The 57,671-nt window shown below is 49.0% G+C and carries 47 protein-coding genes, 2 tRNA genes and 1 riboswitch (1 of these 50 running past the window's edge); of the genes, 37 read left to right on the top strand and 12 right to left on the bottom strand.

From position 1 onward, the window contains the following. Positions 1-289: 289 nt before the first annotated feature. From WMO41_RS11535 to dnaA, 9 genes are all read right to left on the bottom strand, one after another. Positions 290-377: transfer RNA gene (locus tag WMO41_RS11535), tRNA-Ser, on the bottom strand. A gap of 96 nt (positions 378-473) precedes the next feature. Further along, positions 474-1,028 carry a Fe-S-containing hydro-lyase gene (locus WMO41_RS11540; protein ID WP_349229874.1) on the bottom strand — a complete coding sequence of 185 codons (555 nt, stop codon included), beginning with the start codon at positions 1,026-1,028 and terminating at the stop codon, positions 474-476. A gap of 12 nt (positions 1,029-1,040) precedes the next feature. Beyond that, positions 1,041-1,886: a fumarate hydratase gene (locus WMO41_RS11545; protein ID WP_435436259.1), complete on the bottom strand. Its 846-nt coding sequence runs from the start codon at positions 1,884-1,886 to the stop codon at positions 1,041-1,043. Between the two features lie 152 nt (positions 1,887-2,038). Further along, on the bottom strand, positions 2,039-4,570 hold the full coding sequence (gene gyrA, locus WMO41_RS11550) for a DNA gyrase subunit A (RefSeq protein WP_349229875.1): 2,532 nt from the start codon (positions 4,568-4,570) through the stop codon (positions 2,039-2,041). Between the two features lie 76 nt (positions 4,571-4,646). Then, entirely contained in the window at positions 4,647-6,560 is a 1,914-nt protein-coding gene (gene gyrB / locus WMO41_RS11555) for a DNA topoisomerase (ATP-hydrolyzing) subunit B (protein WP_349229876.1), read from the bottom strand. A gap of 37 nt (positions 6,561-6,597) precedes the next feature. Then, the gene (gene recF / locus WMO41_RS11560; RefSeq protein WP_177292219.1) at positions 6,598-7,683 is read right to left on the bottom strand and encodes a DNA replication/repair protein RecF; all 1,086 of its coding nucleotides are present in this window, start codon (positions 7,681-7,683) and stop codon (positions 6,598-6,600) included. Continuing rightward, positions 7,680-7,889 carry an RNA-binding S4 domain-containing protein gene (locus tag WMO41_RS11565; protein WP_118532081.1) on the bottom strand — a complete coding sequence of 70 codons (210 nt, stop codon included), beginning with the start codon at positions 7,887-7,889 and terminating at the stop codon, positions 7,680-7,682. Before WMO41_RS11565 ends, recF begins: the two co-directional genes overlap by 4 nt. A gap of 23 nt (positions 7,890-7,912) precedes the next feature. Continuing rightward, the gene (gene dnaN, locus WMO41_RS11570) at positions 7,913-9,028 is read right to left on the bottom strand and encodes a DNA polymerase III subunit beta (protein ID WP_349229877.1); all 1,116 of its coding nucleotides are present in this window, start codon (positions 9,026-9,028) and stop codon (positions 7,913-7,915) included. 321 nt (positions 9,029-9,349) lie between these two features. After that, positions 9,350-10,729, bottom strand: a complete 1,380-nt coding sequence (gene dnaA / locus WMO41_RS11575; RefSeq protein ID WP_349229878.1) for a chromosomal replication initiator protein DnaA — start codon at positions 10,727-10,729, stop codon at positions 9,350-9,352. A 387-nt stretch (positions 10,730-11,116) separates the two neighbouring features. On the opposite strand from dnaA, the gene rpmH reads away from it, so the two are divergent. The 8 genes from rpmH (at position 11,117) to rsmG (ending at position 18,531) form a co-directional block, all read left to right on the top strand. After that, on the top strand, positions 11,117-11,251 hold the full coding sequence (gene rpmH, locus WMO41_RS11580) for a 50S ribosomal protein L34 (RefSeq protein WP_118532075.1): 135 nt from the start codon (positions 11,117-11,119) through the stop codon (positions 11,249-11,251). Positions 11,252-11,307: 56 nt separating this feature from the next. Beyond that, positions 11,308-11,652 (top strand): ribonuclease P protein component, encoded by a 345-nt coding sequence (gene rnpA, locus WMO41_RS11585; protein ID WP_177292222.1) that lies wholly within the window; start codon positions 11,308-11,310, stop codon positions 11,650-11,652. Between the two features lie 4 nt (positions 11,653-11,656). Beyond that, positions 11,657-11,893, top strand: a complete 237-nt coding sequence (gene yidD, locus WMO41_RS11590; protein WP_118733949.1) for a membrane protein insertion efficiency factor YidD — start codon at positions 11,657-11,659, stop codon at positions 11,891-11,893. A gap of 19 nt (positions 11,894-11,912) precedes the next feature. Next, entirely contained in the window at positions 11,913-13,220 is a 1,308-nt protein-coding gene (locus WMO41_RS11595; RefSeq protein ID WP_349229879.1) for a YidC/Oxa1 family membrane protein insertase, read from the top strand. Between the two features lie 12 nt (positions 13,221-13,232). Then, on the top strand, positions 13,233-14,303 hold the full coding sequence (jag, locus tag WMO41_RS11600) for an RNA-binding cell elongation regulator Jag/EloR (protein ID WP_349229880.1): 1,071 nt from the start codon (positions 13,233-13,235) through the stop codon (positions 14,301-14,303). A gap of 98 nt (positions 14,304-14,401) precedes the next feature. Next, the gene (gene mnmE / locus WMO41_RS11605; protein ID WP_349229881.1) at positions 14,402-15,790 is read left to right on the top strand and encodes a tRNA uridine-5-carboxymethylaminomethyl(34) synthesis GTPase MnmE; all 1,389 of its coding nucleotides are present in this window, start codon (positions 14,402-14,404) and stop codon (positions 15,788-15,790) included. A gap of 99 nt (positions 15,791-15,889) precedes the next feature. Next, the gene (gene mnmG, locus WMO41_RS11610) at positions 15,890-17,773 is read left to right on the top strand and encodes a tRNA uridine-5-carboxymethylaminomethyl(34) synthesis enzyme MnmG (protein ID WP_349229882.1); all 1,884 of its coding nucleotides are present in this window, start codon (positions 15,890-15,892) and stop codon (positions 17,771-17,773) included. Between the two features lie 23 nt (positions 17,774-17,796). Further along, positions 17,797-18,531: a 16S rRNA (guanine(527)-N(7))-methyltransferase RsmG gene (rsmG, locus tag WMO41_RS11615; protein WP_349229883.1), complete on the top strand. Its 735-nt coding sequence runs from the start codon at positions 17,797-17,799 to the stop codon at positions 18,529-18,531. 599 nt (positions 18,532-19,130) lie between these two features. Here rsmG and WMO41_RS11620 read toward each other — a convergent pair. Together WMO41_RS11620 and WMO41_RS11625 are read right to left on the bottom strand one after the other, a co-directional pair. Then, the gene (locus tag WMO41_RS11620) at positions 19,131-19,496 is read right to left on the bottom strand and encodes a VOC family protein (protein ID WP_177292536.1); all 366 of its coding nucleotides are present in this window, start codon (positions 19,494-19,496) and stop codon (positions 19,131-19,133) included. Positions 19,497-19,619: 123 nt separating this feature from the next. Beyond that, the gene (locus WMO41_RS11625; protein WP_349229884.1) at positions 19,620-20,570 is read right to left on the bottom strand and encodes an alpha/beta hydrolase; all 951 of its coding nucleotides are present in this window, start codon (positions 20,568-20,570) and stop codon (positions 19,620-19,622) included. Between the two features lie 490 nt (positions 20,571-21,060). Here WMO41_RS11625 and WMO41_RS11630 point away from each other — a divergent pair, with 490 nt between their 5' ends. The 27 genes from WMO41_RS11630 to gdhA all read left to right on the top strand — a co-directional run bounded on the left by WMO41_RS11630 (position 21,061) and on the right by gdhA (position 54,637). Then, complete coding sequence (locus WMO41_RS11630; protein ID WP_349229910.1) at positions 21,061-21,828, top strand: ParA family protein; 768 nt, start codon at positions 21,061-21,063, stop codon at positions 21,826-21,828. Positions 21,829-21,830: 2 nt separating this feature from the next. Then, positions 21,831-22,988 carry a ParB/RepB/Spo0J family partition protein gene (locus WMO41_RS11635; RefSeq protein WP_349229885.1) on the top strand — a complete coding sequence of 386 codons (1,158 nt, stop codon included), beginning with the start codon at positions 21,831-21,833 and terminating at the stop codon, positions 22,986-22,988. A gap of 30 nt (positions 22,989-23,018) precedes the next feature. Continuing rightward, positions 23,019-23,540, top strand: a complete 522-nt coding sequence (locus WMO41_RS11640) for a DUF4446 family protein (RefSeq protein WP_177292540.1) — start codon at positions 23,019-23,021, stop codon at positions 23,538-23,540. Between the two features lie 227 nt (positions 23,541-23,767). Then, entirely contained in the window at positions 23,768-26,380 is a 2,613-nt protein-coding gene (gene adhE, locus WMO41_RS11645; protein ID WP_349229886.1) for a bifunctional acetaldehyde-CoA/alcohol dehydrogenase, read from the top strand. 197 nt (positions 26,381-26,577) lie between these two features. Beyond that, a complete protein-coding gene (locus tag WMO41_RS11650; protein WP_177292542.1) occupies positions 26,578-27,156 on the top strand; it encodes a WHG domain-containing protein in 579 nt (192 codons plus the stop codon). A 1-nt stretch (position 27,157) separates the two neighbouring features. Continuing rightward, positions 27,158-28,567, top strand: a complete 1,410-nt coding sequence (locus WMO41_RS11655) for an MATE family efflux transporter (protein ID WP_349229887.1) — start codon at positions 27,158-27,160, stop codon at positions 28,565-28,567. Positions 28,568-28,998: 431 nt separating this feature from the next. Then, positions 28,999-30,225, top strand: coding sequence for an ABC transporter substrate-binding protein (locus tag WMO41_RS11660; RefSeq protein WP_349229888.1), 1,227 nt, complete (start codon positions 28,999-29,001; stop codon positions 30,223-30,225). Between the two features lie 84 nt (positions 30,226-30,309). Next, positions 30,310-31,188, top strand: coding sequence for a branched-chain amino acid ABC transporter permease (locus WMO41_RS11665; protein WP_177292544.1), 879 nt, complete (start codon positions 30,310-30,312; stop codon positions 31,186-31,188). A gap of 29 nt (positions 31,189-31,217) precedes the next feature. Continuing rightward, positions 31,218-32,243, top strand: a complete 1,026-nt coding sequence (locus WMO41_RS11670) for a branched-chain amino acid ABC transporter permease (RefSeq protein ID WP_349229889.1) — start codon at positions 31,218-31,220, stop codon at positions 32,241-32,243. Positions 32,244-32,274: 31 nt separating this feature from the next. Beyond that, the gene (locus WMO41_RS11675) at positions 32,275-33,063 is read left to right on the top strand and encodes an ATP-binding cassette domain-containing protein (protein WP_177292546.1); all 789 of its coding nucleotides are present in this window, start codon (positions 32,275-32,277) and stop codon (positions 33,061-33,063) included. Continuing rightward, a complete protein-coding gene (locus tag WMO41_RS11680; protein WP_494338458.1) occupies positions 33,050-33,757 on the top strand; it encodes an ABC transporter ATP-binding protein in 708 nt (235 codons plus the stop codon). Before WMO41_RS11675 ends, WMO41_RS11680 begins: the two co-directional genes overlap by 14 nt. A gap of 27 nt (positions 33,758-33,784) precedes the next feature. Then, positions 33,785-34,774, top strand: coding sequence for a dihydroxyacetone kinase subunit DhaK (gene dhaK / locus WMO41_RS11685; protein WP_349229891.1), 990 nt, complete (start codon positions 33,785-33,787; stop codon positions 34,772-34,774). Between the two features lie 15 nt (positions 34,775-34,789). Beyond that, positions 34,790-35,440 (top strand): dihydroxyacetone kinase subunit DhaL, encoded by a 651-nt coding sequence (gene dhaL / locus WMO41_RS11690; RefSeq protein ID WP_349229892.1) that lies wholly within the window; start codon positions 34,790-34,792, stop codon positions 35,438-35,440. A gap of 24 nt (positions 35,441-35,464) precedes the next feature. Continuing rightward, a complete protein-coding gene (locus WMO41_RS11695; RefSeq protein ID WP_349229893.1) occupies positions 35,465-37,483 on the top strand; it encodes a uroporphyrinogen decarboxylase family protein in 2,019 nt (672 codons plus the stop codon). Between the two features lie 79 nt (positions 37,484-37,562). Further along, positions 37,563-39,188, top strand: coding sequence for a sigma 54-interacting transcriptional regulator (locus tag WMO41_RS11700; protein ID WP_349229894.1), 1,626 nt, complete (start codon positions 37,563-37,565; stop codon positions 39,186-39,188). A gap of 86 nt (positions 39,189-39,274) precedes the next feature. Then, positions 39,275-39,495, top strand: a riboswitch (cobalamin riboswitch). Between the two features lie 158 nt (positions 39,496-39,653). Next, entirely contained in the window at positions 39,654-40,682 is a 1,029-nt protein-coding gene (locus WMO41_RS11705; protein WP_349229895.1) for a sirohydrochlorin cobaltochelatase, read from the top strand. 77 nt (positions 40,683-40,759) lie between these two features. Continuing rightward, positions 40,760-41,758: a hypothetical protein gene (locus WMO41_RS11710; RefSeq protein WP_349229896.1), complete on the top strand. Its 999-nt coding sequence runs from the start codon at positions 40,760-40,762 to the stop codon at positions 41,756-41,758. 49 nt (positions 41,759-41,807) lie between these two features. Further along, positions 41,808-43,121, top strand: a complete 1,314-nt coding sequence (locus WMO41_RS11715; RefSeq protein ID WP_349229897.1) for an ABC transporter substrate-binding protein — start codon at positions 41,808-41,810, stop codon at positions 43,119-43,121. Between the two features lie 113 nt (positions 43,122-43,234). Continuing rightward, positions 43,235-44,251: a FecCD family ABC transporter permease gene (locus WMO41_RS11720; protein ID WP_349229898.1), complete on the top strand. Its 1,017-nt coding sequence runs from the start codon at positions 43,235-43,237 to the stop codon at positions 44,249-44,251. Beyond that, complete coding sequence (locus WMO41_RS11725; RefSeq protein ID WP_349229899.1) at positions 44,248-45,360, top strand: ABC transporter ATP-binding protein; 1,113 nt, start codon at positions 44,248-44,250, stop codon at positions 45,358-45,360. The genes WMO41_RS11720 and WMO41_RS11725 overlap by 4 nt, the downstream gene beginning before the upstream one ends. Positions 45,361-45,550: 190 nt before the next feature. Continuing rightward, complete coding sequence (locus tag WMO41_RS11730; RefSeq protein ID WP_349229900.1) at positions 45,551-46,426, top strand: amino acid ABC transporter substrate-binding protein; 876 nt, start codon at positions 45,551-45,553, stop codon at positions 46,424-46,426. A 37-nt stretch (positions 46,427-46,463) separates the two neighbouring features. Next, positions 46,464-47,117 (top strand): amino acid ABC transporter permease, encoded by a 654-nt coding sequence (locus tag WMO41_RS11735; protein WP_349229901.1) that lies wholly within the window; start codon positions 46,464-46,466, stop codon positions 47,115-47,117. A gap of 15 nt (positions 47,118-47,132) precedes the next feature. Further along, the gene (locus WMO41_RS11740; RefSeq protein WP_349229902.1) at positions 47,133-47,900 is read left to right on the top strand and encodes an amino acid ABC transporter ATP-binding protein; all 768 of its coding nucleotides are present in this window, start codon (positions 47,133-47,135) and stop codon (positions 47,898-47,900) included. A 128-nt stretch (positions 47,901-48,028) separates the two neighbouring features. Further along, positions 48,029-49,264 carry a flagellin lysine-N-methylase gene (fliB, locus tag WMO41_RS11745; RefSeq protein WP_349229903.1) on the top strand — a complete coding sequence of 412 codons (1,236 nt, stop codon included), beginning with the start codon at positions 48,029-48,031 and terminating at the stop codon, positions 49,262-49,264. Between the two features lie 222 nt (positions 49,265-49,486). Next, positions 49,487-51,118, top strand: a complete 1,632-nt coding sequence (locus tag WMO41_RS11750) for an ABC-F family ATP-binding cassette domain-containing protein (protein WP_118532020.1) — start codon at positions 49,487-49,489, stop codon at positions 51,116-51,118. A gap of 79 nt (positions 51,119-51,197) precedes the next feature. Then, positions 51,198-53,093, top strand: a complete 1,896-nt coding sequence (locus WMO41_RS11755; protein ID WP_349229904.1) for an ABC-F family ATP-binding cassette domain-containing protein — start codon at positions 51,198-51,200, stop codon at positions 53,091-53,093. A 209-nt stretch (positions 53,094-53,302) separates the two neighbouring features. Further along, positions 53,303-54,637, top strand: coding sequence for an NADP-specific glutamate dehydrogenase (gene gdhA, locus WMO41_RS11760; protein ID WP_349229905.1), 1,335 nt, complete (start codon positions 53,303-53,305; stop codon positions 54,635-54,637). 171 nt (positions 54,638-54,808) lie between these two features. On the opposite strand, the gene WMO41_RS11765 is transcribed toward gdhA, so the two are convergent. Beyond that, a complete protein-coding gene (locus tag WMO41_RS11765; protein WP_349229906.1) occupies positions 54,809-55,738 on the bottom strand; it encodes a ketopantoate reductase family protein in 930 nt (309 codons plus the stop codon). A gap of 275 nt (positions 55,739-56,013) precedes the next feature. On the opposite strand from WMO41_RS11765, the gene WMO41_RS11770 reads away from it, so the two are divergent. Together WMO41_RS11770 and WMO41_RS11775 are read left to right on the top strand one after the other, a co-directional pair. Next, complete coding sequence (locus WMO41_RS11770; protein ID WP_349229907.1) at positions 56,014-56,892, top strand: DUF3881 family protein; 879 nt, start codon at positions 56,014-56,016, stop codon at positions 56,890-56,892. A gap of 716 nt (positions 56,893-57,608) precedes the next feature. Next, a tRNA-Arg gene (locus WMO41_RS11775) sits at positions 57,609-57,671 on the top strand (it continues 14 nt past the right edge of the window).

Consider the following 57,671-nt stretch of genomic DNA (forward strand, 5'->3'; position numbering starts at 1 on the left):
CCAGGACTCTTTTTTATTAGAATTTTCAGGGTTTTAAACACTGTTCAATCTTTCATTTTCAAGGTTCATGTTGTTGCTGTTCTCAGCGGCAACGTTCAATATTCTATCACATCGTTTTCGCTTTGTCAACAACTTTTTTATTTTCTTTTTGAATCTTTTCAGATTCGCTTTGCTGTTTTCAGCAGCGTGTTATATCTTACCAGATGTTCACGCGTTTGTCAACAACTTTTTTATTTTTCTTTTTAGACGCTTTGTCCTTCTGAGAAAAAAAGAATCATCTGGAATTGAGCGGAGAAAGAGGGATTTGAACCCTCGCGCCGGTTGCCCGACCTACACCCTTAGCAGGGGCGCCTCTTCGGCCTCTTGAGTATTTCTCCGAATTTCATAATTCCATATGATTTTGCGCTGTCCACTTGCGTTTTCAGACGCATAGCCTATTATATAGTACGAGTATTACTTTGTCAACCACATTTTTAATTTTTTTTCGCGTACTGCTGAATTGCGGTTTCATACAGGTTATTGCCCTCAGAATCAATCACAACAATAACCGGGAAATCTTCTACTTCCAGTCTGCGGATTGCTTCTGTTCCAAGATCGTCATAGGCAACAACCTCAGAAGAAAGAATGCGTTTGGAAAGCAGCGCGCCGGCCCCGCCTACCGCAGCAAAGTACACACAGCCATTTCTCACTACGGCATCAATGACTGCCTGGCTGCGTTTTCCTTTTCCAACCATAGCTCCCAGTCCCAGATCAATCAGTTTCGGCGCATACTTATCCATACGGCTTGCAGTAGTCGGGCCGGCGGAACCGATGGGTCTTCCCTCTCTTGCCGGGGATGGTCCCATATAATAGATAACATTGCGGTCCATTTCAATGGGAAGTGGCTGCCCTGCATCCAGTGCCTCCTGCATCCGTTTATGAGCAGCATCTCTTGCGGTATAGATGGTTCCAGTCAGGTATACATAGTCTCCCGCTCTCAGACTCTTTGCATCTTCTTTGCTGATCGGTACCTGAATTTTTCTGTCCATAGGAATCTCCTTCTATAATACACGGTGTGCGTGGCGGTTTACGTGACAGCAGATATTAATGGCTACCGGGAGTCCGGCAATATGGGTCGGGTAAGTCTCTACATTAACAGAGAGCGCTGTTACCGTGCCGCCCAGTCCGCCTGGTCCGATTCCAAGGCCATTGATCCGCTCCAGCATCTCTTTTTCCAGATCTGCTACATACGGAATATCCGAATGCTCGTTTAAGTTTCTGGTAAGGGCATGCTTTGCCATGATGGCACACTTTTCAAATGTGCCGCCGATGCCGACACCCACGACCATAGGCGGGCAGGCATTCGGACCTGCATCCTTAACCGCGGTCAGAATGGCGTTCTTAACACCCTCAATGCCATCTACAGGTTTCAGCATGAATACACGGCTCATATTCTCACTGCCAAAGCCCTTCGGCGCCAGGGTAATGTCGATCTGGTCTCCCTCCACGATTTCATAGTGAATGATAGCCGGAGTATTGTCCTTTGTGTTTTCCCTGAGAATCGGATCTTTCACAACAGACTTTCTTAAAAAGCCATCTACATAACCGTCATGGACGCCCTGGTTGATGGCATCTGTCAGGCTGCCTCCCTCGAAATGGACTTCCTGCCCAACTTTGATAAAGACCACTGCCATACCGGTATCCTGACAGATTGGGATCATATCATCTCCCGCGATCTGCAGATTTTCCTGCAGCTGGGTTAAAATCTGTTTTCCAAGAGGAGACTGTTCTTCCTCAACCGCTTTCTTCATGCGTGCTGCCATATCCTCTGACAGGAAATGGTTTGCCTCGATACACATTTCCTTAATCGCAGCCGTAACTTCTTTTACATTTACTGTTCTCAACATGTTTCCTGACCGCTCCTTTTCACAAGCATTTCTATTTCAGAAATAAAATCAGCGGACGCGCTGCTGGCGCCTCCCTCAATGTGCACAAAAAAGGGACATGGCGCCAGCTGCCAAAACAGCCGGCAGCATGTCCCCTTCGTTGCCTTTATAAATTACTGCTCATTTTGTTCCTTTGTTTCTTCCGGATGTTCCTCAGAAAGCTCCAGCTCCTCAATGCCATCTCCCTCAGACTTTTCTCCATCATCGCGTACCTTCGCAATGCTTGCCACGCGGATATCGGAATTCTGGTCGATGTTCATCAGCTTCACACCGGAGGTATTTCTTCCGATCACAGAAATATCTTCCACAGAAATACGGATCACAACGCCTTCATTGGTAATCATCATAATGTCGTGATCATCGTGTACCAGTTTTGCTCCTACGATATCTCCGGTCTTCTCAGTGATCTTATAGCAGAGCACGCCCTTACCACCGCGGTTCTGGGCTGTAAACTCCTCAATCGGTGTGCGCTTGCCCATGCCGTTCTCCGATACGATCAGAAGCTTTTCGCCCTGGGTATCCATCTGCATGCCGACAACTTCATCACCCTCATTTAACTTCATGCCAATGACACCCATGGAAACACGTCCGGTCACACGTACATCGGTTTCATGGAACCGGATGCACTGGCCCTTCTTCGTTACCAGGAAGATATCTTTGGTGTTATCCGTTGCCTTTACCTCGATCAGCTCATCATTGTCCTTCAGGACAATGGCCTGCAGGCCATTCTTACGGACATTCTCATATTCCTTCACCGGAGTCTTCTTGACCATGCCGCCACGGGTAGCCATAAACAGATAATCCGTCTCATGGTATTCCTTCACCGGAATGATCGCCGTAATCTTCTCCTCCGGCTGAAGCTGCAGGAGATTGATGATGGCGGTTCCGCGGGCTGTACGGCTGCCCTCCGGGATTGCGTATGCCTTCAGGCGGTATACACGGCCCTTGTTGGTAAAGAACATGATGTAGTTATGGGTCTTGGTTAACAGCAGATCCTCAATGTAATCCTCATCGATGGTCTGCATGCCCTTGATGCCCTTGCCGCCGCGGTTCTGGTTCTTAAAGTTGTCCACGCTCATGCGCTTGATGTAGCCGAGCTTTGTCATAGCCACAATGGTGTTCTCATTCGGGATCAGATCCTCCATGGACATATCGAACTCATCGAAACCAATGGCGGTTCTGCGGTCATCACCATATTTATCGGAGATGACAAGGATTTCTTCGCGGATGACGCCAAGCAGCTTTTTCTCATCAGCAAGGATAGCCTTTAACTCCTCGATCTTTGCCATTAACTCTTTATATTCATTTTCCAGCTTCTCGCGTTCCAGACCGGTCAGCGCACGCAGACGCATGTCTACGATAGCCTGGGACTGGGCATCGCTTAAGCCGAAGCGCTCCATCAACTGCTGCTTCGCGATCTGAACATTTTCAGAACCACGGATGATGCGGATGACCTCATCAATGTGGTCTAACGCGATCAGCAAGCCCTGTAAAATGTGAGCGCGCTCCTCTGCCTTGTTTAAGTCATATTTGGTCCGGCGGGTCACGACGTCTTCCTGATGCTGCAGGTAATATTTCAGCATCTCCAGAAGATTTAAGACCTTCGGCTCGTTGTTGACCAGGGCCAGCATGATGACACCAAAGGTATCCTGCAGCTGGGTGTGCTTTAACAACTGGTTTAAGATGACATTGGCGTTCACGTCACGGCGCAGCTCAATGACAATGCGCATGCCCTGACGGTCGGACTCATCACGCAGGTCGGTGATGCCGTCCACGCGTTTTTCCTTCACCAGCTCTGCAATCTTTTCGATCAGTCTTGCCTTATTTACCAGATATGGAAGCTCAGTTACCACAATGCGGCTCTTGCCATTTGGCAGAGTCTCGATATCGGATACCGCACGCACACGGATTTTGCCGCGGCCGGTACGGTAAGCTTCCTCAATGCCGGCCTTGCCAAGAATGGTAGCGCCAGTCGGGAAATCTGGTCCTTTTACGATTTCCAGAATTTCTTCCAGAGTGGTGTCACGGTCCTCCTCAATGCGGTTGTCGATCAGCTTTACCACAGCACCAATGACCTCACGCAGATTGTGCGGCGGGATATTGGTAGCCATGCCGACTGCGATACCGGTGGTGCCGTTTACCAGAAGGTTCGGGTATCTGGACGGAAGAACAACCGGCTCTTTCTCAGTCTCATCGAAGTTCGGGATAAAGTCTACGGTATCTTTTCCGATGTCTGCCAGCATCTCCATGGAGATCTTGCTTAAGCGGGCCTCGGTGTATCGCATGGCTGCAGCGCCATCGCCGTCCACGGAACCAAAGTTTCCATGACCGTCTACCAGCGGATAACGGGTAGACCATTCCTGCGCCATATTTACAAGAGCTCCATAAATGGAGCTGTCACCGTGCGGGTGATATTTACCCATGGTATCGCCGACGATACGCGCGCATTTTCTGTGAGGCTTATCCGGTCCGTTGTTCAGCTCGATCATCGAGTAAAGCACACGGCGCTGAACCGGCTTTAAACCATCCCGCACATCCGGCAGGGCGCGGGCCGCGATAACGCTCATGGCATAATCGATATAGGACTTTTCCATGGTGGATTTCAAGTCTATATCATGAACTTTATCAAAAATATTTGGTTCCATATTGTTCTCCTTGTTGTCTCATTCCATCAGAAAGCGCATGCTGCCACGCTTTCCTGCCGCATGTTCCCATGCTGCATCAGATATCCAGGTTCTGTACGTATTTCGCGTTGGCCTCAATGAACTCACGGCGCGGCTCAACCTGATCGCCCATTAAGGTGGTGAAGGTCAGATCCAGTTCGGATGCCACATCATCGTCCATGTTGACGCGCAGGAGGATACGGCGCTCCGGATCCATAGTAGTCTCCCAGAGCTGCTCTGCGTCCATCTCACCCAGACCTTTGTATCGCTGGATCTTATTGTTATTATCACGGCCGACTTCCTTGATGATCTGGGCCAGCTCTTCATCACTGTAGGCATACCAGATCTTCTTGTTCTTCTCCAGCTTGTATAACGGCGGCTGTGCCAGGTATACATGTCCCTGCCTGATCAGCTCCGGCATGAAGCGGTATAAGAAGGTCAGCATCAGGGTGCTGATATGCGCGCCGTCCACATCCGCATCGGTCATGATGATGATCTTGTGGTAACGCAGCTTGGAAATATCGAAATCATCGTGAATTCCGGTACCAAAGGCGGTGATCATGGCTTTGATCTCGGCGTTGGCATAGATCTTATCCAGTCTCGCCTTCTCTACGTTTAAGATTTTGCCTCGCAGCGGAAGGATGGCCTGGGTATCTCTGGAGCGGGCAGTCTTTGCAGAACCGCCTGCGGAATCTCCCTCTACGATAAAGATCTCGCATTTTTCCGGATCTTTATTAGAGCAGTCTGCCAGCTTGCCAGGAAGTGCCATGCCTTCTAAGGCAGTTTTTCTTCTGGTTAAATCGCGGGCCTTTCTTGCTGCCGCACGGGCACGCTGTGCCAGAACCGATTTCTCACAGATGGTTTTGGCTGCTGCCGGATTCTGCTCCAGGAAATAGGTAAGCTGCTCACTGACGATGCTGTTTACCGCTCCCATAGCCTCGCTGTTTCCTAACTTCTGCTTAGTCTGGCCCTCAAACTGCGGCTCTTCGATCTTGATGCTGACAATAGCGGTTAAGCCCTCACGGATATCCTCACCGCTTAAGTTCGGCTCGCTGTCCTTTAAAAGCTTATTCTTGCGGGCGTAATCGTTGATGGTCTTGGTCAGGGCATTTTTCAGACCTGCCAGATGCGTACCACCCTCCGGTGTATTGACGTTGTTAACGAAGGTATAAATATTCTCGGTATAGGAATCGTTGTGCTGCATGGCAACCTCAACAAACACACCGTCGCGGGTTCCCTCACAGTAAATGACATTGTTGTAAAGCGCTGCCTTACCCTTGTTTAAATAGGTGACAAACTCCTGGATGCCGCCCTCATAATGGAATACCTTTTCTTTTTTCTCCTCGCGCTCATCCTTTAAGGTGATCTTTAAGGCCTTGGTTAAGAACGCAGTCTCCTGAAGACGGATGCGCAGAACCTCAAAGTCATACACGGTCTCCTCAAAGATTTCCGGATCCGGAAGGAAATGAACCTCGGTTCCATGTTTGTCTGCCGGGCACTCACCGACTACTTTTAACGGGTACATGACCTTGCCCCGCTCATAGCGCTGCTGGTAAATCTTGCCGTCCTGGTAAACGCGAACCTCCAGCCAGGTGGAAAGGGCATTTACAACAGACGCGCCTACGCCATGCAGGCCGCCGGATACCTTGTATCCTCCACCGCCGAATTTGCCGCCGGCATGCAGGATGGTAAAGACAACCTCCACCGCCGGGATTCCGGCTTTTTTCTGAATGCCGACCGGAATGCCGCGTCCATCATCCAGTACTGTGATGGAATTGTCCTCATGGATGGTGACGTCAATCCGGTCACAGTAGCCAGCCAGGGCTTCATCTACTGCATTATCTACAATCTCATAAACCAGGTGATGCAGGCCCCTGGACGAAGTGCTGCCAATGTACATACCAGGTCTCTTCCGGACCGCTTCCAGCCCTTCCAGAATCTGAATCTGGTCTGCTCCGTATTCTGCACTCATGTTGTTTCCTCCTAGTCAAAAAATAAAAAATATATCATCAGTTTTCGCTGGTCACCGTTCCGTTTACAACGCAAAACAGCTTATCCATCTGAAAACGGTTGTTTACAAAATCTTCCAGTCCCGTACAGGTGATCATGGTCTGGATGTGGTCAATAGCAGACAGAAGATGATTCTGCCGCTCCCCGTCCAGCTCTGAGAGCACATCATCGAGAAGCAGGATGGGATAATCGCGCACTAGTTTCTTTACCAGCTCAATCTCCGCAAGCTTTAAGGAAAGCGCCGCGGTACGCTGCTGGCCCTGGGAACCAAACTTCCGGATGTCAATGTCACCGATATAAAATCCGATGTCATCCCGGTGCGGGCCCACAAGGGTTGTCTTCTGCTTCACATCCTGACTGCGGCTTCTCGCAAGGCCAGCCTCCAGATCTTCTGCCGCAGAGTTGGGATCGTACACGATCTTTAAGGTTTCTTTGCCGCCAGACAGTTTCCGGTGGATCTCACAGATGATCTCATTGAGCTGTCCGATAAATTCCTCCCGGAACCGGATCACTTCTTTTCCATACTGTACCAGCTGCATATCCCACACATCCAGTGTTTCCTCATACTCCGGATGGAAGAACAGCTCCTTGAGCAGTTTGTTGCGCTGCAGCAGGACCCGGTTGTAGGACACCAGGGAATGGACGTACAGCTTGTTTAACTGGCATAACTCCAGATCAATGAATTTACGCCGCTCCGCCGGACCGTTTTTGATCAGGTTTAAATCCTCCGGCGAAAAGAATACCACATTCACAATGCCAAACAATTCACTGGCCCTGCGGATGGGAATCCCGTTAATGGCCACGCCCTTGGCTTTGTTTTTCTTTAAGTGCATGTCGATGCGATAGGGCACATCGCGCTTTCGCACCGTCAGCTTGATGTGGGATTCATCGTTCTGGAAGCGGATCATCTCCCGGTCCTTGCTGCCGCGGTGGGACTTAGTGGTGCAGCAGACATAGACAGCCTCCAGAATGTTCGTCTTTCCCTGGGCATTGTTTCCGTAAAGGATATTGGTACCCGGTGAAAATTCCATATGTAGTTGGTCGTAATTCCGGTAATTCTGAAGCTCAATGGACTCTATGATCATAATGTAATCCGAATGGTCTCTCCCTGAAAGGTTACTTCATCTCCGTCGCGGAGTTTTTTGCCGCGCTGATACTCTACGTTTCCGTTTACCTTTACCAGGCCGTCCTCAATGGCGTACTTGGCATCTACGCCGGATTCGCATAAGCCGGCTGCCTTTAAAGCCTGGCCCAGCTTGATATATTCGTCTCTTAATTTAATGGTTTCCATAATTTTCCTTTCTAAACGCCGTGTTATGCCTCGTTGATAAAGTTTACAGGCAGGATCAGATAGATGTAGGTTCCCTCTTCGTCCTTGATGAAGCATGGGGACTTCGGATTCATCATATAAAGCTCCACATCCTCATCGTCGATGACGCGAAGCGCATCTAACAGGAATTTCGGGTTGAACGCGATCATGATGTCCTTGCCGGATTTGTGCGCCGGTACATTGGCATTCATGGAACCGAAGGCAGATTTCACCTTCATATTCACGTTGTTGTCTTCCACATTCATGATGATCGGCTTTCTGTCGCTGTCGCGGATCAGGATCATGGCGCGGTCAATGTTGTCCATGAAATCACGCTTGTTTAACTTCACGCGGGTCTCATAGTCACTGGAAAGCATGTGGTCAATCTTGAAATACTCTCCGTCGATCAGGCGGGAAACCACAACCGTATCGTCAAATTCGAACAAAATGTGATTTTTGCTGAAATAAATAAGAACTTCCTTCTCGTTGTCACCGGTCAGAATCTTGCTGATCTCGGAGAGGGTTTTGCCCGGTACTATAACCTTATGGTTATCATAATGTTCCTTTAACTGAATGTTGCGGATGGAGATCCGGTGTCCGTCCAGGGAAACCACCTTGAGAAAATCATCTTTTACTTCCAGAAGTTCGCCTGCCATCATCTTGTTGCTGTCATTCGGAGAGATGGAAAAAATGGTCTGACGGATCGCCTCTTTTAAGGTAAACTGGGTCAGACTGATGTGCTGGTTGCGCTCAATGTAAGGAAGATAGGAAAATTCTTCGCCGTCGCGGCCCTGAATATTGAATACTGCATTCTCACATTCGATGACGGTATTGAAACGATTGTCAGACGTAATGACTACCGGGGTGTCTCCGTCCGGTAATTTTCTGATAATTTCATAAAAAAGCTTTGCTTCCAGTGCAATTTTGCCTCGCTCCAGGACGGAACCTTCTACTTTGGTCTCAATTCCCAGCTCCATATCGTTTCCGGTGAGCTTGATTTCGCTGGCATCGGCGTCGATGAGAATGCATTCGAGGATCGACATGGTCGTTCTGGAAGGAATCGCCTTGGATACAATGTTGATTCCATTTAAGAGAGCATCTTTCTTGAATTCGAGCTTCATGTTGATAACTTCCTTTCTGTCGGTTCAGAGTCTTTTTAAAGATATATAAAATAAAATTCCGTCGTAATCGTAGTAGGGGATGTGGATTTGTGTAAAAGCCTGTTCAGCCCAGAAAATAAAAGGATTTTGGGGAGTGAATAAGGCTGTTGAAAACTCTCCTGAATCTTCTGGATGATCGGGAGGTTATCCACATGTGAAAAAATGAAGAAAATTGTCCTGAAAATCATCCACAGGCTGCCCACAGAGAATCCACCGCTTTTCCACAGAAAAATGTGAATAAGTGGGAAAGCAGGCGGCTCCATGTTTTATGTCAACCAAATGCTACTGCGGACTGATCTTTTTCTTCAGGATATCAATGGTGTTCTGGAGGGACGGATTCTTCTCCAGGTCTGCACTGATGGTCTTGATGCCGTGCAAAATGGTAGTATGGTCACGGCCGCCCAGCGCCTTGCCGATATTCTGAAGGCCGGTTTCTGTCATAGTGCGGCACAGATACATGACGATCTGGCGTGGGTAAACGATTTCCTTGCTGCGCTTCGCGGACATGATATCAAGCGGAGTAAGGTTAAAATGATCGGCAACGATCTGGATGATGAATTCCGGGGTCACTTCCTGTTTGTCACCCGGCGCAATGATATCTTTCAGTGCTTTTTCAGCCAGTTCAATGTCGATCTCACGGTTTTTCTCCAGCTTGGAAAGGGCAACGATCTTGGTGAGAGCGCCTTCCAGCTCACGGATATTGGACTTGATGTTGGTGGCAATGTACTTGATTACTTCATTATCTATATTGTAACCTTCCATTTCTTCTTTTTTGCGGAGAATTGCCATTCGGGTTTCGTAGTCCGGGGACTGGATGTCTACGGTCAGGCCCCACTCAAAACGGGAGCGCAGCCGTTCTTCCAGAGTTTCGATCTCTTTCGGCGGTTTATCGGACGAAATGATGATCTGCTTTTTGGCTTCGTGAAGCGCATTGAAGGTGTGGAAAAATTCCTCCTGGGTACTTTCCTTACCGATGATGAACTGGATATCATCGATTAGAAGGACATCGTTGTTGCGGTATTTTTCGCGGAATTCCGTGGTGGAAATGTTGTTTTTGTTACGGATCGCATCGATCAGCTCGTTGGTGAACTTCTCGGAAGTCACGTAAAGGATCTTGGCCTTCGGGTTGTTCTTTAAGATGAAGTTCGCGATGGAGTGCATCAGATGCGTTTTGCCCAGACCTACGCCTCCGTAAATAAAAAGCGGGTTGTAAATCTCACCCGGAGACTCGGCCACAGCCAGGGATGCGGCGTGGGCCAGGTTGTTGTTGGCACCGACCACGAAGGTATCGAAGGTGTACTTCGGGTTTAAGTTGGCATTCTGTAAGGTAGCCAGGCTGACGGTGTTGGTGTTGTTCTGGATGAGCTGGTTTGTGGCAGCAGGCTCCGGAACAATGTCTTCTTCCACAAGAAACTGGACGGAATCACACTTGATGCCGGTGACTTCCGCGATGGATACCATGAGCATGGTGCTGTATTTCTTCTTAATGTATCCGAGAAAATTGGCATCCGGCACGATGATCTTTACAATGTTTCCCGGCTGCTCCAGGGCATAAACTTCTAATGGAAGAAGCCAGGTGTCAAAGGAGACATCGGAGATGTCATATTCTTCTTTTAAATATTTCAGTATCTCATTCCATTTTTCTTTCAGTGTTTCTAACATTCGTTCAGTCTCCTGTATTTAATCAATCTATCCACAGGCTGTGTGGAAAAAAATGGGCCTGTTTGTGGATACGCGAAAGCACCCAATCTAGAAACATTGTATACCATAAACCGCTGATTTTCAATGAAAACCGAAAAATCTTAGCCGTTTTGTGAAAATTATCAACAGACTTATCCACAACTTGTGGATAACTTATTCACAATATCAACACCTGGTATGTGTGCAGCGTTTTGCAAACTTTGATTTTTTGTGGATTTTCCGTGTATTCTTTTTAAAGAAAAGGCTTGACGAACCCGCATGAATTCTATATAATTGAGAAGATGTTTAATTAAAATAGTCGTAATGTGTTCAATCAAATAAGCGATGTAAAGAAGGAGGTGCCGCAACATGAAGATGACTTTCCAGCCGAAGAACAGACAGAGATCCAAAGTTCATGGCTTCAGAGCTAGAATGAGTACTCCAGGTGGAAGAAAAGTATTAGCTGCAAGAAGAGCAAAGGGAAGAGCGAAATTATCCGCTTAATGAATCAAGGTCACAAGAAATTGTGGCCTTTTGTATTATAATAAGATGGTAAAGAGATGAAACGATTTCCGAGTATTAAGAAAAATTCTGATTTCCAGGCAATTTACCGCACTGCGAAATCCTATGCCAACCGACAGTTGGTCATGTATGTAAGAAAAACTGAGAAAACCCAGTCCCGGATTGGAATCTCAGTCAGTAAAAAAGTTGGAAACAGCGTGGTGAGACATCACCTGGCCCGGCTGGTGCGGGAGAGTTTCCGGCTGAACAGGGACACATTGGAAGAGGGATTAGACATCATCGTGGTAGCGCGCGCTGCCGCAAAAGACTCAGATTATAAGACAATTGAGCGTGCATTTATGCACCTGTGCGGACTGCATAACATAAAAAAAGAATCGAAGTGAGAATATGATTAACAGAATTGCAGGTTTGATCAAAAAGCTTCTTATATTAATGATACGCGGGTATCAGATTTTTTTGTCCCCGTTAAAAGTAAGAACTCACTGTATTTACACGCCTACGTGCTCCCAATACGCCATTGAGGCACTTACCAGGTACGGCGTGGTGAAAGGTTTATGGTTGTCTGTGAAGAGGATACTGCGGTGTCATCCATGGGCAGAAGGCGGTTATGATCCAGTTCCGTAACACATGAGGAGGTAGCACATTGGATTTCTTAGTATTAACGAAGGTTCATGGGGCGATTCTTGGTCCGATCTCCCAGATTCTGGGATGGATCCTGAATGTACTCGTTACGTTCACCAATTCCTTTGGTGTGCTTAACATCGGTTTATCCATTATTTTATTTACCCTGGTTGTGAAATTACTGATGTTCCCTATGACGATCAAGCAACAGAAAGCCTCCAAGCTGATGGCTGTCATGCAGCCTGAGCTTCAGGCTATTCAGGCAAAGTATAAGGGCAAAAAAGACAACGACTCCATGATGAAGATGAATGTGGAGACAAAGGCTGTCTATGAGAAATACGGCACATCCATGACCGGAGGATGTCTCCAGCTTGTGATCCAGATGCCGATCCTGTTTGCGCTGTACCGCGTGATCTATTGCATCCCGGCTTATGTGATGCCGGTAAAGGAACATTTTATGAATGTGGTTTACGCACTGACCGGAACTTCTTCCGCGTCTGCCCTGAGCGAGGGCGCTGCGGCAAATCTGCTTCAGTTTGCGACGGACCACAATATCTCGTTAACAGGCATTAACCCGATCGGGGACTTAACCGGCGTGAGCGGTGAGGCTCTGGCCAACAAGATGGTTGATATTCTCTACAAGCTGAATCCGGCTCAGTGGGGAGATCTGGCTTCCGCATTCCCGAATGCGGCAGATGTGATTTCAAACAATGCAGCTACCATCGAGAGAATGAACACTTTCTTGGGCATCAATCTGGCATCCAACCCGTTTAACGGAAGCTTTGTGCCGAACCTGGCATGGCTGATCCCGATCCTGGCAGGTCTGACCCAGTACGCCAGCACCAAGCTGATGATGGCAACCCAGCCGAAGAAGAATAATGAGGAAGATATGGGCTCCCAGATGATGCAGAGCATGAATGTAACCATGCCGCTGATGTCTGTATTTTTCTGCTTTACCTTCCCGGCAGCAATCGGTATCTACTGGGTAGCCAGCAGTACCTTCCAGTTACTGCAGCAGCTGGTTGTAAACTCTTACCTGAATAAGGTAGATATGGACGAGCTGATCCGCAAGAACGTGGAAAAGGCAAACAAGAAACGCGCGAAAAAAGGCCTTCCGCCGCAGAAGGTAAACCAGAACGCGACTGCAAGCTTAAAGCATATGCAGGCAGTTCAGGAACGGGAAGAGGCGGAGCGCGCTGAGAAGCTTGAAAAGAGCAAAAAGCAGGTGGAGGCGTCCAACAGCTATTACAATAAGGATGCGAAGCCGGGCAGTCTGGCATCCAAGGCCAACATGGTTGCCAGATACAACGAAAAACACAACAATAAATAAGGGGGTAGCACCATGGATGGAAAGATTACAATCTCTGCCAGTACATTGGACGAGGCAATCACAAAAGCATTGATTGAGCTGCAGACGACCAGTGAGCATCTTCATTATGAAGTGGTACAGAAGGAGAGCGCAGGTCTGCTTGGCATCTTTGGTAAGAAACCCTGTATCATCCGTGCTTATGTAATGAGCGAGGCGGAGGAGAAGGCAGCAGCCGAGGCGAAAAAGCTGGAGGCAAAAAAAGCCGCAGAAGCAAAGAAAGCGGAAGAGGCGAAAAAAGCCGAGGAGGCCAGAAAGGCCGCAGCGGCAGAAGCTGCTAAAAAAGCAGAGGCTGCAAAGAAAGCGGAAGCCGCAAAGGCAGCAGCTCCGGCTCCGAAAGCACCGGTTTCTGAGAAGCCGGCAGTAAAGCATGAGGCTGTGAAAGCAGCACCGGAGGCAGTCAAAGAGATTCCGGCAGAGGAAGCTCCGAAAAAAGCAGTGAAGATCAACGAGGAAGCAGTGAAAAAGGCTGCGAAGGAATTCCTGGATCAGGTATTTGGCGCTATGGGTATGCAGGTTTCCATTGAGACAGTATACAATGCCAGTGACCGGGAACTTCTGGTTTCCATGGAGGGTGACGACATGGGAATCCTCATTGGAAAGCGCGGACAGACTCTGGATTCCTTACAGTATCTGGTAAGCCTTGTGGTAAACAAGGAGACCGAAGGCTACTTAAGAGTGAAGCTTGATACCGAGAATTACCGTGAGAGAAGAAAAGAAACGCTGGAGACTCTGGCTAAGAACATTTCCTACAAGGTAAAACGGACCAAGCATCCGGTATCCTTAGAGCCGATGAATCCGTATGAGAGAAGAATTATTCACTCCGCACTTCAGAACGACAAATATGTTATGACTCGGAGTGAGGGTGAGGATCCGTTCCGTCATGTGGTAATTTCTTTAAAGAAAGAGGTTCCGGCAGGCGGAAGAAAAGAGCGTTACGGTTCCCGCCGTGATAATCGCGGAAGAAACAGAAACGCGGAGAACAAAGCGCCAAAGGCAGAGGCTGCAGCTGAAAAGAAAGAAGCAGCACCAGAAAATGAGGCGTAAAAACAGAGCTTAATGCAGCACATCAGAACGGGTGTCTGGTAGTGGTTTGACCACCACCTGACACCCGTTTTTGCTGTTAACAGGATGAAAGGGAAAACATGCTGAAAGACAGAAGTTCAGATACCATTGCGGCCATTGCAACGGCCATGAGCAGTTCCGGAATCGGAATCATCCGGGTGAGTGGAGACCAGGCGGTTTCCATTGTGAGCCGGATTTTTGCAGGAAAGAAGGCAAATTTTGATCTGAATACGGCACCATCCCACCGGATCTATTATGGAATGATCCATGACGGAGATGAGATGCTGGATGAGGTGCTGGTGATGCTGATGCGGGGACCGCACAGCTACACAGCGGAAGACACGGTGGAGATTGACTGCCACGGCGGTGTCCTGGTGATGAAAAAAATACTGGAAACAGTAATCAAATATGGAGCAAGACCGGCGGAGCCGGGAGAATTTACCAAACGGGCCTTTTTAAACGGACGGATCGATCTGTCCCAGGCAGAGGCCGTGATTGATGTGATCAACGCGCAGAATGACTATGCGGTGAAAAGTTCCGTGAGCCAGTTAAAGGGCTCTGTATCGAAAAAAGTGAAGGATTTACGGAAGCGGATTCTGTATCAGATCGCGTTTATTGAGTCGGCGTTAGACGATCCGGAGCATATTTCCCTGGATGGATATGAGGCGGAATTATCCGGAAAGCTGGATGATATGACCGGAGAGATGGAAAGGCTGGTACGCTCCGCGGACAGCGGAAGAGTGGTTTCTGAGGGAATTCGTACGGTAATCCTGGGTAAGCCGAATGCGGGAAAATCTTCTTTGATGAATGTACTTCTTGGCGAGGAGCGCGCCATTGTGACGGATATTGCCGGAACGACCCGGGATACGCTGGAAGAGCATATCCGCATGCATGGCATCAGTTTAAATATCATTGATACGGCCGGCATCCGGGAAACTGATGATGTGGTGGAGCAGATCGGTGTGAACCGGGCAAAGGTGGCAGCAGATGAGGCGGACCTGATCATTTATGTTGTGGATGGTTCCCGGGAGCTGGATGAGAATGATGCCCAGATCATGGACCTGATCCGTGACCGGAAGGCAGTAGTGCTGTTAAACAAGACAGATCTGGAAACGGTGATCAGCGAGGAACTTTTGCAGGAGAAGACCGGAAAGACGGTGATTTCCATTTCTGCAAAAGAGGAGACCGGTATTGACAAACTGGAGAAAACGATTCAGAATCTCTTTTATGAAGGAAGCATCGATTTTAATGATGAAGTCCTGATTACCAATGTGCGGCACAAGACAGCGCTTCAGAATGCGTTGAACAGCCTGTATATGGTAAAACAGAGTATTGAAAATCAGATGCCGGAGGATTTTCTGACCATTGACCTGATGGATGCGTACGAGCAGCTTGGAACAATCATTGGAGAAGCGGTGGAAGATGATCTGGTCAATGAGATTTTTGGAAAATTCTGTATGGGTAAATAGTATACAAAGGAATGCAAGGGTGCCAGGCTGTCTGGAAAGCATTACGCAGACAGTCTGGCTGTCGGAAAAAATTGCAGCAAAGCTGGAAGGAATAGAATTATGCCATATTTAGAAGAATCATATGATGTTGTAGTGGTCGGTGCCGGTCATGCAGGATGCGAGGCAGCACTGGCCTGCGCAAGACTGGGGCTGGAGACCATTGTGTTTACAGTGAGTGTCGACAGCATTGCCCTGATGCCCTGCAACCCGAATATCGGAGGAAGCTCCAAGGGCCATCTTGTTCGGGAACTGGACGCCCTGGGCGGCGAGATGGGAAAAAATATTGATAAGACCTTTATCCAGTCTAAAATGTTAAATGAGTCTAAGGGACCGGCGGTCCATTCCCTGCGTGCGCAGGCAGACAAGCAGGATTACAGCCGTCAGATGCGTCATACGCTGGAGAATACGGATCACCTGACGATCCGCCAGGCGGAGGTTTCTGAAATTATTGTGGAAGATCACAGGATTACCGGTGTGAAGACCTACTCCGGGGCAGTGTATCACGCAAAGGCTGTGGTACTGGCCACCGGAACGTACTTAAAGGCACGCTGCATCTACGGTGATGTCAGCAATGCCACCGGCCCGAATGGCCTGCAGCCGGCCAATCATCTGACGGATTCCCTGATCGCAAACGGAATTGAAATGTTCCGCTTCAAGACCGGAACTCCGGCCCGGGCAGACCGCCGCAGCATTGATTTCTCCAAGATGGAAGAGCAGTTTGGAGATAAGCGTGTAGTTCCGTTTTCCTTTTCTACGGATCCGGAGTCGGTGCAGAAGAAGCAGGTTTCCTGCTGGCTGACCTATACCAACGAGGAAACGCATCAGATCATCCGCGATAATCTGGACCGTTCCCCGCTGTTTTCCGGCGCGATTGAGGGAACCGGCCCGCGTTACTGCCCGTCCATTGAGGATAAGGTTGTAAAATTCCCGGATAAGACCCGCCATCAGGTATTTATTGAGCCGGAGGGACTTTACACGAACGAGATGTATCTGGGCGGCATGTCCAGCTCTCTGCCGGAGGATGTGCAGTATGCCATGTACCGCACCGTGCCGGGGCTGGAGCATGTGCGGATCGTGCGAAATGCTTACGCAATTGAGTATGACTGCATCAATGCAAGACAGTTAAAGCTGTCTCTGGAGTTTAAGGCCATCGAGGGACTGTTCAGCGGCGGCCAGTTTAACGGAAGCTCCGGTTATGAGGAGGCAGCGGTACAGGGCTTCATGGCAGGTGTAAACGCAGCTATGAAGGTACTGGGACGGGAACCGGTGATTCTGGACCGCTCTCAGGCGTATATCGGTGTTCTGATTGATGATCTGGTAACTAAGGAGAACCATGAACCCTACCGTATGATGACTTCCCGGGCAGAGTACCGCTTACTTCTGCGTCAGGACAACGCAGATCTGCGCCTGCGCGGAATCGGCCATGAGATTGGTCTGGTGGATGATGAGACCTATGCAAAAGTGCTTCAGAAGGAAAAAGATATCCAGGCAGAGGTAGAACGTCTGGAGAAGACCAATGTAGGTGCCAATCCGAAGACACAGGCGTTTCTGGAACGTCACGGAAGTACCGCGTTAAAGACGGGAGCAACCCTGGCAGAGCTGGTGCGTAGGCCAGAACTTGACTATTTTATGTTAACTGAAATTGATGAGAAACGGCCGGAGCTTTCTTATGATACAGCAGAACAGGTTAACATAAATATTAAATATGAAGGATACTTAAAGCGGCAGCAGCAGCAGGTGGCACAGTTTAAGAAGCTGGAGAAGAAGAAACTGGATCCGGATTTTGATTACAGTACGGTAAACAGCCTGCGGCGCGAGGCTGTGCAGAAGCTGAATCTGTACAAGCCGGCGTCCATTGGGCAGGCATCCCGTATTTCCGGTGTGTCCCCGGCTGATATTTCGGTGCTCCTGGTACATCTGGAGCAGATGCGGCATTCAAAATAAATATATTCCACATAGGAGGGATTATGGAACAGGTTTTTGTGGATAAGATGACGGAGGGAACCCGGGAGCTGGGGATTTCGTTGTCAGAACAGCAGATGGAGCAGTTTTACCACTACTATGAGTTGCTGGTGGAATGGAACAAGGTGATGAATCTGACCGGAATTACGGAACTGGAGGAAGTGGTAAGCAAGCACTTTATTGACAGTCTGGCTCTGGTAAAGGCAGTGCCGCTTCAGGATGGAAGAAAGATATCGGCAATCGATGTGGGAACCGGTGCAGGTTTTCCGGGACTTCCGTTAAAAATCGCATTTCCGAATCTGAAGATTACACTGCTGGATTCTCTGAATAAGCGAATTAAATTCTTAAACGAAGTGATCAGCCAGCTGGGACTTCAGAATGTGGAGACGATTCACGGAAGAGCAGAGGACTTTGGACGGGATGCAAAATACCGGGAGCAGTATGATTACTGTGTATCCCGTGCCGTGGCCAATGCGGCAACACTTTCTGAATACTGCCTGCCGTTTGTAAAGGTAGGGGGTGCGTTTGTTCCGTATAAATCCGGTAAAATCGACGAGGAACTGGAGCAGGGAACAAAGGCAATCGAGAGTCTTGGCGGAAGCATTGCGGATGTGATCCGCTTCGAACTGACCGGAGCTGAAGCAGAACGAAGCCTAGTGGTGATTGATAAGATTGTGAAAACGGCGAAAAAATATCCGAGAAAAGCAGGTGTGCCGTCGAAAGAACCGATCGGGAAGTAAATAGCAATTTAAAGGAATAGCTAATAAGGTCCGAAGTTCCGGGAACACCATACAGAAACGCAGCACTAAGTGGAATTTTGTACCTCGTGCGCTCCGCCGCCTATTGTCAAACCTGCGACCCAAACTCGCACGCCTTGCGTGCTCAGACAAGGGTCTCCGGTCTGACGCTATGCTCGCGTACGAGGAAAATTCCAATGTGCTGCTTATTCTTCATGGTGTTCCCGAAACTTCTACTTTACTGGCTATTCTACGATAATAATAAACGCAACAAGAACGGTACTGATGAAGCTTGAAGTATCTGGCTTTATCAGTACCGTTCCGATTGCGTTTTTACTTTTTGAGCAAAGTCAATACATGCTTGCAGCCACTATTCTTTTCCTGGCGGAGACAATAAAGTAGGGCGTGCGTGGAATTGGATTCTGGAATTTTCTGCATATCCAGGTGTTTGCATCTTGAGCACACGCGTCCGAATGTGGCGGATGTTAATCCGACACAAGCGAACTCGTGTCAGCGAAAGCAAGCAAACAACGGATATGTGAAAATGTAAGAATGCAATTCCTCGTACGCCCGGCCCTTTTATTGATTCCGTCCCCTGATTTTTATTTCGCGGGCACAATCTCAATCCAGTAGCCGTCCGGATCGGAGATGAAGTAGATTCCCATGGCTTTGTTTTCGTAGCAGATGACGCCCTGCTGTTTATGCTGCTCATATAGCTTTTCATATTCGTCGGTTACGAACGCAAGATGGAATTCACATTCGCCGAGATTGTATGGTTCAGTGCGGTCGCGGAGCCAGGTGAGCTCCAGAGTGAAATCACTGGTGCCGTCACCGAGATAGACCAGTTTAAAGGAACCATCAGCAGCCTCTTTTTCGCGGACCGGCTCCAGGTTCAGCGTATCTTTGTAGAATTTCAGGCTTTTCTCCAGGTTTAAAACGTTGAAATTAAAGTGATTGAACTGAATCATATGAAATGTCTCCTTTTCTTGGTAAAATAAAACCCATGTTTCACGTGAAACATCGTTGCATGGTAAAACAGCATAAATATAAAATGTTTCACGTGAAACATGAGTAAGAATTACAATGATCGTTTAACAAAAATATGTCTTTACAAGTTCTGCAATTTTTTCTGGCTGCTCCAGATGCGGAAGTCCCTTCGCCTTTGGAACAAGGACTATTTCGATAGAAGAGTTATAATCCTTATATTCATTTAAACGATCTTCTATATTTTCTACACAGGAACCACCAACGAGATAAATACTATTATCAATTTTCTTTAGTGCATTTACCAGATTACATTTGGTGTAGTTACAGCGGATGCTAGCAAATGTCGATTTTGGAGAAGCACCGAGATGGGCGGCTTCATAGCAGGCATCTATATAGCTGGATTTCACAGAATATGGATTGAAAAGTTTCTTTGTTACCAGTTCTTCTGTGATCATTTTTTTACTGCTTGCAATGTGATACAGGAGCGTTCCAATAATAGGAAGCTCAATCATGCACTTATACATTTTGGCAGTTTTGCCAGGAATGGAACTGAAGTCAAGCAGACTGAGTGGATTAATGGCCATGATCTGATCAAAGAGATCTGGATTATTGGCGCATGCCATCAGTGGGATGGAAGCTGCTTCGCCAGATGTAATAATGCTGGTCCGGTGTCCAATCTCGGATTTAATAAAGTCGGAGATCATCTGGACATACAGAAAATTCGTGTATGTCATGTTAGCTTTTTCGGAGCGGCCGAATCCAAGCAGATCAATGGTATAAATCGTATATTCGTTACGAAGAAGTGGAATTAGCTGTTTCCACTCATGACCAGAGGTCATGGTATCCAAATCATGAATGAGCAAAAGCGGTTTTCCGGTTCCTTCTTTTGTATAATAAACATTACCGAGACGCCATTTGAAACAGAGCGGTTCTGGTTCTGCCAGCAGATTTTTAGAAACGGCAGAGACCTGAATTGCTTTGTTGATAGCTGCCGTGGTGACAGCAGCGCCGGCAGAAAGAATAAGGAGCGTGAGTAATTTGTTTTTGGCTTTCATAGTACCTCCTTTTTTGCCTTGCAAAGACATATGTTTTGCATATGTTTAGTATAGGTAACTGTTCAGTAGGTCTGCGCATTCACTGCGCTGACCGTATGAAAACATGGGCTTGCAGGCAAAAATCCCATTGCCGAAGGCAATTTTTAATGGATTTTTGCCCGTAACTGTGAGGGTACTGAACAGTTACTAGTATAGTATTATTTCGTAAAAGATGCAAGAAAAATACAGAACCGGAATTATAATATGAAAAAGATGTTTCACGTGAAACATCGAAATTGCGCAAATAAAAATATGAAACAGGGATGCTAAAATAGATGTTTCACGTGAAACATGGAAAAAACACAAAAAAATGTATTTTTACCGATACATTTTAAGACAAAGAATAGGAAAAGCAAAAAAAGTGTGCTATACTAATTTCATTGCTAAAAATGAAATGATGTGACTGGGAGATACGGAACAGTTACAAAACAGAATGATAAAGGATGATACTATGGGAAGAATCATTGCAATTGCAAATCAGAAGGGTGGCGTGGGAAAAACCACGACAGCGATTAATTTATCTGCGTGTTTGGCAGAAGCGGGACAGAAGGTCCTGGCGGTGGATTTTGATCCGCAGGGAAATGCAACCAGCGGTCTGGGCTTTGAAAAAGGCTATATGGACAAGACGGTATATGAATTGTTAGTCGGGGAATGCACGTTGGAGGAATGTATTATTAAGGAGGTTCAGGAGAATCTGGATGTACTTCCTTCGGATGTAAATCTTGCAGGAGCGGAGATTGAGCTTCTGGATGTTCCAAACAAGGAATCGTTGCTCAGAACAGAACTGGAGAAGGTAGAGAACAATTATGACTATATTATCATTGACTGCCCGCCGTCCCTGAGCCTTTTGACAATCAACGCACTGACTGCAGCAAATACAGTATTAGTGCCAATTCAGTGTGAATACTATGCACTGGAAGGATTAAGCCAGATTTTACAGACCGTGGAACTGGTAAAGAAAAAACTGAATCCGCAGCTGCAACTGGAAGGCGTTGTCTTTACCATGTATGACGCGAGAACCAACTTGTCTCTGCAGGTGGTTGAAAATGTAAAAGCACATTTAAATAAGAATATTTACAAAACTATCATTCCAAGAAACGTAAGACTGGCAGAGGCACCAAGCCATGGTAAGCCGATCAATATTTATGATACACGTTCGACCGGAGCGGAGAGTTATCGGATGCTGGCAGCAGAAGTAATTAGCAGAGGGGAAGAATAGAGATGGCAGGAGCAAAAAGAGGATTAGGAAGAGGACTCGGCGCATTGTTTGGCGAGGATACCATAGAAGAAGTAATTGCGGAAGAAAAAGCAGCCGACAGAAAAATGGCAAATGGTGCCGATCGGATTGTTGAAAAAAACAGCGCAAGAACACAGAAAAAGAATGAGAAAAAATCTACAGAAAAATCCGACTCTGAGGTTGGAAAAGTAAAAAACACGGATTTGAATCAGAAGGCGCAGGAAAGCGAAAAGCAGATAACAGCAGAACCGCTGCGCAAAATCGAAAAAGTTTCTGAAAAAACCGAAGAAACCGTAAAATCTGCATCTTCATTCGCAGTAAAGCCGGAACAGGAAGAGCCGGCTCAGACCGAACTGGAACTGAAGGTTTCTGAAATCGAACCGAATCAGGATCAGCCGAGAAAAGCATTTGATCAGGAACAGCTGGAGGAACTGGCAGATTCTATTCGAAAATATGGTGTGTTACAGCCGCTTCTGGTTCAGAAAAAGGGCGAGAGCTACGAGATCATTGCCGGTGAGCGAAGATGGAGAGCCGCAAAACTGGCCGGATTGAAGACCATTCCGGTTGTAATCCGGGAGTACAGTCCACAGCAGGCCATGGAGATTGCGCTGATTGAGAATGTGCAGCGGGAAGATTTAAATCCAATTGAGGAGGCACGTGCTTATCAGCGCCTGATGCAGGAGTTTTCCTTAAAGCAGGAGGAAATTGCGGAACGGGTTTCCAAGAACCGTACCACCATTACCAACAGTATGCGTCTGTTAAATCTGGCTCCGGAGGTACAGCAGATGCTGGTAGAAGGACGCATTGCCAGCGGACATGCAAGAGCACTTCTGGCTGTGGCAGATCCATACCAGCAGCTGGAGCTGGCAAAGAAGGTTGAAGCGGAGCGCATGAGCGTCCGCGAGGTAGAAAAGGCAGTGAAGCTGCTGGGTAAAGAGAAAAAGGAAAAGAAAAAATCCCAGGTGGATGAAGCAGTTGAGCTGGTATTTCAGGACATGGAAAACCGGATGAAAACCGTTATGGGAACCAAGGTTAATATCAGCCGAAAGGATAAGTCCAAGGGTAAAATTGAAATTGAGTATTACTCCGAGGCAGAGCTGGAGCGTCTTGTAGAACTGATTGAATCTATCCAGCCGGTATAGTGAAAAACGGAAGGACAGGAATGTATTAATATGGAAGGAAGTATTTTAAATAATCTGGGGTTTGATCCGGTGTATCTGCTGATCGCATCGGCGGTTTTGACCCTGATTCTGTTGGTTGTGACGGTGTTGTGCCTGATTAACATGAGAAAGCTTTACCGCCGGTATGACCTCTTTATGCGGGGAAAAGACGCGGAAACCATGGAAAATATGATTGTGGATCAGATGAATGCCATCATTGATTTGCAGTCCCAGGACCGTTATAATAAGGATTCTATCCGTACGGCCAACAAAAACAGCCGTGCCGCATTCCAGAAAATTGGAATTGTGAAGTATAACGCGTTTAAAGGTATGGGTGGAAATTTGAGCTTTGCCCTGGCTATGCTGGATTATACCAACACTGGTTTTGTGCTGAATTCAGTTCATAGCCGGGAGGGGTGTTATCTGTACCTGAAGGATGTGGAGCGTGGCGAAACCGAGGTTCTGCTTGGTGCGGAAGAGAAGGAAGCTCTGGAGCAGGCACTTGGCTATAAGGAGAGAAAACCAGAGGCATAGGTAAATAAAGTGTAGTGAACAGGCAATAGCAGCAGAAGCATCTGACTGTTATTGCCTGTTTTTTGTATACAAAATATGTACAGAAAAAAGATCATAAAATAAGAATAAAAATATTGACAATTATTTAACGAGTGATATAATACTAACAGGTTCAATTGTTAAAGAAATATCAATAAAATCAAGAAGTTTATAAACCCCATTTAAAAACCGTTGGAGGATAAGAAAACATGGCAAAGAAAGAGATGACAGCAGTTCCGGAAATCATCGACAACGTAGAGGCACTGGAAAAAAAGATGGCCGCTATGCGTGAGGCACAGAAGGTATTTGCTACCTACACTCAGGAGCAGGTTGATAAGATTTTCCATGCAGCAGCAATTGCAGCAAACCAGATGCGTATTCCGTTAGCGAAAATGGCAGTGGAAGAGACTGGCATGGGCGTTGTAGAGGATAAAGTAATCAAGAACAACTACGCAGCAGAGCACATCCACAATGCATATAAGAATATGAAAACCTGTGGCGTGATTGAAGAAGATAAGGCATATGGTATCAAAAAGATCGCAGAGCCGATTGGCCTGGTTGCAGCCGTTATCCCGACTACCAACCCGACTTCCACAGCAATCTTCAAAACCCTGATCTGCTTAAAGACAAGAAACGCCATCATCATTTCCCCACATCCGCGTGCAAAAGCCTGCACCATCGCAGCCGCTAAGGTGGTTCTGGATGCAGCTGTAAAGGCTGGAGCACCGGAGGGCATCATCGGCTGGATCGATGTTCCGTCCCTGGAGCTGACCAACACCGTTATGAAGGACGCAGATATCATTCTGGCAACCGGTGGTCCAGGCATGGTAAAGGCAGCATATTCTTCCGGTAAACCGGCTCTGGGCGTAGGCGCAGGAAATACTCCGGCCATCATCGACGAGACCGCAGACATCAAGCTGGCTGTAAACTCCATCATCCATTCCAAGACCTTTGATAATGGTATGATCTGTGCATCTGAGCAGTCTGTAACGGTTCTCGCACCGGTTTATGAGGCAGTTAAGAAAGAGTTTACATACCGCGGCTGCTACTTCTTAAAACCGGATGAGATCGAGAAAGTAAGAAAGACAATCCTCATCAATGGTTCCCTGAACGCGAAGATTGTAGGCCAGAGCGCTTTCAAGATTGCGCAGATGGCTGGTGTTACCGTTCCGGAGGATACCAAGATCCTGATCGGTGAGGTTGAGTCTGTAGATATCAGTGAAGAGTTCGCACATGAGAAACTGTCTCCGGTTCTGGCAATGTATAAAGCCCAGAATTTTGATGAGGCCATCGCAAAAGCAGAGCGTCTGGTTGCGGATGGTGGTTACGGCCATACTTCTTCCCTCTATATCAATCTGAACGAGAAAGAGAAGATGGCAAAGCACGCAGCAGCCATGAAGACCTGCCGTATCCTCATCAATACTCCGTCTTCCCAGGGTGGTATCGGTGATCTGTACAACTTCAAACTGCTTCCGTCCCTGACACTGGGATGTGGCTCCTGGGGTGGCAACTCTGTTTCTGAGAACGTAGGCGTGAAACACCTGCTGAACATTAAGACTGTTGCTGAGAGGAGAGAAAACATGCTGTGGTTCCGCGCACCGGAGAAGGTATATTTTAAGAAAGGCTGCATGCCGGTAGCTTTAAGTGAGCTGAAAGATGTCATGGGCAAGAAGAGAGCATTCATCGTAACCGACTCCTTCCTGTACATGAATGGCTATACAAAACCGATTACCGATAAACTGGACGAGATGGGCATTGTTTACCAGTGCTTCTCCAACGTACAGCCGGATCCGACCCTGGCAAATGCCATTGAGGGTGCTAAGGCTATGACTGCGTTCCAGCCGGATGTCATCATCGCGCTGGGCGGTGGTTCTGCAATGGATGCAGGCAAGATCATGTGGGTAATGTACGAGCATCCGGAAGTAGATTTCCAGGGCATGGCAATGCGCTTCATCGATATCCGGAAACGTGTTTATACCTTCCCGAAGATGGGCGAGAAAGCTTACTTTGTAGCAATCCCGACTTCCTCCGGTACTGGTTCCGAGGTGACTCCGTTCGCGGTTATCACCGATCAGGAGACCGGCGTGAAGTATCCGCTGGCAGATTACCAGCTGCTTCCGAATATGTCCATCGTAGATACCGATAACATGATGAGCCAGCCGAAGGGCTTGACCAGCGCATCCGGTGTGGATGTTCTGACTCACGCACTGGAGGCATATGCTTCTGTTATGGCAACTGATTACACCGACGGCCTTGCATTAAAGGCTATGAAGAATGTATTCGAGTATCTGCCGACTGCATACAATGACGGCAGCAACGTAGAGGCAAGAAGCAAGATGGCTGACGCTTCCTGCATGGCTGGTATGGCATTCGCAAACGCATTCTTAGGTGTCTGCCACTCCATGGCCCACAAGCTTGGCGCATTCCATCATCTGCCACACGGTATCGCAAACGCGCTGCTGATTTCTCTGGTAGTAGAGTACAACTCTGCTGAGTGCCCGAGAAAGATGGGAACCTTCTCCCAGTACCAGTATCCGCACACCATGGCCCGCTACGCAGAGTGCGCACGCTTCGTAGGCATTCAGGCAAAGAATGATGAAGAAGCTGTGAAGAAGCTCATTGATAAGATCGAAGAGTTAAAAGCTGCAGTCGGCGTGAAGAAGACCATTGCTGAGTACGGTGTAGATGAGAAGTACTTCCTGGATACTCTGGATGCTATGGTAGAGCAGGCATTCGACGACCAGTGCACCGGCGCTAACCCGAGATACCCGCTTATGAGCGAGATTAAGGAAATGTACTTAAGAGCTTACTACGGAAAATAAAATACAGAAAAATGGGAACGCCCCGGATGCGATATAAAACGCGTCCGGGGCGTTTTTGTGTGCCAGGAAAAACAGGAGCCGAGAGAATTGCGTGAGCTGCGGAACATATGCCCCGAAGGATAATCAGATATTGACAAAACTAATAATATTAGTCTACAATAAAACTAATATTATTAGTTTGCGGGAGGGAACAAAATATGGCGCACAAAGGACTGAATCCGGACGCTGTGGTAAAGGCAGCGGCGGAGCTGATTGAAAAACAGGGCAGGGAAGCCTTTTCCATGCGGCTTCTGGCGGAGGACCTGGGGATAAAGACGGCATCGCTTTATAATCATGTGGATAATATGGAGACACTTTTGGCGGAGGTATGCCGGTATGGCCTGTGCCTTCAGAAAGAGGTGGAGATGCAGGCAATGGAAGGAGCGCATGGGGAAGATGCAGTGCGCCGGCTGGCAGACACATACCGCAGGTTTGCGAAGGAGCACAGGGAGCTGTACGGACTGATCATGAGCATGTCAGCAAAAAATCAGCAGGTGCGGGATGACGCTGCGGTTCTGTTTACAGATCCCTTAAAAAAGATGCTGGAAGAGTTTCATTTAAAGGAAGAGGAGAACATTCATTTCCGTCGGCTGTTCAGGGCCATTGTTCACGGGTTTGTGTCTCAGGAGGAGCAGGGATTCTTTTCCCACTATCCGGCATCGGTGGAGGACAGTTTTCATTTTGCGGTGCAGTGTTACATAGACAGCCTGAAGCAGGGAGAAAAGAGGTGCTCTTAACATGGGAAAAGGAAAAAATAACGAGGAACTGTTTCGCAGTATGCCGGTGGCCCAGGCCATCCTGACACTGGCTGTGCCAACTGTGGTGAGTCAGATCATTACCATCATTTACAATATGGCGGATACGTTTTTTATCGGCCAGCTGGGGGATCCGAAACAGGTGGCAGCAGCAACGCTGGCCATGCCGCTGTTTATGTTTATGACGGCACTCTCCAACCTGTTTGGTGTGGGCGGCGCCAGCCTGATCTCGCGTTTTCTGGGCGGGGGAGAGCAGGAAAAGGCATCGCGCTGCGGCGCATTCTGTATCTGGACAGCCGCAGCGGTTTCTGTTTTGTATGGCCTGATGGTTCTGGCTGGAAGACCAGTGCTTTTACCGGTTCTCGGAGCCAATGAGGAAACCTGTGACATGGCGTCTTCCTATTTATTCTGGACAATTGGTCTGGGCGCGCTGCCAACGGTCATGAATCCGGCGTTGGCTCATCTGATCCGGTCAGAAGGATATTCCAGGCAGGCAAGCTTTGGCGTGGCATTTGGCGGCATTCTGAACATGGTGCTGGATCCGCTGTTCATTTACGGACTGCATCTGCAGATCACCGGAGCGGCGGTTGCGACACTGATTTCCAACACCACGGCCATGTTCTATTTTCTGGCATTTATCTGGAAAATACGGGGTGTCAGCGTGCTGACGCTTTCCCCGGGAATGTATACGCTTGGGGAACACATTCCGGCGGAGGTCATCAGCGTAGGACTGCCAAGCTTCCTGATTTCCATGATGGGTACGGTTTCCAATACCGTGCTCAATCATATCATTGCCGGTTATTCCAGTGTGGCTGTAGCGGGAATGGGAATTGCAAAAAAACTCAATATGCTGGCGTTTGCCGTGGGACAGGGGATTACCCAGGGAACGCTGCCCCTCATCGGCTATAACTATACTTCCGGGAACAAAAAGCGCATGCTGGACGCGATCCGTGCCCTGTTTGTGTTCAGCCTTGGCGTGGCTTTGGCCATTGCGGTGCTTTTGTATACACAGGCTGCTGCCGTGAGCAGGCTGTTCATCGACAACAGTGAGACGGTAGCCTATGGCTGCCGGTTCCTGCGCATCATCTGTTCTGCCAGTCCCATGACGACCATGACGTTTTTTGCGCTGACCGTGTTTCAGGCCACCGGAAAAAAGAGACAGCCGATTATTCTTTCCATGCTGCGCAAGGGAACGGTGGATGTGCCGTTTATGATCCTGTTTAACCATGTATTCGGAATTCGCGGTGTGGCCTGGGCAACTCCCGTGGCCGAAGTAACATCATTAATGGTTGCTGCGGCAATGGTCATTACGTACATCCGGAAACTGGCCCGGGAACCGGAATGGAAAGGGCCGGTTTCGGAAACAAAAACCTGTAAATTGGTAGGTAAATAGAAAGACAATAATTTACTCCTCGAATTCTTGACAGAAAAAAATAAATGATGTATAAAATATACAACGATGAATTTTGATTTGTCTGACATAATTGAAAACTGCAGCGAGGAGACAATGCCGTCATGCTTCTGGAAACGGGAGCATGGCGGTTTTTTTCATAATGACAGGACAGGAGGAACATTCATTGAAGAATAGCCGCTTTCATTTACGGACCCATGATCCACCATGTCTCAAAATGAGACAAACATAGGAAAGAACCTTGTGAGAATGTAATAAATTATGCAAATAAAACAAATGAAAACCGTACAGAAACCACGAAGCCAAACAAGATGCACAAACAACGTTGACATTATTGATGTAAAATTGTAAAATTAAAACATCGAAAATGAAAATTTGGACAACAAGATCCATAAAATAAGGAGGAACAAAGTATGAAGAAAAGAAATCTCGCAGTTTCACTGACACTCGCGGCAGCTATGGCACTTACAACAGCCTGCTCCGGCGGTTCTCAGAGCAGCAGCACTCCGGATACCACTGCAGCACAGAAGGAAGAGGCAGCAGCTGACACATCCGCAGCAGAGGGCGCAAGCAGTGATCTGGACACTTCCAATCCAATTACCATTGCGGTAGCAGCACCGATGACCGGCGATAACTCTGAGTACGGTATCGGCTTCGCCAACGCAGCAAAGTTAATGGCAGAGAAGTGGAACGAGGACGGCGGATGCCTTGGCAGAGAAGTAAAAATCGTTGAGTACGACGACAAGAACACTTCCGAGGAAGCAACCACCATCGCACAGAAGATCGTATCCGACAAAGACAACATTGCCGGCGTGATCGGACATTTCGCTTCCGGCGTATGTATGACAGCAGCTCCGATTTATCAGGAGAATGGCGTTATTGAGATTTCCCCGTCTTCCTCTCACCCGGATTATTCTTCCATCGGTGACTACATCTTCAGAAATAACACCGTTATTTCCAAAGAGGGCGGCGCAAGTGTAGATATCGCAGTCAATGACCTTGGCAAGAAGAAAATCGGCATCATCTCCATCATGACTGACTGGGGAACCAACACCTCCAAGATCATCAACGACATCATCAGTGGCATGAGTGATCAGGGCGTTTCCGTAGTAGCTCACGAGGAAGTTATGGAAGGTTCTGATGACTACTCCGCAGCAATTGCAAAACTGAACGACGCTGGCGCAGAGGCAGTTATCTGCTGTGGTATGTACAACCTGGTAGCACCGGTTGCAAAACAGTACAAACAGGTTAACCCGGATGTCTCCATCATCGCGTTCTCCAACGCTTACAGCCAGCAGCTCCTGGAGCTGGGCGGAAGCGCAGTAAACGGCGTATGCTTCCCGGTTATCTTCTTCGCAGATTCTGATGATCCTGAGATTCAGGCATATGTAAAACAGTACACCGATGTTTATGGAGCTGCACCGTCTGCACTGACCTCTCAGGCATACGATTCCGTAGGCATGCTGCTTACCGCAATCGAAAATGCAGGTACCACCGAGTCTGATAAAGTAAAAGATGAGCTTTACAAAGTTGATTATCCGGGCGTTACCGGTCAGACCAAGTTTGACTCCAACGGTGATGTAGATAAGGAATTCGTAAAAGTAACCATCGAAGATGGTAAGTTCGTGAAAATGAAATAAACAAAAGCGACAATCCATGTAAGTACATCTAAGGGAGCAGGAAAGCGTGCTTTCCTGCTCCCTGTATCATTGAAAGGAGCCAAAATGCTTGCTCAACAGGTTTTTAATGGTTTAGCCCTGGGAATGGGATATGCGTTAATAGCAGTAGGCTATTCGCTCGTATTCGGAATCCTTCGACTGGTCAATTTCTCACATGGTTCCATTTATGCTTTCGGAGCAGAAATCGCAATGGTATTCATTGTCAGCATGAAATTCGGCATTGTACCGGGGATTCTCTTAAGTATGTTAGTAACAGGCGCGCTGGGAATCATGATCGATAAGATCGCGTTGGAACCGCTTCGTAAAAAAGGTTCACCGCCTATCGCGTCCCTGATCACCACCATCGGTATTTCCAATATCATCACCAACCTTCTGATCGTTTTCATTGGTTCTGAGAAAAGAAACTTCCCGAACATTTTCGGCTACGGCATGGTAAAACTGGGCGGGATCTCTATCACCATGACTCAGACCATGATGTGTGTGGTTTCTGTCGTGCTGATGCTCATTCTGGTATTCATTGTATTTAAGACCAAGATCGGCCTGGCAATGAGAGCCAGCCAGCAGAACGCAAAGGCAGCAAAGATGATGGGAATCGATGTAAACTTTGTTATCAGCTTTACATTCTTCCTGGCAGGTGTGTCTGCAACCCTTGCAGGCGCTCTGGTCGGCGGTTACTATGAGATCGTTTACCCGAACATGGGATTCATGGCAGGTTTAAAGGCATTCGCGGCTGCGGTTCTTGGCGGTATCGGAAGTCTGCCGGGCGCAATCCTGGGCGGTCTGATCATCGGTGTTTCCGAGTGTATGGCAGTTACCTTCTTCGGTTCTACCTACCGCGATTCTGTAGCGTTTATCATTTTGATCCTGGTGCTGATCATTCGTCCGAACGGCCTGTTTGGTAAGAAGGGCATCACCAAGGTATAAGACACAGTGACGAAACTTGGAGGATAAAGATGAAAAAAAATAATAGTACACTGCTTTCTTCGTTCGAACAGTTTACAGCGAAGAACGCAAAGATCCTTTGGGGAGTTCTGGCTGTTCTTCTTATTGCGCTGCCGTTTGTGGTAAAGAACCAGTATTTTCTGACGGTAGTCGCAAAAATCGGATGCTACGCGATTCTGGGTCTCGGCCTTAACATCCTGACCGGTTATACCGGCCTGGTATCCCTGGGCCATGCGGGATTTGTCGCAATCGGCGCGTATACGGCATCACTCCTGGCCGTAACGCTTGGCTGGTCCTTTTTCCCGGCTATGCTGGCAGGCATGCTGGTGGCAGCAGTCATCGGTGTATTAGTCGGACTGCCGACCTTACGTGTAACCGGAACTTACCTTTCTATCATCACCCTGGGATTTGGTGAGATCGTCAAGATGATACTGATGAACTGGCAGAGCGTGACCAACGGTACTCTGGGCGTCAAAAATATCCCGAAGCCGCAGATTTTTGGAATCAAGCTGACCGTGGCAAACAACGGAATGTATTTTCTGATCCTGATCCTGATCGTGCTGATCTCCCTGTTCTGTAAGTCCCTCATCCAGTCCAAGACCGGAAGAGCACTCCGGGCAATCAAGACCGATGAGATGGCCAGCACCATGATGGGAATCAACATCACAGGCTACAAGATCCTGGCGTTTGTCATTTCCGCTATGATCTGCGCACTGGGCGGAGCGCTGTATTCCTCCCTGATCGGTTATATCGATCCGAATACATTCAACTTCGATGTTTCAACCCTGATTTTAAGTATCGTTATTTTAGGCGGAATGGGTACCCTCAGAGGCATGTATGTAGGCGCAATTGTGCTGGTTGCTTTCCCGGAGGTATCAAGAAGCCTTATGAAATACCGCTTCGTTCTTTATGGAGTAATCTTAGTCCTGATGATGCGTTTCCGTCCGGAAGGACTGCTGGGCTGGAAATCTTCTTTACCTTACAAATTATCAAAGAAGGTTCAGGCAAAGTTAAGCGGCGAAGAAGCAAACGCATAAAAAGAACGAACTGGCAACGGATGGAGGCACAATGGCTAGAGAAGATTTGTTATTAGAGGTCAACGGAATAACGAAAAGATTTGGCGGTATTGTTGCGGTAGAGAACGTCAGCTTCAAGGTTCATGAGGGCGAGGTCATCAGTATCATCGGACCAAACGGAGCAGGTAAGACTACAGTATTCAACATGCTGACCGGTGTTTATAAGGTTGATGAGGGGACGATCAGGTTCAAGGGTGAAGAAATCCAGAGCATGAACCCCAGAGATATTGTAAAAAAGGGTATTTCCAGAACATTCCAGAACATCCGGCTTTTCTCGGATATGCGGGTCATTGAGAACGTGCTTGTGGGCGCGCATATCAAAACAAAGTACGATTTCTTTTCTTCTATTTTCAGAACAAAGAAATTTAAGGACGAGGAAGATGAAATCACCTACAATGCGCTGAAGGTTCTGCAGGAAGTAGGGCTTTATGACAGAAGAGATGATTACGCTTCCAACCTGCCTTATGGTGACCAGCGAAAGCTGGAGATCGCGCGCGCGATTGCTACCGGCGCAAAGCTGATTCTGCTGGATGAGCCGGCAGCCGGAATGAATCCACAGGAATCCCATGAGCTGATGGAATTTATCCGGCTCCTTAAGAAACAGGGCTATACCGTTTTGATGATCGAGCACGATATGAGCGTGGTTATGAATATTTCAGACCGCATCTACGTAATCGACCATGGCAAACCGATCGCGGAAGGACTTCCGGAAGAGATCGCAAAGAATCAGAAGGTTATCGACGTATATCTGGGAGGTTCGAATAATGCTGCTAAAGATTGAGGATCTGCATACTAATTACGGCGCGATCCATGCCCTGAAGGGAATCAGCCTGGAAGTAAATGAGGGCGAGATCGTCTGCCTCATTGGCAGTAACGGCGCCGGAAAAACAACGCTTGTGAATTCTATCGTTGGCATCGTGAAATCGAGCAGCGGTAAGATCACATTTGACGGAAAAGATATCACGCATGTACCTGCGCATGCAATGACAAAAGCAGGAATCGGCATTTCTCCTGAGGGACGTGAGGTGTTCCCGGAGCTTACCGTAGAAGAAAACCTGCGTATTGGCGCGTTCATCGTAAAAGACCAGAATCAGATTAAGGAATCTTATGAGAGGGTTTACGCATTATTCCCGCGTCTGAAAGAGCGTACCACGCAGTTGGCCGGTACCTTATCCGGCGGCGAGCAGCAGATGCTGGCCGTAGGAAGGGCACTGATGTCAAACCCGAAGATGATCCTGCTTGACGAGCCGTCCCTGGGACTTGCTCCGAACTTTGTAGAGATGATCTTCGGCATGATCGAAAAGATCAACAAACAGGGGGTTACGGTTCTTCTGATCGAGCAGAACGCGAATATGGCGCTTCAGGTTTCCCAGAGAGCCTATGTACTGGAGAATGGTCTCGTAAGTATGTCTGGCAAGGCCAGCGACATTGCAAACGATCCGATGGTAAAGAAAGCTTATCTCGGTATGGCATAAGGCAAAAACTATGAAAGGATGTATGTTATGAAAAAGATTATCAACAATCCGACTGATGTAGTAAGTGAGGCACTGATGGGCATGCAGGCAGCTTATCCGGATAAGCTGGTTTACACACCAAAGATGGAGGTCATCAGCAGAAAAGAGAAAAAGACCGATAAGGTTGCAGTCATCTCCGGCGGTGGCGCAGGCCATGAGCCGCTGCACGCAGGCTTTGTAGGAAAGGGCATGCTGGATGCTGCTATTTCCGGAAACGTATTCTCTTCCCCGAGCCCGGACCGTATCGGAAGTGCTATTGAGCAGGTTTCCTGCGGCAAAGGCGTACTGATGGTAATCAAGAACTATTCCGGTGATATCATGAACTTTGGCCTTTCCGCAGACCTCGCAGAGATGGATGACATCGAGGTTGCCCAGGTTGTCGTAAAAGATGATGTCGCAGTTCCGGACAGAGAAGAGGGAACCGGCAGAAGAGGTATTGCGGGAACTGTTTTCGTACACAAGATCGCAGGCGCGAAGGCAGAGCAGGGCGCAAGCCTGGCTGAGGTAAAAGCGGCAGCAGAGAAGGCAATCAGCAACATCCGCACCATGGGCGTTGCCATGACTCCTTGTATCCTTCCGGCAGTCGGCAAACCTGGTTTCCAGATTGCGGACGATGAGATTGAGATCGGCATGGGAATCCATGGTGAAAAGGGTATTGAGACCACCAAGATCAAGACCGCAAAAGAGATCGCAGAGATCCTGGTAGGCCGCATTCTGGACGATTACGATTATTCCGGCAGCGAAGTTGCGGTTTTAGTAAACGGACTTGGCGGAACTCCTCTGATGGAGCTTTACATCCTGAACATGGAAGTACAGAAAATCCTGGAGGAGAAGGGCATTAAGGCATACCGCACCTTCGTAGGCAACTACTGCACCTCCATTGACATGACCGGTGCATCGGTTACCCTGATGAAACTGGATGATGAACTGAAAGAACTGCTGGATGCTCCGTGTGACACCCCGGCACTGAAGATCTGAGGGAGGGAATAAGAGATGAGCTTTACTTTAACCGCAAAGGATTACGCAGAATATATCAAACTGGCATACGACCTGATCCATTCCAAAGGTGATTACATCACCGAGCTGGATAGTGTTACCGGTGACGGAGACCATTGGACCAACATCAACATGGGTTTTGAGAATCTGGTAAAGAACATCGACCGTCTGGAAGTTATGGGACTTTCTGATGAGTTCAAGGAAATCGGCAAGATCATGATGTCTGTCATCGGCGGTTCCTCCGGCGTACTGTACGGCAGCGCTTACATTGCAGCCGCAAAGGTATTAAAGGAGAAAGATGTTCTTCATGACGCTGACCTGTGCGCGGTCCTGAAAGCAATGCTGGATGCCATTGTCGCAAGAGGACAGGCAAAGGAAGGCTACAAGACCATGATCGATTCCCTGGCACCGGCCGTTAAGAAATACGAGGAGTGCCTGGCAAACGGAACCCCGACTGCAGAGTTATGCGAGCAGGTAAAGAAGGCCGCAGAGGACGGCGCCGAGAATACCAAGAACATGGAAGCAATCCGGGGCCGCGCGAGCTATCAGGCAAACCGCGGACTGGGCCATCTGGACCCGGGCGCAGTTACCATGTCCTACCAGATCGCTACCCTGATGGATTACGCAGCAGGAAAGATCACTGAATAATAAAAGTAAGGAGTCACAGTATATATGAGCGAGAATAGAAGGCAGCTTCTGAAAGATGCCATGGACAATAAAGAGACATACCGGATCCCGATGGGATTCTGGCATCACTTTGTACTTGGAAAGGACCAGTTCCAGGGACTGGAGCGTCCGGAGCTCTTAGACAAGATCGTAGAAGGCCACAAACGCTATTTTGAGACCATCGAGCCGGATATGATGAAGCTTATGAATGAGGGCTTCATGGGTTACCCGCCGGTTATGAACAACAACCTGGAGACCGCGGAAGATCTTCTTGCCATCAAGAGCATCGGCCCGGATCATCCGTGGATCACGGAGCAGGTGAAGCATGTGCGCCGCCTGGTAGACCTGTTTGGCGATAAGGTCATGACATTCTACAATGTGTTCGCGCCGCTGCAGGTTATTCGTATCCGTCTGGACTTTTATGACCTGAAATATGACCGCTTTGTATATCTTGCAGAGCATTTCCCGGAGGAGCTTCACAAGGCCGGCATGGAGATTCAGAAGGATCTGGAGATCCTGGTAACAAAGCTTCTGACCGAGACAAAGCTGGACGGCATTTACTACTGCGTACAGAATGTACAGAGCAGCATGTATGACCGTGAAACCTATGACCGCCTGATCCGCCCGACGGAGATTGGCGTTCTGGAGACCGCAAATAAGCTGAGTGATTACAATATTCTCCATATCTGCGGATACGCGCATCACAAAAACAACTTAAGCTGGTATCAGGATTACGAGGCAAAGGCTTACAACTGGGCAACTTTCACAGAGGGCGTTACCATTGAGGAAGGCCGCAAGCTGTTCCCGGGTAAATGCGTACTGGGCGGCTTTGATAATAACCCACAGACCCTGATCGACAGCGGAAGCGAAGAGGAAGTCTGCAAGTTTGTGGACCAGCTCATTAAGGAAAACGGACACCGCGGCTACATCATGGGCGCTGACTGTTCCATTCCGAACAACATCAATGACGGAAGAATCCACTGGATTTCCAGACAGGTGAAAGAGAAGGAGAATTGTATGAAAGACGATAGAAAAGCGGTAATTGACGCATTTTTAAATAACGAGACTGAGGAGAGAGTACCGGTTGCCTTCTGGCATCATTTCGTATCTTTCCATAACCACTACAGCGGAGCAGATCCGGAAATCTACAACACCGTAGTTGCTGAACAGAAAAAGTACATCGACGAGGTAAAGCCGGATTTCTTAAAGATCATGTCCGATGGTTTCTTCGGTCATCCGTCTGTATGCCGCAAGACCATCACTTCTGTTGAGGATCTGGACAAGGTAGAGTCCGTTGGACCGGATCATCCGTGGATTACCAAGCAGGTTGAGTATGTGAAAGAGATCTGCGAGCATGCCGGTGATGATGTATACAAATACTACAACATCTTCTCCCCGCTCCAGTACATCAGACTTCGTTTCGAGGAGTACGATGAGGACTTCAAGAAATTCGTAAGACTGTTCCACGAGAGCCCGGAGGTTATGGAGAAGGCTGCAAGATGCATCGCAGAGGATACCAAGATCCTGGTTAAGAAGCTGTTTGAGGAGACTTCCATCGACGGCATTTACTACAGCGTACAGTGCGTACAGGATAAGATGCTGACCCACGCAGGCCACAAGAAACTGGTAGAGCCGCTGGATCTGGATGTATTAAATTACATCAATGAGTTTTCCAATAAGACTATCCTTCATATCTGCGGATACGGAAAATATACCAACAACTTAAGCTGGTACAAAGATTATCCGGTAGCAGCTTACAACTGGGCTGTATATTCTGAGGGCATCACCCTTGGCGAAGGCAAGAAGATCCTTGGCGACAAGCCGGTAATCGGTGGCTTCGACAACGCAGAGGGAAGCATCCTCTATACCGGAACTGAGGAAGAGTTAAGAGCTGAGATTAAGAAGATTCTCGATGAGGCAGGTACAAAGGGCGTTGCAATCGGCGCTGACTGCACCATCTCTTCTGACATTGCTCCGGAGAGATTAGAGCTGATCCGCAAGATCGCGGCTGAGTATACAAAATAACAGGATGAGGTCCTTGGGAAGGTCCGGAAAAGCCGTGCAGGTGCTTTTCCGGACCTTTCTGCATGATGTGGGGTGTGTTATGAAGTATAAGGGTGAGTTAAAGACAGAATTTAATGATTTCGCGCGGGCTATCTCAGATGTCCTGGAAACCGATGTTATTATCACGGATGCGGACATGAATGTGATCGGCAGTGCGTTCCAGTATTTTTCCCTGTATCAGGATATTAAAATCGGCTCGCTGATGGCGGAAGTATTTTATGATAATCAGGACGTCCTGCTGGAGCATAAGCGGGACAAGGAAAGCTGCAGGCAGTGTCCGGAATATCTTGTCTGTAAGATGGAATCCTTTGTGGGTGTGCCGATCCGCCTGGACCACCGGACCATAGGTGTGATTGCCCTGATTTTACCAAAGGACAGAGGAAAAGCCTTGTTTAAAAAAATCAATTCTACGGTCACATTTATGCACAGCATGGCCGATTTGATTGCTTCCAAGATTACGGACAGCCAGTATTCACGGATTATAGAAGAAAAAAATGATGAATTAAAAGGAATCCTGAATGCCAATGATACGGCGCTGGTTTACACCGATTTTTATGGAAATATCCTGTTTGCCAACGAGTCCTTCCGAAAGCTGTTCTGGATCACGGAGCCGCTTCTCGGAAAACGAATCCAGGAATTGTTTCCTTATGAGGCCATTCAGGAGACGTTTCGCACACAGGAGCGGAAGAACAGAATGATGAAAGCCGCCATTGAGCGGAATCATTTTTACGGCATCATCAACATCAAGCCAATCTATGAGCATGAACACGGTGCTTCTATGCTGTTTACCTTCCGCAAATACAGCGAAATCCAGAAGGAATCCGTACAGTTTACGAACGGGAGCTACATTACCTTTGATTTTCTGGAGGATATCTGCGATATGGAGTTGTTAAAACGGGCCAGAACTTATGCACGGGAGAACCGCAATATCATTCTGGTGAATACCGATGATGCGGAGATCAATGAGCTGGTGGCGAAGGCGATCCACAATGAATCCAGCCGGAAGCTGAAGGATATTCTGATCATGCACAGCTCCAGCATTTATCAGGATTATCTGTGTGAATATCTGTTTGGCGAGGACGGGCTGCTGAAAAATATCCATGACGGGACTATCATCATCAATTACCCGGAGCGGATGCAGATCTACTACCAGGAGCGTCTGGCAGAGGTGATCGAGAATCGGAAAAAACAGAGAGACCTGGAGCCGGTACGGATCGTTTTCTGCACGGATCAGGATCTGGAGGAGCGGTGTCAGGCCGGACTGTTCAGCCAGAGGTTGTATGACATCATGCAGGGGCAGAGCCTGCGTCCGGCCCATACGGTTCACACAGACCGGGAACTTTTTCTGCGCTATACGGAAAATATGCTGGATTACTATTGCCGCATTTACAAAAAGAGCAGGACGGCAGCAACCATAGCGCCTGCGGATTATGAGTGGCTGATGAGGATGGAAATTAACGAACTGAATATCCAGTTGGAAATGGCGGTGCTGCATGATGGATATGTGCATGCAGCAACAGAACTTCCGGACATTTCCTCCAGGGCGTACGAGCTGAAACAAATACGGGAGCTGCTGGATGCAGGAAAGACCCAGAAGGAAATCTGCAGCAGGCTCTCTATTTCCCGCAGTACCTTGAACCGCAGAATTGCGGAATTGAGAAAATAAGGTTACTGTTTGCGCAACGCGTGAACAGCAACAAAATAAGGCTTTTTCATTGCCTTTTCTCTGAGGGAATGGTATGATGGATGCATATCGAAAATAGGGCAATCGGTGCCGGGGACCGCAAAATGCGGACTCAGGGTAAAAGGGAAGCAGGTGGAAGACCTGCGCGATCTCGTCACTGTAAGCAGGGAGCATTGGATTATGCGCATGCCGGAGGGGCATGGCAGCCACTGGTTTTTGGAGACCGGGAAGGCAATCTTATGTGTGTTGAGCTGCGAGCCAGGAAACCTGCCGGTTGTTGGTACAGGAGCATTCCAGACCACGAGGACTTGGTCGTGCCGTATGATCTTTTCAGAATTTTCTCAGGGTTGTTCAGGGCCATTGTTCGTGGTATGTTCCGGGTATTCCAAAATCGATAGTGTCAGTACGGATGGTTTTACACCATACCATTTTAGAGGAGGACGTATCATGAAGAAGAGAACACTGACAGCATTATTTGCAGTGACTGCGCTTTCTGCTGCGATGATGGCAGGCTGTGCGGGAAAGGCAGAGAAAGAAGCGGAAACCACAGCGGAGGAAACTACGACTGAGGCGGCAGAGGAAACTACCGAGGCTGAGACCAAAGAAACTCCGGCTGAGGAGGAAGACGAAGAAAATTACGATACTGGAGATGCATCTATGGACAACACAAGAAATCAGGATGAGATCGGAGAACAGGAGCTTTTGGTAGTGAGCTTCGGAACCAGCTACAACGACAGCCGCCGTCTTACCATCGGAGCGATCGAGAACGCAATGGAAAAGGCATTTCCGGATTATTCTGTAAGACGTGGCTTTACCAGTCAGATCATCATTGATCATGTGAAATCCAGAGATGATGTAACGATTGATAACGTAGATGAGGCATTAAAGCGTGCCGTTGACAATAAAGTAAAGACCCTGGTTATCCAGCCGACCCATCTGATGAACGGCCTGGAGTACAACGATCTTGCAGACGAAGTGGCACAGTATTCTGACGCATTTGATAAAGTAGCCATCGGCCAGCCGCTTTTAACCAGTGATGATGATTTCAAGACAGTGATTAAGGCAATTACGGAGGCTACCGCTGAGTACGATGACGGAGAGACCGCAATCTGCTTCATGGGCCATGGCACCGAGGCAGATTCCAACGCTGTTTACGCAAAGATGCAGGATATGCTTGCTTCTGAGGGCTATGAGCATTACTATGTAGGTACCGTAGAGGCGGAGCCAAGCCTGGAAGATGTTATCGCTAAAGTTAAAGAGGGCGAGTACAAGAAGGTTGTTCTTGAGCCGCTCATGATCGTTGCTGGTGACCATGCAAACAACGATATGGCAGGCGATGAGGATGGCTCCTGGAAGACTGAGTTTGAGAAGGCTGGTTACGATGTAACCTGTCTGGTACGCGGCTTAGGCGAGTTAGAGCCGATCCAGCAGCTGTTTGTTGAGCATGCGCAGGCAGCCATCGACAGCCTGAAGTAATCAGAATTATTAAAAAAGATAGAAAGAATGGGCGGCGGATGGAATTCCGGCCGCCCGTTTTGATAGGGATGAAAAATATGAGAAAGAAAATATATGGAATTGTGGCAGCAGTATGCGTAAGCAGTATTCTGGCAGCAGGCTGCGGCGGAAAAAATCAGGCAGAGACACTGCCCGCACAGGGCGGAAAGCCGGTTGTGGTATCGGAGGAGACTGGAAACGCGGATGGAGCAGAGAATCAGGACGCGCAGAAGGATGGTGAGGATGCGAAGGACAGTTCGCAGGAGAGTGCTGATGCCGATGTAGCTGCGGCAGATGAGACTGCGGCGCAGCAGAGCGTCGGGACAGAAGGCATGACGCCGGTAGCCGGATCAGAGTTAAAAGATGGCGTGTACCAGATTCAGGTGGACTCCAGTTCCAGTATGTTTAAGATTGAGTCATGTGAGTTGACCGTAAAAGACGGTGAGATGACAGCTGATATGAAGATGGGTGGTACCGGTTACTTAAAGCTTTTTATGGGAACCGGGGAAGAAGCCGCGAAGGCTTCAGAGGCTCAGATGATCCCCTTTGAGGAAGACGGGGATGGAAGCCATCATTTTACGGTTCCGGTGGAGGCACTGGACAAGGAACTGGACTGCGCTGCCTTCAGCAAGAAGAAAGAAAAATGGTATGACCGTGTCCTGGTGTTCCGCGCGGATTCCCTTCCGGCGGATGCACTGAAGGATGCGGCTCAGGTGACCGCAGAGAGTCTGGGACTGGCAGATGGCACTTATACCGTGGCGGTGTCCATGGAGGGAGGCTCCGGTAAAGTGAGCGTGGAATCTCCGGCGAAGCTTACCGTAAAGGATCAGAAGGCGGTTGCGGAGGTTGTGTGGAGCAGCCCAAATTATGATTACATGAAGGTTGGAGAGGAGAAATTTCTCCCGGTGAATCAGGGTGGAGAAACTTCGGTGTTTGAAATTCCGGTGACGGTGTTCGACCGGAAGATGTCGGTAGCGGCAGATACCACAGCTATGAGTACGCCACATGAGATTGAATATACGCTGCTGTTTGATTCTGCAAGTGTTAAGGCAGAATGAGAAAGCAGATGACACGGCGTGTGAATCGCGTTACAGAGTGAGGATGAATATGAGAAAACGTGGAAATATGTGGCTGCGCCGCAGCGTGCTGGCTGGTGCGCTGGTGGTGTTTCTGGCGGCGGGAGTTTCGGCCTGCGGTACTGGCAGGGTGTCGGGATCGGGGACGGAATCGGAGCAGAATGCGGCGGATGCTCGAAAGGCGGCTGCAGAAGCCGGAAATACGGATCAGGATGCGGGCAAATCCGGGAACGGTTCTGTCGGTGAATTGCAGCAGGATGGTTCAGGACAGTCTGGCCGTGCCGTGTCTGCACCGGTCTGGAGCGACATGAAGCCGGAGCGCAGCATGGAGCTTTCCTACGCGAAGCAGTTTTCTGTAGATTATTATGACGGCGGCTATGACCTGATCCAGGTGCAGGATGATAGTACTTATCTGGTGGTGCCAGAGGAGGCTGCCGTGCCGGAGGGACTTCCGGCGTCCATTACCGTTTTGCAGAAGCCGTTGGATCATGTGTATCTGGCAGCGACGTCGGCTATGGATCTGATCGCGGCACTGGGACGCACAGACCGCATTACGCTGTCAGGAACGAAGGAGTCCGGCTGGTATGTGGAAGCCGCAAAGGAGGCCATGGAAGAAGGAACCCTCACCTACGCGGGCAAATACAGCGCGCCGGATTATGAGCAGATTGTTTCTTCGGGCTGTGATCTGGCACTGGAATCGACCATGATCTATCATGTGCCGGATGTGAAGGCGCAGCTGGAGCAGTTGAAGATCCCGGTGTTTGTGGAGCGTTCCAGTTATGAGGCGCATCCCCTTGGAAGAATGGAGTGGATCCGCCTGTACGGTGTGCTGTTTGATGAGGAAGAAAAGGCAGAGCAGCTTTTTCAAGAGCAGATGCAGCAGCTGGATACAGTTCTGGCAGATCAGTCTACCGGAAAGAGCGCGGCTTTCTTCTACATCACCTCCAACGGCGCGGTGAATGTGCGAAAGCCAGGAGACTATGTAGCAAAGATGATCGAACTGGCAGGAGGAAGCTATGTGCCTCAGACGGCGGACGCAGACGAGAATGCCCTTTCCACTATGAACATGCAGATGGAAACCTTTTACGCGGAGGCAAAAGACGCGGACTGCCTGATCTACAACAGCACCATAGACGGGGAACTGCAAACGCTGGATGAGCTTTTGCAGAAGAGTCCGCTGCTGGCTGATTTTAAGGCAGTAAAGAATGGAAATGTCTGGTGTACCGGAAAAAATATGTTCCAGGAGACCATGGGACTTGGAAACATGATCCTGGACATTCATGCGGTGCTTTCGGAGGATGCGCCGGATGAAGCAGAGCTTCATTATCTGCACCGGCTGCGGTAATTGCAGATCTGCAGCATGACTGGCTGTGAAGCAGTGGAATGTTGTGGGAGACTTATGGAAAACTGCAGGACAGAGAAGGCGAAAAACACAGGGAGAATGAAAGGAGAGAGAACATGAAAAATCGAACGGTGCGCTGCCAGCTGGCATTTTTGCTGCTGCTGCTTCTGCTGGCTATTCTGGCAGCAGTCAGCTTCCGTGTGGGAAGTGTTTCTCTTTCCCTTCGGGATATACAGGCAATTCTGACCGGGGCAGACCGGGAGAGTACGGCATTTCATATTTTGTGGGATATCCGGCTTCCGCGCCTTCTTGCGGCGGCGCTGCTTGGCGGGGCACTTTCCGTATCCGGTTTTCTGCTTCAGACCTTTTTTGCAAACCCTATTGCCGGACCATTCGTGCTGGGAATTTCTTCCGGCGCCAAGCTTGTGGTGGCTCTGGTCATGATCCTGTTTCTGGGGAAGGGGCTTTTTATGGGTTCCGCAGCCATGATCCTGGCGGCCTTTGCCGGATCTATGATTTCCATGGGATTTGTGCTGGTAATTGCAAGGCGGGTGCGGCAGATGTCCGTGCTGGTGGTATGCGGTGTCATGATCAGTTATATCTGTTCTGCAGTTACGGATTTCGTGGTGACCTTTGCAGATGACTCCAATATCGTGAACCTCCACAACTGGTCCATGGGCAGCTTTTCCGGTACGACCTGGGATCAGGTGCAGGTGATGGCAGCGGTGGTTCTGCCAGCCTTTCTCCTTTCGTTCTGTATGGCAAAGCCCATCGGGGCTTACCAGCTGGGAGAGGCATATGCCAGAAGTCTGGGGGTCAATGTAAAACGGTTCCGGGCAGAACTGATCCTGCTTTCCAGCATTTTATCAGCCTGTGTGACGGCCTTTGCCGGACCGGTATCCTTTGTTGGCATCGCGGTGCCGCAGCTGATAAAGCGGATGTTTGGAACCGCAAAGCCCATCGTCATGATTCCGGGCAGCTTTCTGGGCGGCGCGGTGTTCTGCCTGTTCAGTGACCTGATTGCCCGCACCATGTTTGCGCCTACGGAGCTTTCCATCAGTTCTGTGACGGCGGTATTTGGAGCGCCGGTGGTGATCTGGATGATGATCCGCAGAAAGGGGGCGCAGAAGTGAAGGAACAAAGCTATCTGAGGACAGAAGATCTTGCGGCGGGCTACGACGGAACGGCCTGGATCCGCGAGATCAACATTCATGCTTCACGCGGAGAGATCGTGACACTGATCGGTCCGAATGGAGCGGGAAAATCCACAATTTTAAAAAGCATTGCCGGACAGTTAAAGACGGTGGGCGGCGTGGTCAGCCTGGACGGCCGGCTGATGGGGCAGTGGCCGGAAACGGAGATTGCCCGCCGGATGGCTGTGATGATGACGGAGCGGACGCAGCCGGAGCTTATGACCTGTTTTGATGTGGCGGCGATGGGGCGTTATCCTCATACCGGCCGTTTCGGAATATTGTCAGAACGGGACCGGGAGATCGTGCGGGACGCGTTTGCCATGGTGCATGCGCAGGATCTGGCGGACCGGGATTTTGCCCGGATCAGCGATGGACAGAGACAGCGGATCCTGCTGGCCCGGGCCATCTGCCAGCAGCCGCAGATCATTCTGTTGGATGAGCCGACCTCGTTTCTGGACATCCGTCACAAGATGGAACTGCTGTCCATCTTAAAGACGCTGGTGCGGGAGAAGCGAGTGGCGGTGTTAATGTCCATGCATGAACTGGATCTGGCCCAGAAGGTGTCGGATTACATTGTGTGCGTGGGGGAAAATAAAATCTGGAAATGCGGGACGCCGGAGGAAATCTTTACGGCGGAAAATATGGAGATGCTGTTTGGCATTCCGGCGGAAAGCTATCAGGCAGAATACGGATCGGTGGAACTGCCGCCGGTATCCGGAGAGCCAGAGGTCTTTGTGATTGGCGGAAACGGCAGCGGAATCCCGGTTTACCGGAAGCTGCAGCGCCAGGGCATTCCTTTTGCAGCAGGCGTACTGCATGAGAATGATCTGGATTATCCGGTGGCAAAGGCACTGGCGGTGCAGGTTGTTTCAGAGCAGCCATATGAAACAATACGGGAAGAGACGTATGAAGAGGCTCTTCGGGCTGTGAAGAGATGCGGGAAGGCGATCTGCTGTGTACAGAAATTTGGAAGCGGGAACAGGAAAAACAAAGAACTGGTGCAGTGGGCGGAGCAAAATGGAATATTAGTGAGTCCGGCGAATGCCTGAGCCCGGTGGGAAAATATAAGCAAAAGCAGGTTTTTTGTAATAAGAGTTCCCGTTTTGCGAAAAAAGAGTAGACAGAAACACTTTAGTATGCTACCATGATAACGTGTTCGCGGTACGTGTACAGCATTTTGTTTCAGAAAAGGAGTGAACTGAAACAAAAAAACCCCACAAAACGAGGAGGAAAACTATTATGAAAAAGAGAATGTTAAGCGCAGCAATGGCAGGTATGATGGTCGTATCTATGACCGCATGCGGAGGCAGCAAACCGGCAGAGACCACCGCAGCAGCGACCGAGGCATCAAAGGCTGAGGAAACTTCTGCAGAAGAGACTACTGCAGAGGCGGCAGATGAGGCTGGCGAGCTGGGCGGCACCTTCACCGTAGGTTTTGACCAGGATTTCCCGCCTATGGGTTTTGTGGGTGATAATGGTGAGTATACCGGATTTGATCTGGAACTGGCAAAGGAAGTTGCCGACAGACTTGGCCTTGAGTTTGTTCCGCAGCCGATTGCATGGGACGCAAAGGATATGGAGTTAAGCTCCGGAACCATCGATTGCATCTGGAACGGCTTCACCATGAATGGCCGTGAGGATGATTACACCTGGAGCACTCCTTACATGGATAACAGCCAGGTATTCGTTGTAGCAGCAGATTCCGGCATCAGCTCCCTGGCAGATCTGGCAGGCAAGGTGGTTGAGGTTCAGACCGATTCTTCCGCTGAGGCAGCTTTAAAAGATAACGCAGACTTAAGCGCAACCTTCGGAACCCTGCAGACTACCCCAGATTACAATACCGCATTCATGGATCTGGAGATGGGCGCTGTAGATGCCATCGCTATGGATGTGATCGTAGCTGGTTATCAGATCGAGCAGAGAGGCGAGTCTGACAAGTATGTGATTCTCGATGAGACCCTTTCTTCTGAGGAGTACGGCATTGGCTTTAAGAAGGGCAACGAGGAGTTAAGAGATAAGGTTCAGGGAGCACTGGACGATATGGCAGCAGATGGCACCATGGCAGAAATCTCCGAGAAATGGTTTGGCCGTGATGTGACCACCATCGGAAAATAACATTTAATATGAATCAGAAGACGAAGGAGCAGAAGTTATGCAGGTTAATACAATGGTATCACAATTAGCGGGAGGAATGCTGGTCAGCACAGAAATTTTTGTGGTGACACTGGTCTTTTCCCTGCCCCTTGGTCTTCTGATCGCGTTTGGAAGAATGTCGAAGAATAAGGTCCTGCAGGGAATCGTGAAAACCTACATTTCCATCATGCGCGGCACCCCGCTGATGCTGCAGCTGATGGTGGTATATTTCGGACCTTATTATCTGTTTGGCATTAAGATTAAGAGCAACGATTACCGCCTGATCGCGGCCATGATCGGATTCGTGATCAACTATGCGGCATATTTCGCAGAGATCTACCGCAGCGGCATCCAGTCCATGCCAAACGGACAGTACGAGGCGGCAAAGCTTCTGGGCTACAGCCGCAGCCAGACCTTTTTCCGCATTATCCTGCCACAGGTGATCAAGCGGATCCTTCCATCTGTGACCAACGAGGTCATTACCCTGGTCAAGGATACATCCCTGGCATTTACCATCAGTGTTCTGGAGATGTTTGCCATCGCAAAGGCTCTGGCATCGTCCCAGACCAGCATGATCCCGTTCGTGGCAGCCGGTGTATTTTATTACATCTTCAACCTTGTGGTGGCCGTGGTCATGGAATGGATCGAGAAGAAACTTTCCTATTATGAATAAAACCGGAGGAATATCATGAACTTACTGGAAATGAATCATGTGAAAAAATCATTTGGAGACCTTGGGGTCATTCAGGATATTTCTCTGCATGTAGGAGAGGGCGAGATTGTTACCATCATTGGTCCGTCCGGCTCTGGTAAATCCACGCTGCTGCGCTGCGCCACCATGTTAGAAACCATGGACAGCGGCGAACTCATTTATCTGGGTGAGAAAGCAGCATGGAACGACGAGAACGGCAATGCGGTTTACGCATCCAAACCGGAGTTGAAGAAGATCCAGCAAAATTACGGACTGGTATTCCAGAACTTCAACCTGTTCCCGCATTATTCGGTGCTTCGCAATGTGATGGACGCGCCGGTGGCAGTGCAGAAGCGGGATAAGGAAGAAGCACGAAAGACCGCAATGGAGCTTTTAGAGAAGATGGGACTGGTAGACAAGGCTGATGCTTACCCATGCCAGCTGTCCGGCGGTCAGTGCCAGCGAGTGGCCATTGCCCGTGCCCTGGCATTGAATCCGAAGATCCTGTTCTTTGATGAGCCGACCTCCGCACTGGATCCGGAGCTGACCGGAGAGGTGCTTAAGGTCATCAAGTCTCTGGCAGACCTGCACATCGCCATGGTCATTGTAACCCATGAGATGGCCTTCGCGAGAGATATCTCTGACCGCGTGATTTTCGTGGCAGATGGAGTGATTGTTGAGGAAGGAACTCCGGCACAGGTATTCGCGTCCGAGAATGAGAGGACGAAGAATTTCCTGGGACGCTACGGAGATATGTTGAAATAAATATTGTGATAGTGAAAATCGGGCCCGGAAAGCCGCAGCAGCGGAGTTCCGGGCCTGTTGTATTTATTGGGGTGAGTTGGTATAATGAATTCTATCTGAGAATATGTGTTTATTTAGGAGTGATGAGTATGCTGTATACATATCCGCATTATTATAAAAAATTTCAGTGCATTGCTTCGGCGTGTGAGGATACCTGCTGCGCGGGATGGGCGATAACGATTGATCCGAAGTCGCTGGAAAAGTACCGTCATGCAAAAGGCGGGATGAAGGCGCGTTTAAAGGAATCGGTGGACTGGAAACAGAAGTGCTTTAAGCAGCGGGAACACCGGTGCGCGTTTTTAAATGATGACAATCTCTGCGACCTCTACACTGGCATGGGACCGGACAGTCTGTGCTGGACCTGTAAGACGTATCCGCGCCATATTGAGGTGTTTGACGGTGTGCGGGAGGTGTCGCTGTGTCTGTCCTGCATTGAGGCGGCACGGATCATTCTGGGTACAAAGGAGCCGGTGCGCTTCCTCTCCAGTGAGAATGAGAAAGAGGAGAGCTGCGAGGATGAGGATTTTGATTTCTTCCTCTACACCAAGCTGCAGGAAACACGGGATGTGATTTTTGAGATTCTGGAAAACCGGGGACTGTCCAGTGAGCTTCGCATGGCAATGTGCCTGTCGCTGGCCCATGATCTGCAGCGCAGGGTAAGGGATGAGAAGCTGTATGAGGTGGACGGGCTGCTGAAGCGGTATCATAATTGTACTGCGCGGTTCTGCCACCGCCTGGCTTCTGCAGGATTGGAGTCCTACAGCCGCTTTGAGACAGCCAGCGAGCTTTACACTGTGTTTGAGAAGATGGAGCCCCTTGATCCTGCATGGCCGGAGCGCCGGGATGGCATGGATGAAATTCTCTACGGAGCCGGAAAAGAGGCGTACGAGGCGAACCGCCGTGCTTTCCTTACGGCAAACGGCACACGCATGGAGCTTCTGCGGGAGCAAATCATGGTGTACTTTGTGTTCGGTTATTTCTGCGGGGCCGTTTACAATGATAACCCATACGGCAAGATGAAGCTGGCTGTGGCGGCAGCAATCCTGGTGGAAGAGCTGCTGATGGCAGAGTGGCTTAAAGAGAATCTGCCGGGCAGGCCGGAAAATCGCGGAAAGGCTGTGTCCGTAGTTCCGAGCGGAATCAGAGGCAAAGCAGTAGCGGCAGCATTGCAGGAAGAGCAGATTGTGGATCTGGTGCACTGCTTTTCCAGAGAGGTGGAGCACTCGGATGAAAACCGGGGCCTGTTGGAGGATGAACTGGTGAAAAGGGAGGAGTTTTGCCTGAAAGCACTGTTGGCGGCAGTCATCGAATGGAAGCGGGCGTAAGCCGGGAAACAAGTGGCAGATTCCAGCAAAAAATGGACTGAAACGGGCAATTTTGTGGAAAAGCAGTTACAAAGCTGGAAAAACGGTGGAAAAACCGCGAAATTCCCGCAAAAACCGTTGAAATAGCGCTTGCAAAATACGGAAATTCCTGTAAAATATAAATGATGCAAAAGACGAGGGACATGACAATGCCCCTCTTTTTTATGAAAGGTGTTAGAAAGAATGATTAGTGCAAATGGTGTTACCCTGCGTGTGGGGAAAAAAGCATTATTTGAAGATGTAAATATCAAATTTACCGAGGGAAACTGTTACGGACTTATCGGCGCGAATGGTGCCGGAAAGTCTACCTTCTTAAAAATCTTATCCGGACAGTTGGAGCCGACCAACGGTGATGTTGTCATCACCCAGGGCCAGCGTCTTTCTTTCCTGCAGCAGGATCACTTTAAATACGACGAGTACACTGTACTGGATACCGTGATCATGGGCAACAAGCGTCTGTATGATGTTATGAAAGAGAAGGATGCCATCTACATGAAGCCGGATTTCTCCGACGAGGACGGAATCAAGGCAGCAGAGTTAGAGGGCGAGTTCGCAGAGATGAACGGCTGGGAGGCTGAGTCCGACGCAGCCAACCTGTTAAACGGCCTGGGTGTTGATACCGAGTATCATTACAGCCTCATGAAGGACCTGACCGGTGCGTTAAAGGTCAAAGTCCTGCTGGCACAGGCGCTGTTCGGCAACCCGGACATCCTGCTTCTCGACGAGCCAACCAACCATCTGGATCTGGACGCGATCGCATGGCTGGAGGAGTTCTTAATTAACTTTGAGAATACCGTTATCGTGGTATCTCATGACCGTTACTTCCTGAATAAGGTCTGCACCAACATCGCAGATATCGACTACGGCAAGATCCAGCTGTACGCTGGTAACTATGACTTCTGGTATGAGTCCAGCCAGTTAATGGTAAAACAGATGAAGGAAGCAAACCGCAAGAAAGAGGAGAAGATCAAAGAGCTGCAGGAGTTCATTCAGCGATTCTCCGCAAACGCTTCCAAGTCCAAGCAGGCTACTTCCAGAAAGCGTGCTCTGGAGAAGATCGAGTTAGACGACATCCGTCCGTCCAGCCGTAAGTATCCGTACATCGACTTCCGCCCGTTCCGTGAGATCGGAAACGAGGTTCTGACCGTTGAGAACTTATCCAAGACCATCGACGGCGAGAAAATCCTGGACGGCATCAGCTTCACTCTGACCCGTGACAACAAGGTTGCCCTGGTAGGACCGAACGAGCGCGCGAAGACCGTTCTGTTCCAGATCCTTTCCGGTCAGATGGAGCCGGATGAGGGTTCCTACAAGTGGGGCCTGACCACAACCCAGTCCTACTTCCCGAAGGACAACACCGCAGAGTTCGACAGCGATGATACCATCGTAGACTGGCTGACCCAGTACTCTCCGGAGAAGGATGTAACCTATGTACGTGGTTTCCTTGGCCGTATGCTGTTCGCAGGTGAGGACGGCGTGAAGAAGGTCCGCGTTCTTTCCGGTGGTGAGAAGGTTCGCTGCATGCTTTCCAAGCTGATGATCTCCGGCGCAAACGTGCTGATGTTAGACGAGCCGACTGACCATCTGGATATGGAATCCATCACCGCACTGAACAACGGCCTGATCAAGTTCCCGGGTGTGCTGATCTTCTCTTCCCGTGACCACCAGATCGTGCAGACCACCGCAAACCGCATCATGGAGATCGTAAACGGTAAGCTGATCGATAAGATCACCACCTACGACGAGTACCTTGAGAGCGATGAGATGGCAAGAAAACGTTTTGTATTCTCAGTTGAGGAGAAAGACGAGGATTAAAATGATAACAGAGGGCAGTCCTTTAAGCGACCCGGAGGGGATCGAAGGGACTGCCCCCTTTTCCTTTCATGGAGGACTTATGAGTTTAATTACAATCGAACATCTGACAAAATCTTATACGGAGCGCCTGCTGTTTGACGATACGGCCTTCAGCATCAATGAGGGCGAGAAGGTAGGCCTCATCGGCATCAACGGTACCGGAAAGTCCACGCTGCTGAAAATTGTGGCCGGGCTGGAGGAGCCGGACAACGGTTCCGTGGTGCGCCGCAGAAATCTTTACATCCGCTATCTGCCGCAGATTCCGGCGTTTACTGCCGGGGATACGGTGCTGGATGCCATTGTGCGGGATAACCGGGACGAGCCGCACTTTTCTTCCAGAGAAGAGATTGAGGCCAGCGCGAAGAACATTCTGACACGGCTTGGCATTTATGACTTTGATGAGAAGGTGGAGCATTTGTCTGGCGGACAGAGAAAGCGTGTGGCGCTGACCAGTGTGCTGCTTTCCACGGCAGACCTTCTGGTTCTGGACGAGCCGACCAACCACTTAGACAGTGAGATGGCAGACTGGCTGGAGGAGTACTTAAAGAAATTCCGGGGCGCATTGCTGATGATCACCCATGACCGGTATTTCCTGGACAGCGTGACCAACCGTATTGTGGAGCTGGACAAGGGAAAGCTCTACAGCTACCAGACCAATTATGAGGGCTTTGTCAAGTTAAAGGCGGAGCGCATGGACATGGCGGTGGCTTCCGAGCGCAAGCGCCAGACCATCCTGCGGACCGAGCTTGCCTGGATGCAGCGCGGCGCCAGAGCCCGTTCTACCAAGCAGAAAGCTCACATTCAGCGCTATGAGGCACTGCGGGATATGGACGCGCCGGAGTTTGACAAAGAGGTGGAGATGGAGTCCATCTCCAGCCGTCTGGGCCGTACCACGGTGGAAGTAAAGGATTTGTGCAAGGCCTATGGCAATAAGGTACTGTTAAAGGACTTCACCTATATCTTTTTAAAGAATGACCGGGTTGGCATCATCGGCCCGAACGGAAGCGGAAAATCCACCCTTATGAAGATGATCGCCGGATGGGTACAGCCGGATTCCGGAACCATTGAGATCGGACAGACGGTTAAGATCGGCTATTTCTCCCAGGAGAATGAGGCCATGGATGAGAATTTGAAGGTCATCGACTACATCCGCAACGTGGCTGAATATGTGCAGACGAAGGATGGAAGTATCAGCGCTTCTCAGATGCTGGAGCGCTTTCTGTTCCCGGGCAGTGTGCAGTACACTACCATCAGCCGCCTTTCCGGCGGGGAGAAGCGGCGCCTGTATTTGCTGCGGATTCTGATGGACGCGCCGAATGTGCTGCTTTTAGACGAGCCGACCAACGATCTGGATATCCGTACTCTGACAATCCTGGAGGATTATCTGGACAGCTTCCAGGGCATTGTCATCACCGTATCCCATGACCGGTATTTCCTCGACCGCATGGTGCGCCGGATCTTTGCCTTTGAGGGCGATGGAAATGTGGTGCAGTATGAAGGCGGCTTTACGGATTATCAGGCGGCGTACCAGATGAAGCATCCGGAGCTGCTGGGCGGAAATGGTGCAGGACGCGCGGGTGGAAGCCGGAGCGGATCTGGAAACAGCGGTGCAGGAAGCGCGGCAGGCGATACGGGAGCCGATGGTGCAGACGGAACTGCCACAAAGAAATCTTCCCAGGACGGCAGAGCCCACCAGAAGAAGTTGAAATTTTCCTTTAAAGAGCAGCGGGAGTGGGACACCATTGAAGACGAGATCGCGAAGCTGGAAGCAGATCTGGAGGCACTGGACGGTCAGATTGCAGAGTCCGCTACCAATTATGGCAAGCTGAACCAGCTTATGACTGAGAAGGCAGAGAAGGAAGCACTTCTGGAGGAGAAGATGGACCGGTGGATGTACTTACAGGAATTAGCCGAGAAAATCGCCGCACAGTCTTAATTTTGTTATGACAGCTTAATGAAAATATAAATCCAAGGCATATCTGCTATGATTTTTAACAATAAAAGTTTCGAAATGAAGGGATTGACTTTAGTAATTTAAATTGTTATAATCTCTACGATACGTAAAGAGCAATGGGGCTCCGCCGATATTGGCGGTGCCCTATTGTCATTTTTCAGAAAGATGATAACTCAAGGAGGAGAAAAGTTATGTCTTATGTAGATGAGGTCTATGAGAGAGTAGTAGCACAGAACCCGGGTGAGCCGGAGTTCCATCAGGCAGTAAAAGAGGTTCTGGATTCCTTAAAGCTGGTTATTGACGCAAACGAAGAGAAATACCGCAAAGCTGGTATCCTGGAGCGTTTTGTAGAGCCGGAGAGAATCGTATCTTTCAAGGTTCCGTGGGTAGATGATAAGGGCAACGTACAGGTAAACAAGGGTTACCGTGTACAGTTCAACAGCGCAATCGGACCGTACAAAGGAGGACTTCGTCTCCATCCGTCCGTAAACCAGAGCATCTTAAAGTTCCTGGGATTTGAGCAGACTCTGAAAAACTCCCTGACCGGCCTTCCTATGGGTGGTGGTAAAGGTGGTTCCAACTTCGACCCGAAGGGCAAATCTGACCGTGAGGTTATGGCATTCTGCCAGAGCTTTATGACCGAGCTGTACCGTCATATCGGTAAAGATACCGACGTTCCTGCTGGTGATATCGGCGTAGGCGCAAGAGAGGTTGGTTACCTGTTTGGCCAGTATAAGAGAATTACCGGCCTGTATGAGGGCGTTCTGACCGGTAAAGGCCTGACCTTCGGCGGCTCCCTGGCAAGAACCCAGGCAACCGGTTATGGCCTGATCTACATCTTAAACGAGATGTTAAGCCACAACGGCAAAGAGCTGGCGGGCAAGACCGTTCTGGTATCCGGTTCCGGTAACGTAGCAATCTACGCAACCGAGAAAGCTCAGCAGTACGGTGCAAAGGTTGTTGCCATGAGCGACTCCAACGGCTATGTATATGATCCGGACGGCATCAAGCTGGATGTTGTAAAAGAGATCAAGGAAGGCCGCCGCGGCAGAATCAAAGAGTATGTTGATGCAGTTCCGACCGCAAAATACACTGAGGGCAAAGGCATCTGGACCATTCCGTGTGACATCGCTCTTCCGTGCGCAACCCAGAACGAGCTGAATCTGGATGATGCAAAGGCACTGATCGCAAATGGCTGCTTCGCAGTAGCAGAGGGTGCTAACATGCCGTCCACCAGAGAAGCTACTGACCTGTTCGTAGAGAAGAAGATTCTCTTCATGCCTGGTAAGGCTGCAAACGCAGGCGGCGTTGCAACTTCCGGCCTGGAGCAGAGCCAGAACAGCTTAAGACTGTCCTGGACCTTCGAGGAAGTAGACGCAAAGCTGCATGACATCATGGTTAACATCTTCGCAAAAGCTGATGACGCTGCAAAACGTTACGGCGTAGAGGGCAACTATGTTGCCGGCGCAAACATCGCAGGCTTTGAGAAAGTCGTAGATGCTATGTTAGCACAGGGTATTGTATAAGGCATAATCTGAACTCAGAAAATACAAATGATAAAAAGGGCTTTCATCAGAATGAATTATTCTGGTGAAGGCCCTTTTTTGACCCCAAATGACAATAATGAGGAAAAAACAATTGATGAGTTAAGGAAAGGGACCGCTTACGGAATTTGGAAACAGCCAGCGTTTCTGATCCTATTCATAATCAAATTTCCCGTCATTCTTTTCTTCTAATGCCTTGATGAGATTGTAGGTCATCTCGTTATATGGACACTCGATGCCGAGCTCTTTTCCCATGCGTACCAGGGCACCGGAGAACATATCAATTTCCGTATGGCGGTGCGCATCCAGATCCTGCAGGGTGGAATAGCGCTGGGATGGAAGCCATTTTCCGGCCTTGAATTCTTCCTTTAACGGGATGCCTTTTGCGTTGGCCACCAGCACAACCTCATGACGCATCTGGCGCATAATGGCATCTACATAGGTGCTGTCATCGTAAGCGCCAATGCCAACGCCAAGAATGGCCTGGGGCAGGTTGCGGGAAACATTTAAGCCGAACTTATCCCAGATATCAAGCAGGATGTCATCACTTAAATGAAGGGTAACCGGAGTGTCAGCAAAAATCTCTGCAATAGCGGCAATCCGTGGGTCCTGATCAGCCTGCTTGCCCGGGATGCCGATATAGATTCCATTGTAGCCCTTTGGAATTGGAAAATGGATGGAGTTTCCGATCCGCTGGGAGGCAATGCGGATGAGGGAATGGATCATGTGTTCCATGCCGATGCGCTGGCTGATGATCTCTTCGCTGTCAACGCCGTTTAACAGGCTGACGACCATGGTGTGTTCATCGACAATCGCTTCGATATCCGGCAGGGCATCGCGAAGCTGGGTGTATTTCAGACAGACAAACAGGATGTCCACGCCATGGGCTTCGGATGGTGTTTTCACATGAAGGGAATAGGATTCATCATTGATATTCAGGCCGTTTTTCTCCAGACGTTCTTTTCGTTCGCCGTTTGCGATGATCCAGAGGTTTTCTTTGAATTTTCCGGAAAGTGCCATAACCAGGTAGGAACCGACGGCGCCTGCGCCGAGAATGCCGATGGTGCGGATATGCTGATTCATAATTGTGTGGTCTCCTTTGCTGTTTTATGCTGTGAATTTCAGCTGCTGGTTTTATGATATTACCGGAAATGTTCCCTGTCAACTTTCGGATTGAAATGAAGAAACGTATCATGTATAATGTAACGAGTGCAAGAGAGTCGGAAGCGTGCTTGCACGGTTATGGCGAACGACGAGGCAATCGAGTGACGAAGTCACGAGTAAGTGTGATGTATCGGGGAGACGCAATTTGCTGTCGATAATTTCAGGAAACGAAGAAAGTGAGAAACAGTGAGCATATGCATAAATTTCTGAGAAGCATTGGCTTTAGCACATATAAAAGAAAACGCGATATCGAAAAACTGCTGGCATCGCTGATTCCATCTGCCAAATGGCGCAGGATTCAGCTTGACGAGGAAACTAATCTCTGTGAGCTGCGGGCCGAAGTGGCGCCTGGTATGGGCATTGTTATGATGGGCGAGATGGATGAGGAAGGCGCATTCCAGTGTGAATATTATTATCCGTATCTGAATTCCCCTGATGTTTCCTCCACGACGGACTGTTCCATTCAGCGGCACACGGAGAAGGAGACCTATGCGGGACTTCTGGATGAGTACCGGGTTGGAATTTCCCTGATTTTCTATCTGGAAAACTGTTTTGAGTATCGGGAGCGCAAGGCAATGCGTATGCCGCGGACTGCGGAGTCGGTGAATCTGACCGGGCTGGCAATTGAGGGCAAGGTTTTACTTCCGCTTCATAAGACCAGAAAGCAGATCGAGATGGCCAGGGTGGCAGCCAGAGACCGTAACAACCTGTTAGAGGCAGCCAAGAAGGGCGATGAGGACGCCATGGAGACCCTGACCATTGAAGATATTGACCTGTACTCTCAGGTGTCCAGACGTGCCATGAAGGAGGATCTCTACTCTATCGTGGATTCCAGCTTCATGCCCTGCGGCATTGAGTGCGACCAGTATTCTATTATTGGCGAGATTACGAATATTGAGACAAAGGAGAATCGTGTGAGCGGGGAGATGGTCTATGACCTGACCATCAGCTGCAGCGATATGGTCTTTCATGTAGGCATTGCCCAGAAGGATCTGATGGGCGAGCCGAAGGTAGGACGCCGGTTCAAGGGCCAGATCTGGATGCAGGGAACCGCGAAATTTACAGAGGCGTAGTTGGAACTGCTTCAGGCCGGTATTTTGGACCAGTCAGATTCGCTCTTGCTATTTTGACGGATTTTTGTTATTCTATAAAGGTACGTTTTGCGTACGATGTTCTCATAGTTAAATGGATATAACGGGCGCCTCCTAAGAAGGATGATGTCACGCGCCAAATGAACTTTTCAAATCTGATTCAGAGTTCGAATCGAGATTGAAAATTCGCATCTATCTAACATTGGCGATAGGAACATTTTTTCAGAAATAAGCCTTCAAAGGTAAAAAATCATTAGCAAAAAGACCGTTTTTCTAATGGAAAATTGCCTCTGAAAATAGACCGGCACCTTGACCGGATCGCGAAAAACCGCGTAAATTCAAGGAAAAATCACATAAGTCTCTGTAGCTCAGTAGGATAGAGCGTTCGCCTCCTAAGGTAGAACCATGACGGAACCCTTTTGAAGAAAAAGGGTAGCGTTTGAGGGTCACTGAGGAAGCGAAATCTGATAAAATCAGAAGAGATAAGAACTGGATAATTCATCACAGAAGTGATAGAATTATAGATGATGGCAGCCGGAGCCAGAAGGGCAAAAAAGCCCGGAAATACGGCATTTGTCTCCTTAGTTAAATGGATATAACGGGGCTCTCCTAAGGTTGCGTTACAACGGTCACCTCAAAAAAACTAAATAAGGGATTGCAGTTCGACTTTGGTCGGGCTATAATCATATATCAGACACGTCCATATAGCTCAGCTGGATAGAGCACACGCCTCCTAAGCGTGGGGTCGGAGGTTCAAATCC

It is taken from the genome of Ventrimonas faecis, assembly GCF_040096075.1.
In the GTDB taxonomy this organism is placed as follows: domain Bacteria; phylum Bacillota; class Clostridia; order Lachnospirales; family Lachnospiraceae; genus Brotaphodocola; species Brotaphodocola faecis.

Excerpts from the sequence above, each read along its gene's own strand:
- WMO41_RS11540 (WP_349229874.1), bottom strand. The coding sequence starts at position 1,028 with ATGGACAGAAAAATTCAGGTACCGATCAGCAAAGAAGATGCAAAGAGT.
- WMO41_RS11545 (WP_435436259.1), bottom strand. The coding sequence starts at position 1,886 with ATGTTGAGAACAGTAAATGTAAAAGAAGTTACGGCTGCGATTAAGGAA.
- gyrA (WP_349229875.1), bottom strand. The coding sequence starts at position 4,570 with ATGGAACCAAATATTTTTGATAAAGTTCATGATATAGACTTGAAATCC.
- gyrB (WP_349229876.1), bottom strand. The coding sequence starts at position 6,560 with ATGAGTGCAGAATACGGAGCAGACCAGATTCAGATTCTGGAAGGGCTG.
- recF (WP_177292219.1), bottom strand. The coding sequence starts at position 7,683 with ATGATCATAGAGTCCATTGAGCTTCAGAATTACCGGAATTACGACCAA.
- WMO41_RS11565 (WP_118532081.1), bottom strand. The coding sequence starts at position 7,889 with ATGGAAACCATTAAATTAAGAGACGAATATATCAAGCTGGGCCAGGCT.
- dnaN (WP_349229877.1), bottom strand. The coding sequence starts at position 9,028 with ATGAAGCTCGAATTCAAGAAAGATGCTCTCTTAAATGGAATCAACATT.
- dnaA (WP_349229878.1), bottom strand. The coding sequence starts at position 10,729 with ATGTTAGAAACACTGAAAGAAAAATGGAATGAGATACTGAAATATTTA.
- rpmH (WP_118532075.1), top strand. The coding sequence starts at position 11,117 with ATGAAGATGACTTTCCAGCCGAAGAACAGACAGAGATCCAAAGTTCAT.
- rnpA (WP_177292222.1), top strand. The coding sequence starts at position 11,308 with ATGAAACGATTTCCGAGTATTAAGAAAAATTCTGATTTCCAGGCAATT.
- yidD (WP_118733949.1), top strand. The coding sequence starts at position 11,657 with ATGATTAACAGAATTGCAGGTTTGATCAAAAAGCTTCTTATATTAATG.
- jag (WP_349229880.1), top strand. The coding sequence starts at position 13,233 with ATGGATGGAAAGATTACAATCTCTGCCAGTACATTGGACGAGGCAATC.
- mnmE (WP_349229881.1), top strand. The coding sequence starts at position 14,402 with ATGCTGAAAGACAGAAGTTCAGATACCATTGCGGCCATTGCAACGGCC.
- mnmG (WP_349229882.1), top strand. The coding sequence starts at position 15,890 with ATGCCATATTTAGAAGAATCATATGATGTTGTAGTGGTCGGTGCCGGT.
- rsmG (WP_349229883.1), top strand. The coding sequence starts at position 17,797 with ATGGAACAGGTTTTTGTGGATAAGATGACGGAGGGAACCCGGGAGCTG.
- WMO41_RS11620 (WP_177292536.1), bottom strand. The coding sequence starts at position 19,496 with ATGATTCAGTTCAATCACTTTAATTTCAACGTTTTAAACCTGGAGAAA.
- WMO41_RS11625 (WP_349229884.1), bottom strand. The coding sequence starts at position 20,570 with ATGAAAGCCAAAAACAAATTACTCACGCTCCTTATTCTTTCTGCCGGC.
- WMO41_RS11630 (WP_349229910.1), top strand. The coding sequence starts at position 21,061 with ATGGGAAGAATCATTGCAATTGCAAATCAGAAGGGTGGCGTGGGAAAA.
- WMO41_RS11635 (WP_349229885.1), top strand. The coding sequence starts at position 21,831 with ATGGCAGGAGCAAAAAGAGGATTAGGAAGAGGACTCGGCGCATTGTTT.
- WMO41_RS11640 (WP_177292540.1), top strand. The coding sequence starts at position 23,019 with ATGGAAGGAAGTATTTTAAATAATCTGGGGTTTGATCCGGTGTATCTG.
- adhE (WP_349229886.1), top strand. The coding sequence starts at position 23,768 with ATGGCAAAGAAAGAGATGACAGCAGTTCCGGAAATCATCGACAACGTA.
- WMO41_RS11650 (WP_177292542.1), top strand. The coding sequence starts at position 26,578 with ATGGCGCACAAAGGACTGAATCCGGACGCTGTGGTAAAGGCAGCGGCG.
- WMO41_RS11655 (WP_349229887.1), top strand. The coding sequence starts at position 27,158 with ATGGGAAAAGGAAAAAATAACGAGGAACTGTTTCGCAGTATGCCGGTG.
- WMO41_RS11660 (WP_349229888.1), top strand. The coding sequence starts at position 28,999 with ATGAAGAAAAGAAATCTCGCAGTTTCACTGACACTCGCGGCAGCTATG.
- WMO41_RS11665 (WP_177292544.1), top strand. The coding sequence starts at position 30,310 with ATGCTTGCTCAACAGGTTTTTAATGGTTTAGCCCTGGGAATGGGATAT.
- WMO41_RS11670 (WP_349229889.1), top strand. The coding sequence starts at position 31,218 with ATGAAAAAAAATAATAGTACACTGCTTTCTTCGTTCGAACAGTTTACA.
- WMO41_RS11675 (WP_177292546.1), top strand. The coding sequence starts at position 32,275 with ATGGCTAGAGAAGATTTGTTATTAGAGGTCAACGGAATAACGAAAAGA.
- dhaK (WP_349229891.1), top strand. The coding sequence starts at position 33,785 with ATGAAAAAGATTATCAACAATCCGACTGATGTAGTAAGTGAGGCACTG.
- dhaL (WP_349229892.1), top strand. The coding sequence starts at position 34,790 with ATGAGCTTTACTTTAACCGCAAAGGATTACGCAGAATATATCAAACTG.
- WMO41_RS11695 (WP_349229893.1), top strand. The coding sequence starts at position 35,465 with ATGAGCGAGAATAGAAGGCAGCTTCTGAAAGATGCCATGGACAATAAA.
- WMO41_RS11700 (WP_349229894.1), top strand. The coding sequence starts at position 37,563 with ATGAAGTATAAGGGTGAGTTAAAGACAGAATTTAATGATTTCGCGCGG.
- WMO41_RS11705 (WP_349229895.1), top strand. The coding sequence starts at position 39,654 with ATGAAGAAGAGAACACTGACAGCATTATTTGCAGTGACTGCGCTTTCT.
- WMO41_RS11710 (WP_349229896.1), top strand. The coding sequence starts at position 40,760 with ATGAGAAAGAAAATATATGGAATTGTGGCAGCAGTATGCGTAAGCAGT.
- WMO41_RS11715 (WP_349229897.1), top strand. The coding sequence starts at position 41,808 with ATGAGAAAACGTGGAAATATGTGGCTGCGCCGCAGCGTGCTGGCTGGT.
- WMO41_RS11720 (WP_349229898.1), top strand. The coding sequence starts at position 43,235 with ATGAAAAATCGAACGGTGCGCTGCCAGCTGGCATTTTTGCTGCTGCTG.
- WMO41_RS11730 (WP_349229900.1), top strand. The coding sequence starts at position 45,551 with ATGAAAAAGAGAATGTTAAGCGCAGCAATGGCAGGTATGATGGTCGTA.
- WMO41_RS11735 (WP_349229901.1), top strand. The coding sequence starts at position 46,464 with ATGCAGGTTAATACAATGGTATCACAATTAGCGGGAGGAATGCTGGTC.
- WMO41_RS11740 (WP_349229902.1), top strand. The coding sequence starts at position 47,133 with ATGAACTTACTGGAAATGAATCATGTGAAAAAATCATTTGGAGACCTT.
- fliB (WP_349229903.1), top strand. The coding sequence starts at position 48,029 with ATGCTGTATACATATCCGCATTATTATAAAAAATTTCAGTGCATTGCT.
- WMO41_RS11750 (WP_118532020.1), top strand. The coding sequence starts at position 49,487 with ATGATTAGTGCAAATGGTGTTACCCTGCGTGTGGGGAAAAAAGCATTA.
- WMO41_RS11755 (WP_349229904.1), top strand. The coding sequence starts at position 51,198 with ATGAGTTTAATTACAATCGAACATCTGACAAAATCTTATACGGAGCGC.
- gdhA (WP_349229905.1), top strand. The coding sequence starts at position 53,303 with ATGTCTTATGTAGATGAGGTCTATGAGAGAGTAGTAGCACAGAACCCG.
- WMO41_RS11765 (WP_349229906.1), bottom strand. The coding sequence starts at position 55,738 with ATGAATCAGCATATCCGCACCATCGGCATTCTCGGCGCAGGCGCCGTC.
- WMO41_RS11770 (WP_349229907.1), top strand. The coding sequence starts at position 56,014 with ATGCATAAATTTCTGAGAAGCATTGGCTTTAGCACATATAAAAGAAAA.